Origin of the sequence: Lewinella sp. IMCC34191 (genome assembly GCF_003390935.1) — a bacterium.
Classification (GTDB): domain Bacteria; phylum Bacteroidota; class Bacteroidia; order Chitinophagales; family Saprospiraceae; genus Neolewinella.
This window is the reverse complement of sequence record NZ_QNQZ01000010.1, coordinates 57,672-115,342: the sequence shown is the minus strand read 5'-3', so window position 1 is coordinate 115,342 and position 57,671 is coordinate 57,672. Positions and strand designations below refer to the sequence as shown.

At 57.3% G+C, this 57,671-nt stretch carries 42 protein-coding genes and 1 tRNA gene (2 of these 43 cut by a window edge); 28 read left to right on the top strand and 15 right to left on the bottom strand.

Annotation, left to right across the window (positions count from 1 at the left end):
• Window positions 1–315, top strand: the 3' portion of a protein-coding gene (locus DRW39_RS17985) for a hypothetical protein (RefSeq protein ID WP_116108468.1). 282 nt of this gene lie to the left of the window's left edge; the window shows 315 of its 597 coding nt (coding positions 283–597); its start codon lies beyond the left edge, outside the window; its stop codon occupies window positions 313–315.
• A 136-nt stretch (window positions 316–451) separates the two neighbouring features.
• Here the strand turns inward: DRW39_RS17985 and DRW39_RS17980 are convergent, their stop codons facing one another.
• Window positions 452–1,375: a DUF2167 domain-containing protein gene (locus DRW39_RS17980; protein ID WP_116108467.1), complete on the bottom strand. Its 924-nt coding sequence runs from the start codon at window positions 1,373–1,375 to the stop codon at window positions 452–454.
• 498 nt (window positions 1,376–1,873) lie between these two features.
• Between DRW39_RS17980 and DRW39_RS17975 the strand changes: the two genes are divergently transcribed.
• The 3 genes from DRW39_RS17975 (at window position 1,874) to DRW39_RS17965 (ending at window position 7,898) form a co-directional block, all read left to right on the top strand.
• Complete coding sequence (locus DRW39_RS17975) at window positions 1,874–4,975, top strand: SusC/RagA family TonB-linked outer membrane protein (protein WP_157976203.1); 3,102 nt, start codon at window positions 1,874–1,876, stop codon at window positions 4,973–4,975.
• Between the two features lie 38 nt (window positions 4,976–5,013).
• Window positions 5,014–6,417: a SusD/RagB family nutrient-binding outer membrane lipoprotein gene (locus tag DRW39_RS17970; RefSeq protein WP_116108465.1), complete on the top strand. Its 1,404-nt coding sequence runs from the start codon at window positions 5,014–5,016 to the stop codon at window positions 6,415–6,417.
• Window positions 6,418–6,761: 344 nt separating this feature from the next.
• Window positions 6,762–7,898, top strand: a complete 1,137-nt coding sequence (locus tag DRW39_RS17965; RefSeq protein WP_116108464.1) for an Sb-PDE family phosphodiesterase — start codon at window positions 6,762–6,764, stop codon at window positions 7,896–7,898.
• A gap of 132 nt (window positions 7,899–8,030) precedes the next feature.
• Here the strand turns inward: DRW39_RS17965 and DRW39_RS17960 are convergent, their stop codons facing one another.
• Complete coding sequence (locus tag DRW39_RS17960) at window positions 8,031–9,200, bottom strand: hypothetical protein (RefSeq protein ID WP_157976202.1); 1,170 nt, start codon at window positions 9,198–9,200, stop codon at window positions 8,031–8,033.
• A gap of 70 nt (window positions 9,201–9,270) precedes the next feature.
• Window positions 9,271–10,473 carry a porin family protein gene (locus DRW39_RS17955; protein ID WP_116108462.1) on the bottom strand — a complete coding sequence of 401 codons (1,203 nt, stop codon included), beginning with the start codon at window positions 10,471–10,473 and terminating at the stop codon, window positions 9,271–9,273.
• A 402-nt stretch (window positions 10,474–10,875) separates the two neighbouring features.
• Here DRW39_RS17955 and DRW39_RS17950 point away from each other — a divergent pair, with 402 nt between their 5' ends.
• Together DRW39_RS17950 and DRW39_RS17945 are read left to right on the top strand one after the other, a co-directional pair.
• Window positions 10,876–11,319 (top strand): energy transducer TonB, encoded by a 444-nt coding sequence (locus DRW39_RS17950; protein ID WP_116108461.1) that lies wholly within the window; start codon window positions 10,876–10,878, stop codon window positions 11,317–11,319.
• A 150-nt stretch (window positions 11,320–11,469) separates the two neighbouring features.
• Window positions 11,470–12,225 (top strand): LytR/AlgR family response regulator transcription factor, encoded by a 756-nt coding sequence (locus DRW39_RS17945; protein WP_116108460.1) that lies wholly within the window; start codon window positions 11,470–11,472, stop codon window positions 12,223–12,225.
• Between the two features lie 40 nt (window positions 12,226–12,265).
• Here DRW39_RS17945 and DRW39_RS17940 read toward each other — a convergent pair whose 3' ends face one another.
• From DRW39_RS17940 to DRW39_RS17925, 4 genes are all read right to left on the bottom strand, one after another.
• The gene (locus DRW39_RS17940; protein ID WP_116108459.1) at window positions 12,266–13,675 is read right to left on the bottom strand and encodes a B12-binding domain-containing radical SAM protein; all 1,410 of its coding nucleotides are present in this window, start codon (window positions 13,673–13,675) and stop codon (window positions 12,266–12,268) included.
• Window positions 13,676–13,726: 51 nt separating this feature from the next.
• Window positions 13,727–14,929, bottom strand: a complete 1,203-nt coding sequence (locus DRW39_RS17935; protein WP_116108458.1) for a hypothetical protein — start codon at window positions 14,927–14,929, stop codon at window positions 13,727–13,729.
• Between the two features lie 101 nt (window positions 14,930–15,030).
• The gene (locus DRW39_RS17930; RefSeq protein WP_410503603.1) at window positions 15,031–15,732 is read right to left on the bottom strand and encodes an alpha/beta hydrolase; all 702 of its coding nucleotides are present in this window, start codon (window positions 15,730–15,732) and stop codon (window positions 15,031–15,033) included.
• A gap of 240 nt (window positions 15,733–15,972) precedes the next feature.
• Window positions 15,973–19,281: a VPS10 domain-containing protein gene (locus tag DRW39_RS17925; RefSeq protein ID WP_116108456.1), complete on the bottom strand. Its 3,309-nt coding sequence runs from the start codon at window positions 19,279–19,281 to the stop codon at window positions 15,973–15,975.
• A 649-nt stretch (window positions 19,282–19,930) separates the two neighbouring features.
• On the opposite strand from DRW39_RS17925, the gene DRW39_RS17920 reads away from it, so the two are divergent.
• A complete protein-coding gene (locus tag DRW39_RS17920; RefSeq protein WP_116108455.1) occupies window positions 19,931–22,045 on the top strand; it encodes a T9SS type A sorting domain-containing protein in 2,115 nt (704 codons plus the stop codon).
• Between the two features lie 590 nt (window positions 22,046–22,635).
• Window positions 22,636–24,885 (top strand): CHAT domain-containing protein, encoded by a 2,250-nt coding sequence (locus tag DRW39_RS17915; RefSeq protein WP_157976200.1) that lies wholly within the window; start codon window positions 22,636–22,638, stop codon window positions 24,883–24,885.
• On the opposite strand, the gene DRW39_RS17910 is transcribed toward DRW39_RS17915, so the two are convergent.
• Together DRW39_RS17910 and DRW39_RS17905 are read right to left on the bottom strand one after the other, a co-directional pair.
• Window positions 24,871–25,809 (bottom strand): hypothetical protein, encoded by a 939-nt coding sequence (locus DRW39_RS17910; RefSeq protein ID WP_116108453.1) that lies wholly within the window; start codon window positions 25,807–25,809, stop codon window positions 24,871–24,873. The genes DRW39_RS17915 and DRW39_RS17910 overlap by 15 nt on opposite strands.
• Before the next feature lie 141 nt (window positions 25,810–25,950).
• Window positions 25,951–27,246 (bottom strand): S8 family peptidase, encoded by a 1,296-nt coding sequence (locus DRW39_RS17905; RefSeq protein WP_116108452.1) that lies wholly within the window; start codon window positions 27,244–27,246, stop codon window positions 25,951–25,953.
• Window positions 27,247–27,586: 340 nt separating this feature from the next.
• Here DRW39_RS17905 and DRW39_RS17900 point away from each other — a divergent pair, with 340 nt between their 5' ends.
• Both DRW39_RS17900 and DRW39_RS22555 read left to right on the top strand, forming a co-directional pair.
• Window positions 27,587–27,766 carry a type I restriction-modification enzyme R subunit C-terminal domain-containing protein gene (locus DRW39_RS17900; protein WP_116108451.1) on the top strand — a complete coding sequence of 60 codons (180 nt, stop codon included), beginning with the start codon at window positions 27,587–27,589 and terminating at the stop codon, window positions 27,764–27,766.
• Between the two features lie 78 nt (window positions 27,767–27,844).
• The gene (locus tag DRW39_RS22555) at window positions 27,845–28,717 is read left to right on the top strand and encodes an SEC-C metal-binding domain-containing protein (protein ID WP_198664934.1); all 873 of its coding nucleotides are present in this window, start codon (window positions 27,845–27,847) and stop codon (window positions 28,715–28,717) included.
• Window positions 28,718–28,798: 81 nt separating this feature from the next.
• Here the strand turns inward: DRW39_RS22555 and DRW39_RS17890 are convergent, their stop codons facing one another.
• The 5 genes from DRW39_RS17890 to DRW39_RS17870 all read right to left on the bottom strand — a co-directional run bounded on the left by DRW39_RS17890 (window position 28,799) and on the right by DRW39_RS17870 (window position 33,185).
• On the bottom strand, window positions 28,799–29,770 hold the full coding sequence (locus tag DRW39_RS17890) for a carboxypeptidase-like regulatory domain-containing protein (protein WP_116108450.1): 972 nt from the start codon (window positions 29,768–29,770) through the stop codon (window positions 28,799–28,801).
• A 262-nt stretch (window positions 29,771–30,032) separates the two neighbouring features.
• Window positions 30,033–30,560, bottom strand: a complete 528-nt coding sequence (locus tag DRW39_RS17885; RefSeq protein ID WP_116108449.1) for a cupin domain-containing protein — start codon at window positions 30,558–30,560, stop codon at window positions 30,033–30,035.
• Between the two features lie 238 nt (window positions 30,561–30,798).
• Window positions 30,799–31,602: a helix-turn-helix domain-containing protein gene (locus DRW39_RS17880; RefSeq protein WP_116108448.1), complete on the bottom strand. Its 804-nt coding sequence runs from the start codon at window positions 31,600–31,602 to the stop codon at window positions 30,799–30,801.
• A gap of 98 nt (window positions 31,603–31,700) precedes the next feature.
• Window positions 31,701–32,081 (bottom strand): S41 family peptidase, encoded by a 381-nt coding sequence (locus DRW39_RS17875; protein WP_116108447.1) that lies wholly within the window; start codon window positions 32,079–32,081, stop codon window positions 31,701–31,703.
• A gap of 90 nt (window positions 32,082–32,171) precedes the next feature.
• Entirely contained in the window at window positions 32,172–33,185 is a 1,014-nt protein-coding gene (locus DRW39_RS17870; RefSeq protein WP_116108446.1) for a hypothetical protein, read from the bottom strand.
• A 208-nt stretch (window positions 33,186–33,393) separates the two neighbouring features.
• Here DRW39_RS17870 and DRW39_RS17865 point away from each other — a divergent pair, with 208 nt between their 5' ends.
• The 13 genes from DRW39_RS17865 (at window position 33,394) to DRW39_RS17805 (ending at window position 49,666) form a co-directional block, all read left to right on the top strand.
• Window positions 33,394–35,028 (top strand): ABC-F family ATP-binding cassette domain-containing protein, encoded by a 1,635-nt coding sequence (locus DRW39_RS17865; protein WP_116108445.1) that lies wholly within the window; start codon window positions 33,394–33,396, stop codon window positions 35,026–35,028.
• Window positions 35,029–35,402: 374 nt separating this feature from the next.
• Complete coding sequence (locus tag DRW39_RS17860; protein ID WP_116108444.1) at window positions 35,403–36,299, top strand: hypothetical protein; 897 nt, start codon at window positions 35,403–35,405, stop codon at window positions 36,297–36,299.
• A gap of 172 nt (window positions 36,300–36,471) precedes the next feature.
• Entirely contained in the window at window positions 36,472–37,998 is a 1,527-nt protein-coding gene (gene purH, locus DRW39_RS17855; RefSeq protein ID WP_116108571.1) for a bifunctional phosphoribosylaminoimidazolecarboxamide formyltransferase/IMP cyclohydrolase, read from the top strand.
• 80 nt (window positions 37,999–38,078) lie between these two features.
• On the top strand, window positions 38,079–38,831 hold the full coding sequence (locus DRW39_RS17850; RefSeq protein ID WP_157976199.1) for a type III pantothenate kinase: 753 nt from the start codon (window positions 38,079–38,081) through the stop codon (window positions 38,829–38,831).
• Window positions 38,812–40,197: a hypothetical protein gene (locus DRW39_RS17845; protein ID WP_116108442.1), complete on the top strand. Its 1,386-nt coding sequence runs from the start codon at window positions 38,812–38,814 to the stop codon at window positions 40,195–40,197. Before DRW39_RS17850 ends, DRW39_RS17845 begins: the two co-directional genes overlap by 20 nt.
• Window positions 40,198–40,203: 6 nt before the next feature.
• On the top strand, window positions 40,204–41,598 hold the full coding sequence (locus tag DRW39_RS17840; protein ID WP_116108441.1) for a hypothetical protein: 1,395 nt from the start codon (window positions 40,204–40,206) through the stop codon (window positions 41,596–41,598).
• A gap of 354 nt (window positions 41,599–41,952) precedes the next feature.
• Window positions 41,953–42,978 (top strand): hypothetical protein, encoded by a 1,026-nt coding sequence (locus DRW39_RS17835; RefSeq protein ID WP_116108440.1) that lies wholly within the window; start codon window positions 41,953–41,955, stop codon window positions 42,976–42,978.
• 131 nt (window positions 42,979–43,109) lie between these two features.
• Window positions 43,110–44,102: a sensor histidine kinase gene (locus DRW39_RS17830; RefSeq protein ID WP_116108439.1), complete on the top strand. Its 993-nt coding sequence runs from the start codon at window positions 43,110–43,112 to the stop codon at window positions 44,100–44,102.
• Between the two features lie 5 nt (window positions 44,103–44,107).
• The gene (gene gcvT, locus DRW39_RS17825; protein WP_116108438.1) at window positions 44,108–45,208 is read left to right on the top strand and encodes a glycine cleavage system aminomethyltransferase GcvT; all 1,101 of its coding nucleotides are present in this window, start codon (window positions 44,108–44,110) and stop codon (window positions 45,206–45,208) included.
• Between the two features lie 9 nt (window positions 45,209–45,217).
• A complete protein-coding gene (locus tag DRW39_RS17820; protein WP_116108437.1) occupies window positions 45,218–46,144 on the top strand; it encodes a bestrophin family protein in 927 nt (308 codons plus the stop codon).
• Window positions 46,145–46,508: 364 nt separating this feature from the next.
• The gene (locus DRW39_RS17815) at window positions 46,509–47,480 is read left to right on the top strand and encodes a hypothetical protein (RefSeq protein ID WP_157976198.1); all 972 of its coding nucleotides are present in this window, start codon (window positions 46,509–46,511) and stop codon (window positions 47,478–47,480) included.
• A 17-nt stretch (window positions 47,481–47,497) separates the two neighbouring features.
• Window positions 47,498–48,271, top strand: a complete 774-nt coding sequence (locus tag DRW39_RS17810) for a hypothetical protein (RefSeq protein WP_116108435.1) — start codon at window positions 47,498–47,500, stop codon at window positions 48,269–48,271.
• A gap of 39 nt (window positions 48,272–48,310) precedes the next feature.
• On the top strand, window positions 48,311–49,666 hold the full coding sequence (locus DRW39_RS17805) for a Gfo/Idh/MocA family protein (protein WP_116108434.1): 1,356 nt from the start codon (window positions 48,311–48,313) through the stop codon (window positions 49,664–49,666).
• Here DRW39_RS17805 and DRW39_RS17800 read toward each other — a convergent pair.
• Window positions 49,650–50,885: a LamG-like jellyroll fold domain-containing protein gene (locus DRW39_RS17800; RefSeq protein WP_116108433.1), complete on the bottom strand. Its 1,236-nt coding sequence runs from the start codon at window positions 50,883–50,885 to the stop codon at window positions 49,650–49,652. The two genes, DRW39_RS17805 and DRW39_RS17800, sit on opposite strands and share 17 nt — an antisense overlap.
• A 152-nt stretch (window positions 50,886–51,037) precedes the next feature.
• Here DRW39_RS17800 and DRW39_RS17795 point away from each other — a divergent pair, with 152 nt between their 5' ends.
• From DRW39_RS17795 to DRW39_RS17775, 5 genes are all read left to right on the top strand, one after another.
• Window positions 51,038–51,283: a GlsB/YeaQ/YmgE family stress response membrane protein gene (locus tag DRW39_RS17795; RefSeq protein WP_104421441.1), complete on the top strand. Its 246-nt coding sequence runs from the start codon at window positions 51,038–51,040 to the stop codon at window positions 51,281–51,283.
• Between the two features lie 83 nt (window positions 51,284–51,366).
• The gene (locus DRW39_RS17790) at window positions 51,367–52,104 is read left to right on the top strand and encodes a metallophosphoesterase (RefSeq protein WP_116108432.1); all 738 of its coding nucleotides are present in this window, start codon (window positions 51,367–51,369) and stop codon (window positions 52,102–52,104) included.
• Window positions 52,105–52,203: 99 nt separating this feature from the next.
• Window positions 52,204–52,275, top strand: a tRNA-Gln gene (locus DRW39_RS17785).
• 479 nt (window positions 52,276–52,754) lie between these two features.
• Window positions 52,755–55,292, top strand: coding sequence for a response regulator (locus tag DRW39_RS17780; protein WP_198664933.1), 2,538 nt, complete (start codon window positions 52,755–52,757; stop codon window positions 55,290–55,292).
• A 548-nt stretch (window positions 55,293–55,840) separates the two neighbouring features.
• A protein-coding gene (locus DRW39_RS17775) for a SusC/RagA family TonB-linked outer membrane protein (RefSeq protein ID WP_116108430.1) crosses the window boundary here: on the top strand, window positions 55,841–57,671 show its 5' portion. Its footprint extends 1,325 nt past the window's final position; 1,831 of the gene's 3,156 nt are visible here — the first part of the coding sequence; its start codon is at window positions 55,841–55,843; its stop codon lies beyond the right edge, outside the window.

The following is a 57,671-nucleotide window of genomic DNA, read 5'->3' as shown; positions in this document are numbered from 1 at the left end:
AAAGCGGAGTATGAGATTATCGACGGCCACGACCAGGGCCAGTTCAAGATCCAGGAGGAAAATGGATGGGTGAAGGTCCTGGACGGGTTGGTCGGGGAAATCCCGGTGCTGGGCTACTTCACCGGCTATTTTCTGAATCCCTCCTATCTCGTTACGGATCGTCGGGGCCGGGAGATGGCCCGGCTCACGAAGGAGGCATCCTTCCTGGGCCGCAAGTTTACCGTCGAGAAATTAGGTCCCTTCGAAGGGGCTGACGACGACCGGATCATGCTGGGCCTGATGATGATGATCCTGCTGGAGCGGCGGCGGGGGTAAGCCACGAGTTGAGGACCTCCCGGTCCGAAAGCACCCGAGCGCAGCGAGGGGCGGGACCCAACGCAAATAGCCCCCTGGGCAGACCAGCTGAGGCTGGGCGGACCAGGGGGCTATCTACCCACGTCGGCGGACGACGCTAGCTTTGACCCATCATTTTCTTGATGCCGGCTCCTGCGGCGACGATGGCCACCATGATCAGCTTCCACCCCTTCAGGAGGAAAATGCCAATCCCGGCCAGAAACCCGGTTTTGGCCAGCACCTTGCCCGCAATCAGGGCGGCGATACCGTAGCCGGCCACTTCGTCAATGCCGGGGGAAAAATCCGCATACCGGTGCCCTTCGTTGTAGCTGACGCTGGTGAGGATACCGTCCAGGTTTTCATTTACGCGGGGCAGGTCCTCGATGCTGCCGATGACGTTCATGGTCAGGTAGCCGCGGCGGCCGAGGAAGCGGACATTGTAATTGAGGGTATTTCCTTCTTCGCCCTCGAAGTAGAGTTCCTTGGCCCAGTGCAGTCGCTTATTAACGGCATCGTAGCTGGGCGCCTGTGCCCAGCCGATCAGCTCGATGGCTTCGTAGCCGGCCTGGGCTCGAAGCTTATTGCCTTCTTCCGTGTCATTGCGCATCTGCTGCAGCAGTTCACCGTAATCGATGTCCTCGGCGTCCTCGTCGTCGATGTAGCCATCCTGGGTGAAATAAATGTGTATGCCATAGCAGGCCTCGTCGTTGACGGACATACTATCCGGAAATAGCATGCCGTAAGATTCATCGGCAATACCGGGCATATTTCCCCACATATCTACCAGGACCGTTTGGGCGTCGGCACCATTTATGTAACGGTATCCGCGGGGGATGTCCAGGCTGGCCAGCCCGTCACCCAATTGTACGGTCGTATCGGCATAAAAAGTAAGGCTCGATTCGATGCTGTCCATGTGCTGCTGATAAGCAAGCATCATGGAATCGATATTGATGTCGACTTCGGTAAAGTCGTCGTCCTGGGCCGCGGCAAGGGATGGGAGCAGCAGCAAAGCGGCAGTGACCAGGGAGAGGAGATTCTTCATGGTGAGTGTAGTGAAGTTCGTAAAAACTGCGGGTGAAGCGTAGCCTATTTCTGTGTGCCTTATCTCTGGGCATAGCGTCTGTGCACGCCCTTGCGGCGCGGTGAGCAAAAAGTGAGTAATAATCTGTGTTGGGTGAAAGGGCACGAATACGCGCTTGCCGTTCGAAATAGGTGTGTACCCTTTAAAAACCGGTACGCAGAAGGGCGCGTACACCCCCCCGGCCCCATTAACATTTACTTTTTATTAATTTTTTCGACTACTTCCTCCCACCCGATTCGAGCCAATAGCTATATGCTATCCGGGATATATTGGTCCGGGTTTGTCGTTCTTTTTCGGGATTCCGGCTCTTTGAAGGCCATCTTACCTGCGCGCCGCCGCCCCCGGACTTCACTAAAACTTAATGGGGCGCCCCCGGGGCAAACAAGCATAGGCCCTTACTTTTGCGGCACCAACGGAAAGCGGTCTTGCGCCCTTCCGGCCTTTTCGCTACTACCATATATGAAACACCCATCCATTCCCGGGCATTGGCTGCACCAATTGTTCGTCTTAATCCTGCTGCTGAGCGCCGGTGGTCTGCACGCCCAGTTTACCGTCTCGGGACAGGTGACCGAAGCGGCCGACGGCACCCCCCTGATCGGCGTCTCCGTGGTGGAGCGGGGGACCACCAACGGCACGGTGACCGATCTCGACGGAAACTTCAGTCTTGAGGTGAGCACCGGTGAGGCTACGTTAATCATGACCTACGTCGGCTACGCACTGCAGGAAGTGGCCCTCGCCGGCCGCAGTCAGGTAGACATCGCTTTGAGTGAAGGGGTCAACCTGGACGAAGTGGTGGTCACCGCTCTGGGATTGAAGCGTGAAAAGAAGGCTCTCGGTTATGCCGTGGAAGAAGTCAGCGGCGATGAGATCGACGCGGTCCGGCCCGTCAATATGCTTTCCGGCCTGTCCGGTAAAGTGGCAGGGCTGACGGTTACCAACGCCAGTAACGGACTGACGAGTAGCTCCCGCGTCGTAATCCGCGGCGAGAACAGCCTCAACATCAACGCGAACGGCCCGCTGGTCGTGGTGGATGGCATCCCCATCAACAACGAGGTGTACGGCGTAGGCGGGGGCAGTACGAGCCAGAGCGACCTGCCCAGCGACTACGGCAACGGCGCCGCCGAGATCAATCCGGCCGACATCGCATCCGTTTCCGTGCTGAAGGGTGCGGCGGCCTCGGCCCTGTACGGTTCGCGGGCGGCCAATGGCGTCTTGCTAATTACCACGAAGAGCGGCGAAACACAGAAAGGGCTGGGCATCAACTTCAGCAGCAATACCACCTGGAGCAGTCCGCTCGTCTTGCCCGATCAGCAGACGCAGTACGGCGGTGGCTGGGGTCTTGCCTACGCCTCCGACTTCGGGACCAATTTCGGACCGTCGCTCGAAGAGGGACTACAGATCGAGCAGGACGGCTCCCCGCAGCCCGGTGAGCAACCCTTCGTCCGCCGCTACGACATCGCGGACTTCTTCCAGACCGGCTTCACCACGACCAATCAGCTGGCCATCAATGGCGGGTCCGACCGGGGGAACTTCCGCCTCAGCTACGGCAACAGCCAGAGCGAGGGTATCGTGCCGAATACCGACCTGGACCGCCACACCATCAGCCTGAATACCGAATACCGGCCGGCCGACTGGCTGACCATCGACCTGAGCGGCAACTACATCAATAGTGGAAGCAACAATGTCCCGGTCTCCGGCTACGGCAGCCAGGGGCTGATGTACGTCCTGCTGTGGAACTATAATAACGCCGACATGGACTGGTTCCGCGACTACTGGGCCGAGGGCGGCGAAGACCGGGAGCAGACCTACATCTTCACCTGGGCGGATAACCCCTACCTGATCGCCTATGAAAACCTGAACGGATTTGAGAAAGACCGGCTCTTCGGCCGCATCTCGGCAACGGCGCAACTCACCCCCGAGCTGAGCCTGCTGCTGCGCGGCGGTACCGACTACTTCGACGACCTGCGCACGAGTCGCCGTCCGGTAGGCGCCCAGCGCTACGCCAACGGGATGTACCGGGAGCAGAACGTGAACTTCCGCGAAACGAACCTCGACTTCCTGCTTACCTACACCAAGCGCTTCGGAGACTTCAGCGCCGTAGTCAGCGGGGGAGGCAACCGGCGCGAGGAGGAATACCGGGAGAACTTCATCGAGGGGCGCGGCCTGGCCGTGCCGGGCATCTACAACCTGCAGAACATCAACGTGAACCCCACCACGCGGCGCATCCTGCTGCCGAAGCGGGTGAACAGCCTCTACGCCTTTGCTAACCTGGGGTACCGCGATTTCCTCTACCTGGACGTCACCGCCCGCAACGACTGGAGTAGCGCCCTGCCGGAAGCCAATAACAGCTACTTCTATCCGTCCGCCTCGCTGAGCTTCCTGCCCTCGGAGATCTTCGACCTGGGGGAGGCGGTGGATTACGTGAAGCTGCGGGCCAATGTCGCCCAGGTAGGAAACGATACCCGTGCCTTCAGCCTCGTGAAGACCTACGAATTCGCGACATTGCCGAATTCCGTCAGCAGCCCCTCCGAGCTGCCCAATGCCGAACTCAAGCCGGAGCGGACCAACAGCTACGAAGTCGGATTGACCACCGAACTCTTAGAACGGCGACTGCGCTTCGACTTTACCTACTACAATAGCGTCACGAGCGACCAGATCATCCGCGCGGGCATCAGTCCGGCGTCGGGCTTCAATTCGACGGTCGTAAACGCCGGTGAGGTCGAAACCAATGGCCTGGAAGCGGCCCTGGGCATTAGTCCGTTCCGTAACCCCGACGGATTCAGCTGGGACCTCAACGTGAACTTCACCCGCAGTCGCAGCGTGGTGAACGCGCTGGCCCCCGGCATCGAAACCTTCATCGTCGCCAACGGCCCCGATGGTACGACGGTAGAAGCCCGTGTAGGCGGACGCATGGGGGACATCTACGGTCAGGTGTTCAACCGCACGGAGGACGGTCAAGTCATCTACGGCACGAACGGGCTGCCGGAAGTATCCACGGAACGGCAGTCGATCGGAAACTATAACCCTGACTTCACGGTGGGCATGGCTACCGACGTGAGCTACCGCGGCGTCTTCGCCCACGCCCTGCTCGACATCCGCAGCGGCGGACGCATATACTCCTACACCAACGCGATCGGTGCGGAGAGCGGCCTGCTGCAGCACTCCCTTCCCGGACGGACCGAGGGGCTGGTGGGCGACGGCGTCATGCGTGACGACGACGGCAACTTCGTGGAGAACACCACCGTAGTGGCTCCGGAAACCTGGTATTACGGTGGTTACTACCGTCGCGACAACGTGGAGGCCAACAGCTTCGACGCGAGCTTCGCCAAGCTACGGGAAGTGACCGTCGGTTACCGCTTACCCCAGCGCTGGCTGCAAAACATCGGCGTGGCCAACGCCAGTATTGCCTTTGTGGGGCAGAACGTCGCCCTCTGGACGGACGTGCCCAACATCGACCCGGAGGCCTTCGCCCTTAATGGGGGTACGCTGGTGCCGGGCTTCGAGGTCACGCAACTCCCCTCTACCAAATCCTTCGGGTTCCGGCTGAACCTCGGCTTTTAAGCTTTTTACCCGCGCTCCGCCGCCCAAAGAATTACGCTATGCGAACTTACTTACCGCTGCTACTGGTCCTGGCTTTCCTGTCGGGCTGCACCGATGACTTCGACGAGATCAACACCAACCCCAACGAGCCGGAAAGCGTGACGGGTGACCTGCTCCTGCGCACGGTCACCTTCGACCTGGCAAGCAATCACGTCAACAACGTACAGAACTTCGGTGACGTCGTGGCCCAGTACGCCGCCAACTACGAATTCAACGATATCGACATCTACCAGTGGGCGGCCGACGGGCGCTTTTGGAGTCTCTACGCGGTGATCCAGGATGCCAAGGACATCGAGGCCTACGGGATCGCAACGGGGCAGACCGACTACGAAGCCGTGGCGTTGACGCTGCAGGCGTATATGTTCTCGATCCTGACGGACGCCTACGGCGACGTGCCGTACACCGAGGCCGGGCGGGCGGAAAGCGACGGCATTTTCGCCCCCGCCTACGACCGGCAGGAGGATATTTACGCCGGGCTGCTGGAGGACCTGGACCGGGCCAATTCGCTGTTTACCGGAGCCACCATTGCCGGCGATAATCTGTACGGGGGCGATACGGGGAAGTGGCGCCGCTTCGCTAACTCCCTGCGGGTGCGGCTCCTGCTGCGGGCTTCGGAAGCTATGGACGTCAGTGCAACGCTGCAGGCGATCGTCGATGCCCCGGATAACTATCCGCTCTTCGCGGATAATGGGGACAACGCCATCTACGATTTCACCGGTGTGCTGCCCAATGCGGCGCCCATTGCCGCTCCCGTAGGACGCACCTACGATTATTTCCTACGGATCCCGACGACCCATCTCGTGGGCCTGCTGCAGGACTATGATGACCCTCGGCTGGCGGAGTGGCTGGATCCGAACGGCTACCCCGAATACCGCGGCGTGGACCCCGGCCAAACGCTGGGCGATATCGGCCGGCCGGACGTCTTTAGTACGAAAGACACCAGCTACTTTGCCGTGCCCGGCAAACTGGACGCCGTATTCATGACGGTCAGCGAGCTGAATTTTCTTTTAGCGGAGGCGGCGGAGCGCAGGTTAATTGAAGGTGACGAACAGGAATATTACCGCACCGCCGTCCGGGCCTCTTTCGAGCAATGGGGCGTACCTATTCCCACCGACTACTTCGACGGGGAAGCCGCCTGGGACGATGCCAATGCCCGCGAGCTGATCGCCCGGCAGAAATGGCTGAGTCTTTGGCAGAATACGACCGAGGCTTGGTTTGACTGGAAGCGGACGGGCTTACCCTCGTTCATCTCCGCCGGCCCGGGAACGGTGAATGCCGGTGCGGTGCCGGTGCGGCTGTTGTATCCGAGCATTGAGCAATCCGTCAACCCCGAGAATTATAGCGCGGCGGCGGAGCGGATCGGGGGGGATGATATTAATTCTAGAGTTTGGTATGATCGGTAGTTTGGTTCGCGGCTGCCTTCGGCAACCTTGGTGGGAAGGGGTTCACACAGATTTATACGGATTTAGAGCACGGATTCTCACGGATTTTTTTGTTGCCTGCGGCAATTTTTCAGGCACGGATACCGCGGAGATGGAGCGGTACAGATCAGGGGAGCGTAGCTCCCGAGCGAAGCGAGAGAATCTGTGCGCATCTGTGCCCTAAATCCGTCCTAATCTGTGTTGAAAATCATTTACTTAAGCGGCGCGAAGCGGCAGGCACTAGCAAAGGGTGAGTCGCTGGCAGCACAGGTGAAAGTTATTCATAAGACACCGATTGGGTAATCTCAAATAAATCAGTACACGGTATGCAATCAATTTTTACATTATTAGTCATGTTGGCGGTAAGCCTGGGATTGAGCGCGCAACACGCGCACGGGAACGGGCGAATGCATACCCACCAATACACGCGGGTGATCGATTTTCCCGATACGGAGGAATACCTGACGCTGGCCTGTGATTTTCATATCCATACCGTATTCAGTGACGGGAGCGTATGGCCGGATATTCGCATACAGGAAGCGCTGCGGGACAGCGTAGACGCGGTAGCGATGACCGAGCACCTGGAGTACCAGCCCCACGCCGACGATATTCCGCACCCCGACCGCAACCGGAGCCACGAGATCGCGACCGAAACGGCGGCGAATACGGATATGCTGGTCATCCAGGGGGCGGAAATCACCCGGCATATGCCGCCCGGCCACAGCAACGCCATCTTCATCCAGGACGCTAACGCCCTGCTGATCGAGGATAGCCTGGCCGTCTTCGAGGAGGCCAAGCGGCAGGGGGCCTTCACTTTCTGGAACCACCCGAACTGGACGGCTCAGCGCCCCGACGGCGTAGCCACCCTCACCCCCTTTCACGAGTACCTGATCGCCAACGATCTGCTGGACGGTATCGAGGTGGTGAACGACCTGACCATTAGCGAGGAAGCCCTGCAAATTGCGCTGGACAACGACCTCACGATCATGGGGACCTCGGATATCCACGGTCTGGTGGATTACCAGTACGATATCGCCGGGAGCGGGCACCGGCCCGTGACCCTGGTACTGGCGGCGGAGCGTACCCCCGAAGCCATTAAGGAGGCGTTGGTTGCCGGCCGTACGGTCGCCTGGTTCGAGAATACCCTCGTCGGGCGGCAAGCGCATGTCGGGGCCGTGGTGCGCGCCAGCCTGGATATCCCCGAGGCGCGGTACATAGATGATACCTCGGTAGCTGAAGTGACCATCACGAATAACAGCAGCGCCGAATACTTACTGGATAATATCGGCCAGTATTCCCTGCAGAGCGATCTCGGACTGGTGCGCGTCCCTGCTTACGGAAGTACCACCATCAACGTGATGACGGGCGAGGTACTGGACAGCTTCGAGTTGCGCTTTGAGGTGCTGAACGCGATCACGGCGCCGGGGGAGCGGCTGGAGATTTCGCACCGGGTTACGCCGTAGTTCTTAATTGCTAAAGTTCACCACGGAGGACGCAGATTTGCACGGAGGTATTCACAGAGGTGCGCTCGCCCTCCGTGATTCCTCTGTGAACCCCTCAGCGTCCTCTGTGGTGAAAAATGGCGCGCCAGCGCCTCAGGTCTCATCCCCCGCAAACAACACATTCCGCACCACCGAACGCGAGTCGGCCGACCCACCCAACGAACCCGATAGAATACCCACGGCGGCCAGAAAAATGACCAGCCTGACATGAGCGTCCACGGTGGCCCCGTCGCGCGCCGACGTCCAGGTACTCATGAGCGGGTCGGGAAAAACGAAGAGGACGACGCCGTACATCAGCAAGCCGAAAAACACGAATAGGCAGAGCAGCGTAAGCACCAGAGCCAGGGCGGTGGCTCCGGCCGTAACGACGGCGCTTTCCGAGATGTCTCCCCGCCGGGTCGCGACCAACCGGAAGGAAAATGCCCGGTAGAGGACGAAGGTGCCCGCCAGAAAGCTGGACACGACGAATACCGTCAGCTGGGTCGGAGCAACGGAGGCGGCAAAATCCCACGTCTCGGCCCCGAAGATCAATAGCACGATAGCGGAAAGGGCGGTGGCGATCATCCGTGGCAGACGGGTAGCCAGCCGCAGGGGGTTAGCACGCAGCGCTCCCCGAACAATGCGAGGTACGTTGCCGATCGTTTGCCGCAGAAAGAACAGCAGATGGCTGCCGCTCGAGTACCGGTCGTTAGCTTCTTCCGGTAAGCGGGAGGCCATGAGATTGTATTGCTCGTCCGTAAACTGCCGCATCTTGTCCAGGTCGGCGGGGACCTCGATTCGCGCGAGAAAGCTCGATGGCTCCGCGGCGTAGGGCAAATTCAGCAGCCGGCCGAAGCAATGGAGCATGAGCGACCCGAGGCGTTCGGCCATTAATTCCCGGTCGGTGGTCTGGGCCGATCCGAGGTCGGCAAGCCGGCGGGTGGAGAGGATGGCCACGTTGGTCAGCTGGGAAGGGAGCCCCAGCAGGTAGGATAGTGATGGCGCGGCGATCTCCACCTCGGTGACGATGAGCAGGAAGGCCAGCCGGCGCTCCGTTTTTTCCTGAATGCCGAGCTGCACGAAGTCGAGGGCCTGGTACCCGTTCTCCCGCGGCGTGAGGGGCGGCCCGTCGAAAGTGAGGGAAGTGACCTGCAGCCGGGGTTCCCGCTCCACGTACCGGGTGAAGCGCTCGGTAGCGCGTTTGGTGAGGTGACTGAGGTCACGGTCGTCGCGGCCGGCGACGTCCATCTTCATAATACCGACAACAATGGGACTGGGCGTCATGGGGTGAATATCGGGCCTATTGCCGGAACGGTTTTTTTACCTGCGCTCCGCCGCCCGAACCCAAAGCGCCCTAGAAAGTATAGCCCACCTGCAAGTAGGGCACCCGGAAGTCGGTGGTGATGGTATTATGGCGGATGCTGCTGGAGTGCGTACGGTATCCCCCGGCCAGGGTCCAGTGAGAACGGTAGCGAATCCCGACTTCTCCGGTGAAGGAGAACATACCGTGCATAGGCAGGTCGTAGTGAGACTCCCGGTCGATGTTTCCCAGGGTCAAGGTGTGGCCCAGTCCAACCGTGCCAAACAGCTGCAGGCCACCGGAAAGGAAGCTGTAATACCGGAAGGCGACGGGCAGTTCGATCGCGTCAAATGCAACCTCCAGGGCGTGTTCGCGGCCGCGTCTTTGGTAAGTACTGGAAGTAGCGTACCGGTAGTAGCCCGGCCGGAAGAGTAAAGCGAATTTGTGGCCGCCGAAGGGTAGAGTATACTCCATATCCACACCCACGCGTGGGATCAACTGATGGTCCATTTCCGGTAGTGCGTCGTCGTCGCTTAGGTCCTTCATCTGAAAGGACGTACGGTAGGCGGCCAGGTTGGCGGTGAAGCGAAGCGGCTTGCGGTCGGAGGGTGCATCATTATAGCTGACATACGGTTGGCCAACGCACTGATTGTATTCGCTGACGATCCCCGCCAATTCCTTCAGCGTATATTTTACCCGGGTGGGGATGCGAAAATCCGGATCGCAGCGCAGCGCATCCGCGAGTTGTTTGGCATAGCCGCGGTTTTCAAACAGCTGGCCGTCCTGCAACACGCGGGTATAGGTCAGTTGACTCGGCACTTCCTCACCGACGGCCAGGAAGTATTTGGTCACTTGGGGAGCAAGGTAGCTATAGAGCGTGGCCGGCCCGGCAATCTCAACGCGCAACAGGGTTCGTTCCCTTTGGGCTTGGGGTACCTTATCCGAAAGTACCTTGATGTCCGTAGATGACTTTTCAATGTCAACCTCCCGGTTTTCGTACCGGGCCTTACCGTCAATGCCGAACGCTTCCAATTCGTCCGTGGCGCGGACAGTGATGGGACCGTCGTCGGAGGTCTTCACGGATATCTCTTTGGGGTGGTAGCGCCAACCTTTGTTGAGAATAAGCACTTCGGTGCGCGCCCCGCTGGTTTCCACCAGATAGCCTGGTTCGTAACGTTGCTGGGCCGGTAAGAGCGAAAAAAGGAGGAGGTAGATTAAGACAAGGGAGTAACGCAGAGAGAAAGGTGCATTAGTCATCAGGGTAGATGGCGACGGTTGGCCCAAACGATCTTGTTTGGGATCTACGGGTCTGCCTCTACGAAGTTAATCCGCGGGAATTGTGTCCGTAGCGCTGCATCACATATTTTTATTTTGTGATTTGAAGTCGGTCAGTAGCTAGTGTTTTGGGGGGGTATCGCCCTCGCATGCTCCCATAGCTCGACCTACACCGGCTTCTCCACCGCTCCGCTCTGGCGGGGATTACTGGCAGGTGTATACTGAGCACACTTTGGCGATGGGAAGGGAAAAGGGCGAGGAACGACCGCTAACGGCCACTTCTCATCCATTCGGAAAGGGAATACGACGGTTCGGAAAGTATCGCTGGCTTCACGACTAGGGAGATACGTAGTTCGGGGTAGTTCACTACTCAATCCCTGCGCAATGAAAATACTCTTCACCTTCCTGGCCCTCGCCCTGTGGCTTTTGGTTACCGCCGACCTCACCGCCCAGGTGGTAACAGCCTACTTTCCCGCCTCTGAAACCACTGCCGACAACCAGCCGGCGCGCACGGCGATCGACGCAGCAGTTCATGCGGCCCCCAGGCTAAAGGGGACGGAACTGTCCCTGGAAGCCTACATCGCTGGGCGACTGCGCTACCCCGATTTGGCGCTGGATTATGCAGTGGAGGGCGAAGTAGTCATCAGCTATACCGTCCAGACTGACGGCCGAATGACCGATCTTGCCGTCCACAAGCGCCTGGGGTTTGGTTGTGACGAGGCCGCCCTGGCCGTTTTTGAAGATATGCCGCGCTGGCAACCGGCCATACAAGACGGAAAGGCCGCGGCCGTGAGGTGCTATACCCCAATAAAATTTCATTTGCAGTGAACGCGTTGGTGCACCCAAGAAGGGCGGCAACTCAATTGCGCGATGACCGGTAGGTATCCCTACTTCGGACCATCCCCGTTCCAATAATTTTGCGGCGGAGCGCAGGTAAAAAGACCGTCGGTTGTACTTTAAAGGAACAAACCCTCGATCGTGTCTCCACCCGTATCCGTCCTGATAGTGGAAGATCAGATGATCATCGCCGCCAATATCAGCATGTACCTGGAAAAACTTGGGTACGGCATAGCGGGTATCCTACCCCGTGGCGAGCAGGCCCTTTATCACTGCCGAAGGAACCCGCCCGATATTCTGCTCCTGGACGTTCAGCTGAAGGGGGAGCTTGACGGCATAGAGACGGCCGCCATCCTGGAAGCCGAAGGCATTCGTATCCCGACCATATACCTCACGGCCAATACGGATGCCACCACCTTTGAGCGAGCACGCCGGACTTCGCCACACGCCTTCCTGGAAAAGCCCTTCCACGAAACCAAACTGCACCGGGCCATCGCCCTGGCGGTACAGCTGCACGCGGGATCCGCAACTGCTGCGTCGGGTACGCGTGTACCTACTGTGGCGGAAGAACCGCAGGTGCTACGCGACCGCATTTTCGTGCGACATAAAGACCAGATGGTTAAAGTGTTTTTGAAGGATATTTGCTACGTAAAGGCCGAGCGCGCCTACTGCCTGATTAAAACGGCCGTAACGGAATACACCCTCAGTATATCGCTGGCGCGGCTGGCCGAACAACTAATTTCCGAAGACTTCCTGCGCGTGCACCGATCCTATCTCGTTAACCTGCGGCAAATCGATGCGGTAGCCGACGGTCACCTGGTCATCGGTCAGGATTCCATACCCGTGAGCCGCGGGGAGCGGGAGGAGCTGATGCGACGGGTGAACCTGGTGCGGTAGGCAGGTCATTTGATTCGGCCAGGGTAGGTGCATGCGGTACTCAAACGGTGAGAGTGCCCACTGGTTGCCCCTCCGGCGCGGTAGAAGACGGCTGTCTGACCTTACTCAGGATACCTTCTAGCAGCGGCAGCATATTATTGAGATTGCCGGTTTTGATGAGGAAATTCCAAAGGGGCTCGAATTTTTTCCAACCCCCGGAGTAGAGCAGGTGCTTCATTTTGTGCTTCACGGTGGGGTGGACATTGCTGGCGGCAAATACATTAGGCCAGCTGTAAAAATTCCGGTAGGCCCAGTCATTACCCTCTTTTAGCGCTTCGGGCGAGAGTTTGGCGGTTCGGTAAACGACGTGGCGGGTATCGTATAGGTCCCAATTGCGGGTGGTGATCCGACCGGCCGATTCCATATCTCCGAACAGTTTGGTGCCGGGATAGGGCGTCAGAATGTGATAGGTAGCGGTGGTCAGGCCGTTCGTGACGCCCCAGTCAACGGTTCGGCGAAACACGTCGGTTTCATCATCGTCCAGGCCGAATACGAAACTTCCGTTAATCAGCACACCTAGGTCATGGAGCCGCCGGGTGGCTGCCTCGTAATCTTTCTTGAGGTTTTGCTTTTTGTTGCTTTGTCGGAGGTTTTCCGGAGAAAAGGTTTCGTAGCCCACGAATAGGCTCCGCAGACCCGCCGCCGCGGCTTTTTCGATGAGATTCCCCCGGAGGATACTATCGATGGTGGCGGCCGCCTGGAAAACCCGGTTCATACCCCGCATACCATCGAAGAGGGCGGTAGCGAATTTAGCGTTGCCGAGCAGGTGATCGTCCAAAAAGTATAGGTGACGTCCCGGCAGCCGCTCGATTTCGGCCAGCGCATCGTCTACGGCCTGTACGTAAAAGGATTTGCCTCCCGTAAAGAAGGCATCCTTATAGCAAAAATCACAGTGGTGCGGGCAGCCCCGCGTTACGACAATGGAATTGGGAACCAGATAGCGACGGCGCTTGATCAGGTCACGACGGATGGGCGGCACCTGCGCCAGCGTGCGCTTCGGGGAAAAGTAAACCGGCTTAGCTTCCCCCCGCTGCCAATCGGTCAGAAACTGGGGGAAGGTCTCTTCTCCCGGCCCCAAGAAGATAGAATCGGCGTGGGGAGCGGCTTCTTCCGGCAGTGAGGTAACGTGCAGTCCGCCCAGGCAGACATAGCAGCCGAGAGCGCGGTAGTGGTCCGCTATCCGGTAAGCCCGGTAAGCGTTGGTGATATAAACCTGAATGATGACAAGATCCGGTCGATCATCGAGGCTAAGCGTTTCTACGTGCTGGTCCTGCAAGTCTACCTCCCAGTCATCCGGCAGGTAGGCCGCCAGCGTAGCCAATCCGAGCGGCGGGAAAAGCGAATATTTGATGGGCCGCCAGAAGGGGCTTTCCGCTTCGGCGAGTGCCGGCAGGATCATTTTTACGTGCATCCCTTCAAGATATGAATATGCCCTCGCATGCTCGATGGCATCGTCTACGCACTAGGGCAGCGTATAGCCGGTGGTAATCCGCAGCCCCGACGTTCGGGCACTTAGGCTTTCGCCGGGCAGCGTATTCCCGTGGGCTTCGTAGCCGATGGCCAGATTGTACAGACCCCGGTAGCGCACGCCTACTTCGGCGCAGGCCGATAACGTGCCCTTCATTTTCGATAGTTCCTGGCCGTTCTCGTGCAGCTTGCCGAAGGGCGCGAGCAGGCCGATACCGCCGGTGGCGAAGACGTTGATGTCCTCCTGCAGCGGATGGTGGTAGCGTAGGGCTACCGGAAGATCCAGGGCGGCATATTCCATTATGTATTCGGATTCCGGAGATTCGGTAGGGGTAGCGTGACCGGAGAAGCGGTAATAGCTCGGTCGAAAGATCGCGGAAAGGGTATGGCCGCCGTACGAGAACATGTATTCGGTTTCCACGCCGAGCCGGAGGACCGAGCGGTTTTTAGAATCCACGATGCGCTCGTGGTTCTCGCGGTCGGTAAGCTTGAAGTCGGTGTGGTATATGCCCGGTTGCAGGGTAACGAGAAAGGAATTTTCTCTGGCGGGCTCATTTTCGTAGATCGTATGGGGGCCGGCGTAGGCGCAGGTATTGTAGGCGGAGACGATGTCCCGTAGGTCGTCGAGCTGATATTTCAAATCGCTAGGAACGGAAAATGCGTTCCCGCAGGCCAGCATCCGATCGAGTTGCCGGACGAAGGTGCGGGTTTCCGTGAGGTTGCCGTCTGACGCCCGGTGGACGGTATACACCAACTGGGTGAACTGGCTATCGTCGAGTGAGATGAAGTATTTGTTCACCCGCGGTGCGAGGTAGCTATAGAGCGATGCGTTGCCTTCCACTTCCACTCTGAGCAGCACACGCTCGACTTCCTGAACGGGGCGGGTAGTACTGCGGGTACTACGGCTCACGGAAGATTTCTCGATGGCTACGTGCCGGTTGATATACCGGGCTTTTCCGTCGATGCCAAACTCGCGAAGCGCCTGCGTCGGGACGGTAATGGGCTCCTGGTCCGCAGTCCGTCGAACCAGGATTTCCGCAGGATTATGCCGCCAATCTTTATTTAGGATCTCCACCGCCTCCCGTTTGCCGCTTCCGTCAATCAGGTAACCCGGCTCGTACGTTTTTTGGGCAAAGCCGGCCACCGGTAAGCCGAAAATCAGGAGTAAGGGGAAGAACCGGGAAAAACGAATTTGCATAAATTGTATGTGAAAGTTGCTCGACTGGAACGAGATAGTGACCACCCCGACACCCCATGCCCGAAATTTTAAGAGAAATGATCGGGGCGGGAAGGGGACACTTACTGCAAATGCCGTTTAACGAAATCGAGCACTTCCGCTTGGTAGGCCGCTCCTTCGGGAGCGGGATAGTTGCCGTGGGTGCCGCTTGGAATGATGCGTAAGGTTTTGTCCGTCGAGCCCAGATGCTCGAAGTTGCGGTAGGCGTGTGAGACGGGGATGTTGGTGTCTTTCTCTCCGCGGGACATTAGTATCGGAACGGTAATACGTTCCGCGGCCATTTCGGGGCTAACGTCCGTTGGGTTGAAGTCCGCGATTTCAGCGGCCCGGTTAAGGGTGTAGTCGGTGATCCGCTGCGGGAGCCAGCCGCGAAAGTACCGGTGGGCGTAGTCTTTGGTGACGTCGGGAAAGTCCGCGAAGGTTTCGTCGATGACCCCGAAGTCGAGTTGGTCGGTGGCGGCTAGTGCCTGGAGGGCGATGGCACCGCCCATGGATTTACCCAGGATCCCGATGGGAAGGTCGCCGCCCGGTTCTCCCCGTAGTTGGTCGACGATCGCGGCTACGTCGTTCTTTTCGTAGTAGCCGTAGGTGGCGTAACCGCCCTCACTGCGGCCGTGGGCTCTCATATCGATGGCCAAGGTGCGAACGCCGATGGCGGCAAACTGCTGCTGTAGGTCGTAATAGCGCTCCTTACAACCGCTCTTACCGTGGATCAGGAGCACGGTACCCCGCAGGCTGTCGGGCGTGATCACGTTGGCGGGCAGTAAGATGCCGGGAGCGGGGGGTGAAGGTGCGGGTAGTGATCGCCTCGGCTTCCACTCGGGGGCAGGGCCGGCTGTACGGCTTGTAAATCAACTTGGGAAGCAGGCTGCGAACACCCAGAAATAGTACCAGACTGACGAGAAGAAGAAGGCGAATGAAACGGTGCAGCGCGGTTTTCATAGGTGGGTTAAACTACGGTCGACCCGCCGGCAGACGAGCTACGCTCGGCGGACGGCTGGAGCTTACTCGCGGGACCAGTCGGGCCAGCGGCCGGGGGTGTAAGGGGCGCCCTCGGCTTCGAGTTCCTGTTCCAGTTTGCGTACGTCGGTATCGATGGCCTTCAACTCATCCAGGAGAGGTGCAAAGGCCTCGGCGGCCACCCGGTAGCTTTCCTTGAAGGTTTCGGTGGGATCGCTGGTGACATTCCACATCCCGTACTCGACGCTGCCGATGCGGCCGGCTACCGAGGGGGCGGTTTCCATTTTCAGGGAGCTACGTGTACGGTCGCCGTAGAGTTCCGTGGTGAAGTTGGCCAGTCGTTCGCGGAGGTCGTAGAGGGAGGTAAGGGCGGCTTCGGGGCTGGCGGTCGTCTCCAGGGCGGCGGTTTCCAGGGCATCCAGTCGATCGTCGAGGTTACTGCGAATACCGGAGACGGCGCTGAGTGCCTTGCTAAGGTCCATCACGTCGCGGACGAAGGCGTCGTACTCATCCCAGTCCTCGGTGGGGAGGGTGGCCTGGTCGAGGTACTTGACGCGGAATTCGACCGGCTCGGCCAGCTCGGTGAGTTCGCCGTCGAAGAATTGGCTCATGGCTACAGTGTAGTTGCCCGGGGGGACCAGCGGGCCCATGGACGCACTACCGAAGAGTTGATCCGGTGCAGGGGTGTAGCGACCATTGACCGGGTCCGCAGGGGGATAGCGCAGGTCCCAATGGATCTGGCTTAAACCTGCGCTCGCCGCCCTTTTTATTTGCCGAACGACTTCACCCTCCGCGTTGCGAACGGTGAAGAGGAGGAAGGGATCCTCCTGCCGCTGCTCGAGGCGGAAGGAGTCGATGCTGGGATAGTAGACGGATTCCTTGCGGGCCATGATCTCCTGCTCGCGTTCCTGGCGCTGTTCCTTGATGGTCTTCGGTACCTCCTTGACGTAGTAGGTGAAGGCGGCGCCATATTCCGGATTGTCGGAGCGGAAGTAGCTGCTGCCGAGGTGGCCCTTGTCGCGCAGCCCGAGGGGTGCCCGTTCGATATACAGCCAGGGGTCGCGGGTGGCCATGAGGGCCGCGTCCTGCTCGAAGGTCTGCTCGTCGAGGTTGCGGAGGGGGCTGTAGTCGTCCAGCACGTAGAAACCCCGACCGAAGGTAGCGATCACCACGTCGTTCTCCTGCCGCTGGATCTCGATGTCGCGCACGGCGATGGTGGGGAGGCCGCTACCGAGCTCTACCCAGTTTTCGCCGCCGTCGGGGCTGAAGTAGGCCCCGAATTCCGTACCGCAGAAGAGCAGGTCGGGATCCTCGTGGTCCTCGGCGATGGTGTAGACGCTGCCGCGCTCGGGGAGGGTGCCGGCGATGTTGGTCCAGGTGGCTCCGCCGTCGCTCGTCTTCAGGAGATAGGGCTTAAAGTCACCGTATTTGTGGTTGTTGTAAGCGACGTAGGCCACGTTGCGGTCGTGGAGCCCGGCGATGACCTGGTTGACGTAGCTCATGTCGGGGATGCCGGTGAGGTTGTCGAATTTCTCCCAGCTTTCGCCGCCGTTGGTGGTTTTATGGAGCAGGCCGTCGTCGGTGCCGACCCAGAGCAGGTTCTCGTCCAGGGCGCTTTCGGCAATGGTGGTGGTCTGCCCGAAGATGGAGGTGGAACTATTCTTGGCGATGGCGTCTACGCTCCAGACCTGATCCATGACCGGCAGGGTGTTGCGGTCGATGCCGCGCGTCAGGTCCGGGCTGATGAGGCGCCAGCTGTTGCCGCGGTCGTCGGTGCGGAATACTTTATTGGCGCCGAAGTACAGCCGCGTCGGCTGATGGTGACTGATGGTCAGGGGGGCGTCCCAGTTCCAGCGCAGGGCCTCGTCGTCAGCCCCCTCGGTAGGTTGAATGTAGAGGTGTTCGCCGCTGCGCCGGTCGAAGCGGTTGAGGCTGCCGTACTGCGCCTGGGCGTAGATGATGTTCGGGTCGGTGGGGTCGACCTGGGATTCGAAGCCGTCGCCGGTGCTGGTGATGTACCAGTCGCTGTTCACGATGCCGTTGACGCTGGTGTTCTTATTGGGGCCGCCGAGACTGAGGTTGTCCTGCGTACCGCCGTGGACGTGGTAGAAGGGCCCGGACTGATCCGTCGCCACCTTATAGAACTGGGTTACGGGTAGATTCTCTTTGAAGTGCCAGGTGCCGGCGAAGTCCCAGGTTTCGTAGACGCCGCCGTCGCAGCCCACGAGGAGGTGGTCGGTATCAGCGGGATCGATCCAGATCGCGTGGTTGTCGATGTGCTTGTTCAGTTCCCCGAGGTTGCGGACGGTCTTGCCGCCGTCGTCGCTGACTTTATAGTAGGTATCGGTGATGAAGATGCGGTCAACATTAACCGGGTCACAGGTAAGCTCCTGGTAGTAGTTGCCGCTGGTGAAGGTGCCACTCTGCTTGCTCCAGCTTTCGCCGCCGTTGTCGCTGCGGTAGATGCCGCCCTTGCCGTCAGGGGCTTCGACTACGGCGTATACCACGTCGGGATTAACGGGAGAGACATCGATGCCGATGCGGCCGAGGTCGCCGCCGGGGAGGCCGCCCTTGAGCTGGGTCCAGGTGACGCCGCCGTCGGTGGTCTTGTAGAGGCCGGATTCCGGTCCGCCGCCCAGGTAGGTAAACACCTTGCGCTGCCGCTGGTGGAAGGCGGCGTAGAGCACGTTGGGGTCGCGGGGGTCCATGCGAAGGTCGTTGCAGCCGGTGTAGTCGCTGATTTGCTTGCTGGTTTCCCAGGTTTCCCCGCCGTCGGTGGATTTATAGACGCCGCGGTCGCCACCGTTGCTCCAGACGGGTCCGTAGGCGGCTACCCAGACGATGTCGGAATCGGTGGGATCCACGAGAACATTAGCGATGTGCTCTGACTCCTTCAGGCCCATATTCTTCCACGACTTCCCGCCGTCGGTGGATTTGTAGACCCCGTCGCCGTAGCCTACGGAGCGCTGGTTGTTGTTCTCTCCGCTGCCTACCCAGACGGTCTGGTGATTATTCGGGTCTAGCGATACGCAGCCGATGGAGTACGAGCCCTGTCTGTCGAATAGGGGCTCGTAGGTGGTACCCCGGTTTACGGTCTTCCAGACGCCGCCGGAGGCGGTGGCTACGTAGTACTCGCTGGGGTTGTCGGGGTTTATGGCAAAGTCGGCTACGCGTCCGGAGGTTACGGAGGGGCCTATGCTGCGCCACTTGAGCGCACTGTACGTGCTGGATTGGAGGTGGGTGGGGGTTTCCTCTTTAGCCGGTTCTTCCTCGGGGGTGGCTTTTTTGCCGCGTTGGGCGGTGGTGGGGAGGGTTAGGAGGCAAACAAAGAGCAGTAGGAGGTAGTAGCGCATGGTTAGGGGGAGCTGGTGACTAAGGGGCAGAACGTCAGTGGTTTGGCCTCAAACTTAAGAATTGCCGGGCAGTTTTCGCCGTCTGCGGTAGCAGGCAGCCAAGGATAGCGGGTACTGCCCGGCTATACCCTCAGCCTTCATTTTTTGGCGACGGAGCGCAGGATAAGGGGTATTACCGAGATCGATATGTACATATGCCCATCAATCATATGCGCTTTTCCGTAAAGATTTTCGCATATACGGTACGCAAAAGTGGGCTGCAGATTAAATAATATTTGCTAAGACAAGTATATTTGCAATAGATGAATTGGCAAAAATATTCTTTGTATTGAGAAAAATATTGTCAGAATATCTTTCTATACTATGAAGCGGTGTATATATTTGTTGCACACTACGACGAACACCGCTAAAAAGATGACCGCACGCCTCATCGAAACATTCTGAGGCGATTTCCGGACTCCGTACCCACATACCGACTCTGAATGACTCGCCCTCCCCACCTCCTACGGATAGGAAGGGTGAACTACGCCCCGCATGTAACTGCTGCACTGCCAGCCTGACCATCCCGGCTTATCGGGTGGTATCCAGCATATCCATTCTTTCTACTCCCATTCGGTTGCCGCCAACTGAACTAAACCCCCTTTGTAATATGAAACGAATTCTACTTTTTTTTCCGGCCCTCTTACTTTGCTCATTGATTTTCGGGCAGGATGGGAATGAGCCTAATAATGGGTTTAGCGAGGCTACGGTCGTTTCGCTTGAGGCACTCGCCGCCGGTATAGAAGGGTCAATCGATCCTATTGGGGATAATGATTATTTCGCGTTTGAAGTGCCGCGTGCGGGGTCGGTCATTGCGGACGTTACGGGCGTCCGGGGTGGTATTGAAATGGAGATTACGCTACTCGGAGCGGACGAACGGGAAATCCTGCAGCGCTACGGGTCGAATGACGGGCCGGTAAACCTGACTGAGTTGGTTTGTGAACCGGGAATGTATTACTTACGCCTAAAGGACCGCGGCGACAACGAGACGAGCCCTGAACGCTACCGCTTGACCGTCGTACTGGACACCACAGATGTTTACGAATGCAACAACAGCTTTGACGATGCATCTCAAATCGAATTTGGAGCACTCATTGATGGTCAAATTTTAGGCACCGCGGACGCCGATTTCTTTGCGTTCGAAATGCCGCGAGCGGGGTCGGTCGTCACGGACGTTACGGGCGTCCGGGGAGGCATCGAAATGGAGATTACGCTATTTGGGGCGGACGAACGGGAAATCCTGCAGCGGTACGGGTCAAATGACGGTCCGGTGAATCTGACTGAGTTAGTCTGTGACCCGGGGACCTATTACTTGCGTCTGCGGGACAGGGGAGACAATGAGACAAGCCGGGAACCCTATCGCCTTACCGTAGCTCTGGATACCACGGATACATACGAGTGCAACAACAACTTTGACGAGGCCGCTGCAATCGAATTCGGAGCCTTCATTGACGGTCAGATATTGGGCACCGCGGATGCCGATTTCTTTGCGTTCGAAATGCCGCGTGCGGGGTCGGTCGTAGCGGACGTTACGGGCGTCCGGGGAGGCATCGAAATGGAGATTACGCTATTCGGGGCGGACGAACGGGAAATCCTGCAGCGGTACGGGTCGAATGACGGTCCGGTGAACCTGACCGAGTTACTATGTGACCCGGGAACCTATTACGTACGCCTGCGGGACCGGGGAGACAATGAGACGAGCCGGGAACCCTATCGCCTTACCGTAGCATTGGATACCACGGATACGTACGAGTGTAACAACAACTTCGACGAGGCCGCTGCGATCGAATTCGGAGCCTTCGTTGACGGTCAGATATTGGGCACCGCGGACGCCGATTTCTTTGCGTTCGAAGTGCCGCGTGCGGGATCGGTCATCGCGGACGTTACCGGTGTACGGGGTGGTATTGAAATGGAAATCACCCTGTTCGGGGCGGACGAACGGGAAATTCTTCAGCGCTACGGGTCGAATGACGGCCCGGTGAACTTGACTGAGTTACTCTGTGACCCGGGAACCTATTACGTACGCCTGCGGGACCGGGGAGACAATGAAACGAGTAGGGAACCCTACCGCCTAACCGTAGTACTGGATACTATGGATTTGTATGAATGCAATAACGACTTTGCCTTGGCTACCACCGTGTCACTTTGCGACACAATTTATGCTAGTATATTTCCTCAGGGGGATCAAGATATATACAGCGTTTTAGTGGATAATAGCGATACAGTAGTTATCGATTTCGGCAATGCAAATCCGGATATATTTATATCTCTTTATGCTTATAATGCAACATATGACCAAGTGCAATTACAACAAGACCAACCGGGCGATCCGATTTATTTAATCGCTCAAGACAGTGGACTATACTATGTACAGGTAATCGCGCAAAGCAATAGTCAATTTAGTCAACAACTTTACTCCCTAGTTTTCCAAACCACCGAAGGCTGCACCACCACCAGCACCAACCAAATCCTCACACAAGGCGCTATCCGTCTCTCCCCCAACCCCACCCAAAATAACATCACCGTCACCTACGGCACCCAACTAGCCGATAAGCAACCCACCCTCCGCATCTTCGGTGCCGACGGCCGGCAACTAGCCGACTACCCCCGGGTAGAGAGCGGTCGATCGCTGGACCTGACGGGGCTGCCCAACGGCTTACTCTTGTTCCAGTTCCGGGTGGATGGGGAAATGACTACGCTACGGGTGGTGAAGGAGGGGCGGTAGGGCTATGCAACGACTCTCGATGTAGTTCCACTTTCGGGGGTAGCTACTATACTAGCTACCGGGTGGGAATATCTTGCTACAAGGGCCATGCAATGATGTTCCCACCCGGTCCGCTGGCTAGATTACCGCTAGAAGCGGGCCGTGGACGACGATACTGCTAGCACCATGGCAACTAGCGGGAGCTGAGACCACAGCCGAATTTGGGCAAGAATTTGTTCGCATGCCGATGCCTCCAACTCGAAATAGTCAAGGCTTGTAGCTTTATTGGTACTGTCATTTACCCAAGGAGTATGCCAAAGCTGGAATATCGGCTCGAACAATTCGTACATTTTTCGAAAGCAGCATTCTTAGTCTGCTTCCCATTGCTAGTATACCTAAGCGGTTGCCGCCAGGATCAGGAGGTAACCTTGACCCTGTTTCGGTATGAGACTACCGCTGCAGACTCCCTGACCCGACTTCGCTCGGATTATGCCGCACTGGATCTGCAAGAAGGACTCCGTCGCGCGCGTTGGCTCGCTACATACGTTTCCGCCCATTCGGATTCTATATCCGCCACGACTCGGACCGAAGTTTTTCAGTATGCCGCGCTATTGCATTTCGAATTTACTCGCTACACCGATTCCATCCGTCATTATACCGATCTAGCCCTGGCAAATTTCCCTGCATTCGGGTCAGATCAGCTCCGCGCCCGCCAGTACCTGTGTCACGCCTACGTCGCCTACTTCGACTGGTCTTGGATCGAGGTAGACGTAATGGCCGCCGCGGGCATCCGTCTGCTTACGCCGGCAAGAGAGGAAGAGCGGTTGCTTACGGCGCTTTTACTGAACATCCAGGGCAGCGCCCGTCAGCAGCGGGGTTCAATATTGCGTATCGATGAAGATAGGTTGGCGGAATGGGAGCGGGGCTTGGAGGCGTTGGTGGAAGCTTATACCCTGCTCGGCGATCGGCCGTCGCCCTGGCGATCGATTATTCAGGAAAACCTCCAGATCGCACTGAGCAGGTACGCTCCTGGTGAGGACCCAACGCCTGAAATACTGACCAGGCTGCCCCCCGCCCCGACTGAACGTCCCGGCTACGTCAACGTTCATCGGGCCCCGGCGAAACACCAACTCCTTCACGGCCACCCGGACACGGCCCTATACCTCTTCGAACAGATGATAGCAAAGGGACCCTATTTCCGGCAGATAATCACTGAAGAGGGGTTCTACGGTATCCGTAGAGAGAGCCTTCTTCTTGGAGATTACGATAAGGCCCTCGCAAGTAGTCGTAATATGTTGGATTACTTTGATTGTTGTACAAAGGAGTATGCAATTTCGGAGGTCAGTGACTGTACACAACATGTCCGGTGCTCTTTCGTAGTGTCCGAGCACGCAGAAATTTACCTCCAAAGGTACCTGCAAGAGGGTACTTATACCGACCTCCAGCGAGCCTACATCTATAGCCAACGGTCCGTAAAGCGGTACACGGATGCATTGGCAACGGTGAGTGAAGAGTCGCTTTTTAACCGGCTCACCACGCTGGGTGAGCGGTTGATCCGTCGTGCGCTCACCGCGGCTTTCCACTACCATGATTATCACCGGAACGCGGAAACGCTGCAGTCGTTATTGACCATTTTAGAATTGGGGAGAACGCACATGTTGTCCATGGATCTTCAACAAGAGCAACAGCTGTCTGAAGAGCGCATCGCGAACGAGGTTAGCCTCGCCGGTTTGAAGCTCAAGTACGCCAAACATCTAAAACTTTCCGTACCCGAGATCAATCAGTTTGTCCGGATCGTACAGGCTCACTCACTTCACCAAAGAGCCAATGTCACCGACCGCTCGGATCGACTCAGTTTTTCCGTAGAAGATATCCAACGCGCACTGCGTAGAGATCAGTGCTTTATCGAGTTCGCTGATTCGGGCGACGATGTTTTTGCCGTTTACGTGGATGCGGATTCCGCGCTGGCGTATAAACTCGACGTGCCGCTCCGGACGCTGCAGAACTGGGTAGCCGAATTCACTGCAGCCTGTACCGACGTAAACCGAATTTCTCCGGTTGCTGATACGCTGTTTAATGCAATCTTCGGGCCGGTGTACGATGAGCGCTTACGGCAGCGTACCTCTATCCTCCTGTCTCCTTCAGTGACCCTCGGCCTGATGCCTTTCGCGGCATTGCCGTTACCGGGTAAGCAGCTGATGGTGGAACGCTATGCGCTCCGGCAGGTGGATAGTTGGCGAACTTTCACGCTGACGGGTGCTGCGCGTACTCCTCCTATACCATCTGCCAAAACCGTCTCGGTCGGATCTTGGGTACACCCCGGTTTGACGAATTACTTCTCAGTGCTTACGGATAAGCTGCAACAGGATCCGCAACTTCGGTGCCGATTCTACCTGGGTGAGGAGAGCACTTCGCGGTCGCTACTCCATGATGCCATAGATTTTGACTGGCTACAACTAGCCGTTCACGCCACCGGCAATCCATTAAAATTGTACGAAAACCACCTCTATCTAAGCACCACGGACAGTTTGAACGGGCGGCGCATCGATCATCTTCCGCTTACGGCCAGACTGGTCGTGCTGGCGGCCTGTTCCGGCGGGCAGGGATTTACCAGCGGACGGGAAGGTACATTTAGCCTCCGGCGCAATTTTAAGCAGGCGGGCGTTCCCCACGTTGTTTCCTCTCTTTTTGATATTCCGGCGGCGGCCACGGCGGCTATTCTTCCTGAGTTTTACCAGCATCTGCTCGAGGGCGCCACGGCCGAGGATGCCCTGGCGCGGGCCCAACGCAAATGCCGGTCCGGAGACCTAGGCGGCAGGTGGGTTGCCCCCGTCTTCTGGGCCGGGCTAATTGTTAGTTAGGTTCTGCAATTGATCGTAGACATCTTTACCAAAGGATTTACTTACCGCGACATCGGGACCGTCGAAGAAATAGGGGGAGGGCACGGGGAAGTCCACATTCTCGATGACCGTCTCCTGGAGGATGGCATCTAGTTTCTCTAAGTGCTTTTTGCTCTTGGTAGGCAAAGTGAGCCAGACAATACTCCCATCCGGGCCGTCTGTGGCAAGGAGGGGGACAGGCGAGTTTTTGAGCTCTTTTTTTAGCTCGGCGAAGACCGTTTCCAGGTGGGTACGGTTGTTTTTAGCCTTGCGCTTTGGATCGTGACGACCGTAAGTCTTTTCCCAATCCCACATCACCGCTAAATATGTCCGGCTGCCGTCCGGTCCGTACGCCAGCGTGAGCTTACAGCACGGGTTTCCACCACCCCCGGAGGTACCATATCCGCCAGCCATACTTAGTAATTGGGCCATTACAGGAGTGGCGCCTGCCGGCAAGTCGGCGATGTCGGGTACCGTTCCGTACGCACAAGGATGTATTTTCGCAAAGGAGGAATGATACACCGGATCGTCGGGAATGTCCCCATCTTCGTACACGTCGACCAGCAGGACTTCACCTGACTCGATCGTATGGCCGTCTTCATCCGCTTCCGCCACTGTCAATAATGGCGTTTCTGCCATATCTTTTTGCCCCTCCGGCGTTACGTTTTTAATGCGGTACATATTTCTGGGCAAAACCAGAGTACGTAGTCGGCACCTGTGGCGTTCGCCTTCACTGTATGTAAAAGGAGTAGTTCGGTCGGAAGTGAGCCGGAAGCAGAATGTGCCGTTAACCAAAGTGGGAGATAATGTATCCAGGTCGACACTGCCTTCCGGTGTGGTGCCGTCCATGCCGGCTAAAGGCTTTTTAGGATCGTAGTTATCTAGACTTGCTTGAAATACATTCATCGGTATAAGTTGATGTGGTTCAAAAAGGTATTTACATTTTCTCGAATGCGTGGGTAAGCTTATTTTTTTGGTTGTGGCTTTTCAAGTCGCGACAATAGAGCGAAAACGCGCGTAGGATCAGCTAAGCTCTGGTGAAGTAAATCAGACCGCGTTGTGAGGTGATTCACCACCGCTGTCCAGCATCTTTTCCCAGGCAGTATCCACTCGAACTAAGCCGTGTCCGGTTTTGGCGTTCCATCCCGCTACGTCCCCGATTTGCCTGGCTGTTTCATTGAACAATCGCCTCGCCTGTAACCCATCCAGCTTATTATTCGCTTGTTTCAACAGGGCGGCGGCACCTGCCACTACCGGACAGGCGGCTGAGGTGCCGGTGTAAATTTTATCAGAGCCGTTAAAGTGACTCAGTCCACAAATATCTGGTTTCAAGGGATGGAGGGCGGCTGGCCCTTGGCTGCTGTAGCCTATAACCCCGTCGTTGCAGTTTATTGCTCCGACGGTAATCACCTCCTCCAATCCGTTAGCCCCCCAAATGCTTTTGCCCGGCCCACTTTCGCCACATCTAGAGTCAGGGCAGTTTTCTCCACAGTTACCCGCCGCGAATACTACGATCATTCCCAATCCAATTGCCTTTCGCACCTTTTTGGTAAAGAGGTGATCGAAGGAGCTGGCATACTCGATGAAATCTTCACTCTCTTCCCGATGGTAAATCCCCCAACTGTTGGAAAGAATATGCGGCTTGCCCGTTTTTTGGTATCTATCCATTGCCCATTGAAAGCCACGTATGGCGTCCGAAATCAACGCGTCGTCGCTTAATCGTATATCGTACAATTCCGCATCGGGAGCGATGGCCAGAACAGTGGTGGCTACCATTGCACCGTGTCCTTTCCAGTACGCGCGATTTCCCCAGTTGTCCGGACAACCATCCGTTACGTTCCGTACCCCGTACTCCCCATGCCGCTCGGCGGAAAGGAGACCGGCATCGACAATCCCGACAGCAATTCCCTCTCCCGTAATACCATTTTCCCGCAACCGATCTGCGCCGATTTTCTTCAACACGGTGTCGAAGTCCCCTTTCCCGTTTTTCAAATCGCAATCGTAATCCGGAAAGGAAGAGCTAGTGGAAGACGAAGAACTTGGCTCCTTACGACCGTCGCGCACTTCAAAGGGGGCTATCCGGGCATCCTGATACACGGCCACTACCCGCGGGTCTCTTTTAAGTATTGGCAGGTCACCAGTTTCTATCGTAGCCCGTCGGATCCACGTAGTCTCGGGCGGCAAAAAACCTTGGTCTTCGCCTTCCATAGGGATGGGAGGGTATTCCGGATCGAGGCGAAGGGAAGGGATATTATTTTTCGGGGAAGGCAATTCATCCGGGGCAAACGCGGATTCTTCGGCGTCAGCTCGGAATTCGATGAGAATGTTGACGGATTCGGCCATCGGTATTGTTTACATCGGAAAGCGCGCCGCACACTCAGCGGAAGGCAGGGAATATAAGCCTGCCGCCCCCCGCGGACACGGTTGCAGCACGAGCAATTAAATGGCGTGCTTTCACGCTAGCAAATTATTCAATTCCTTTCCGGTCGGTCCTCCCTAGATGTAATGAATCGGACTTTTGTCTGTACCCCTTTTACACCTTCCCCGTCTTACTGCGGGTTGGTGGGCTGATTGAAAATTGTATGGCGGCGGAGCGCAGGAGAAACGCAACCTATAAACCACCAGAATCCCCCCGTTCCCTACCTTTCCCCCTTGATTATCGCCCCCCCTCCGTGCCGACCAAATGACCGTCATCGACAACATCATCCGCTACCTCACCCAGAACGGGACCATCGAGCCGAAGATGCTCTTCGAGCCCCCGTTTACGGATCAGCACGATGAGGGGGTGTTGGGGTTGTTTGACCAAGCCTCCAGTCGGCGAATTTTGGGGATTTTGCGGGAGGTTAATGGGAATGTAGGGTAGGGGGTTAGTCTAAGAAGGTTGTTCCCGTTGTTTAAGTCTGAAACGCCATCAATCGGGTCATTTCATAATTAGCCGAATATGCAACTCACCCATCCGGAATTAAATATTCTTCGTTCCGTCCATAAGGACGAACTCAGTCGCCAGCACATCGATACCATCCTCGCCTTGCCGCGGGAAACCCTCGTCCGGGACTTACGTACCATACTTCGTAATGACCCGGAGCGGAGCGATGAGCTGCTGGACGAAGCGGAATTCGAAGGCCATTGGGAACGACTCAACGGGCCTTTTTTCGCGATGCGCTTCCTCGCCATTTTGGGCGAGCGAGAGGCACTGGACGACGCGCTGGACATTTACCGGCTACCCCGGGACCTTTTCGATGCCTTCATCGGTGACTGGAGTGAAGAAGATTTTACCGTATTCTATCCCCTGCTAAAGGACCGGATGGATCTATTTTTCGGTTACCTGAAAGAACCCGGACACGACTGGTACCAGCGCGCTATCCTCAACCAACTCGGTACCCGGATGTACGTTTCCGAGCCAGATCGGCGGGAAGAAATTATACAGCATTATGAACAGTTGACGGATCATTTGCTGGGTCCGGCCGCGCCCGACACGGTAGCCGATCCGAATTTCGTGAGCGGAATGGTGACGGACTGGATCGATACGAAGGAGGAAAAATTCATCCCCCTAGTCGAGCGGCTTTATGCTGCCGGTCTGGTGATTGATAGCTTCGCGGGTAACCTGAATGAGATCAAATCCGGTTTTACCGAAATGGATTACGAACCCAAAGGGTTAAAACTACCGCAGTCGCCCTACGACTACTTCCCCCGCCGCAGACGACCGCAACCGATCCTAGCAAAACCGCGCCCGAAACAACGAAAGATTGGGCGTAATGAGCCTTGCCCCTGTGGCAGCGGGAGAAAGTATAAACGGTGCTGCCTCACTCGCTAGGGAAGGTATATCGTAGATTTTGTCCCCGGCCACGCGGAAGTGGCAGCATTCCTCCCCGAGTTCCCTTCGCCGCCCAACCCACTATTCCCCCAAAGCAACCACGCAAATTGACAAGCCGGCCCTAGCCCGCTCCCACACTCCGAAGTGTCGCTCCCGATAGTAGAGCCCGTCCGTTAACAGCCCCGCCGAGAGGTAGAGTTGGTTGGCGGATCGGTCAGACCAGGCTTCCACGACTTCAACCGATACGAACACCTCTTCCCGTAAGGAGATGGCGTCGCCCAGTACGTCGACCGAAATCCAACCCGATGATTGCCCGGTATCGACCAGCCAGCTGTACTGTGGGCGTACCTTGGGCGTGGGGTCTGCTTCCGCATAGATATGGAAGCGGAGTCGCAGGCTGTCGTAGGTGGATTCCGCAATATGCAGCCGTATGGTTTTGAGGATGTATTCACTCTTCCCCGGCAGGCGGATACGGGAGCCACGCTCCGCCCCGTTCCGTGGTGCTACGGACCACCCGGAAACGATATTGCGGGATTCCGAGCGGTTTCCGAACGTACTTTCCCGGTTGAATCGGGCGGCGGTAGCCGTGGCGGTCGGAAGGTCGATGGTCGACGCTTTCAGGCAAACAGCGGCCGTCAATTCTCCATTTCGTCGAAAGGGGGCTATCGCCGACAGGTAGCCAACCGACGAGACGGTCAGGCTGTCGACCCGTGGAGAACCGGTGGGCAATATCAGTTCGAATTTACCCGTGGAATCCGCTAGCGTGCCGACACCTGAAAGACGATGGTACACCGTTGCGTAAGGAATTGGTGCCGTGCTTCCGCAAGTGGTTATCCGACCGCTGATGGTATCCTGCCCGGTTATGGACGCAGGTAGCAGAGCGAGCAGCAATGTGCTCAAGCCGAGAAGCCACCGTTTTCCCACGTCAAAGGAACAGGTTAGGCGGACGGCTTTGACGATGCACACACAATAGCACTTAGCCATATCCACCGCCACGGGGGAGAAGTGGCGGGGAATGTCATCATCGATTAAGCCGGTATCCCGGTCGCCCATGGACTACATTTTGGTATAAGGTACCGAATCGGGTACTAGCGGCTAGTTTTAGACTGGGACTTTGTACTAGGCATTCCTGTTCTCCAGTCAGGTATTTCACCTGCGCCCCGCCGCGCGTTTGAGTAATTTTACCTTGGTGTTTCCCAGCGCAGCCGGAAGCTGCATTGAACTTCGCTGTCGGAGACAGCTTCTTACCGCAGCCGGAGGCTGCATTGTACCGGCACTGTCGGAGACTGCATCCTACCGTGCTGTGCGTAAACGACTAAACAAACGTGATCCCCTGCTCGCCGCAGATTGCTGCTACCTTGCCAAAGTCCGGCGGGCCCGCCGGTAGCTCGGCCAGCTTGTGGAACATCTCTTCGATACCAGCCGGAAAGGCACTCGTGATCATCTTTGCCTTTTCGGTGCCGACCACCTTCCAGGTGTGGGGCACATGTTTGGGGGCGAAGGCCGTGTCGCCGGCGCGTAGGATGGTGGTTTCGTCGCCGACGGTAATCTCCACCTCCCCCACGATGACGCGGAATATCTCATCCTCCCGGGTGTGTACGTGTGGCGGAATGCCGACGCCCGGTTCCACGTTATCGACCCACTCGACGAGCTGACCTCCCGTATCGCTGCCCACCAGTTTATGGGTCTGGATGTCGCCGATGACGTCCAGAACCTCGCCTTCCGCATCGCGGACGACCTTCGGTTGGGCGGGTGTTTTACCGGTACGGGCTGATGCCAGGGTAGGGAGGATGGCCAGCCCCAGACCGAGGCTACTGTTGCGGAGAAAGGATTTGCGGTTCATAGTGTATGGATACAGCGATTAATGTAGTAGACCGGTGCGTCAAGAAATGCTCTCAACCGGTCCCTGAGTTCGCTAGCTAAAGTAGGAGCGTACCCACCCGGCTTACCCATGAAAATCGGGGCAAATGGCGAGGTTTTCCCCGCCTGTGAGTAATTCCACCGCTATAAGAAGCAGGGAAACCCACCCGTGGGCGGACCAGCGGAGCTGGGCAGACCACTAGCGCTCTCTTCCCCCCCGCTTAAGCCTGCTTTACCTCCGAAGGCGTCAGCCCGATGTGCTGCTTGCAAAACGACCGAAAGTAATCCGGGGAAGAGAAGCCCAGGGAATAGGCGATCTCCTTTGCCGACTGGTCCGTAAACATCAGCGCGTGCCGCGCCCGCATCGCCAGTTGCTCGGTGATCAGGCTTTTAGCCGTACGACCGAGAATTTCCTTGGTACACTCGTTGAGGTAGGCGGCCGAGACCCGCAGTTGATCGGCGTAGTCGGAAACCTTCTGCAGCTCCGTCACCCGCTTATTGACCAGGCGCTTGTACTTGTACACAAGGGTGGATTTACCGCATCGCCGGTCGATGGTCGACTGAATATTGCACTGCCCGTCGCAGTACACGAAAAAGGTATTGATAAGAGCGAAAATCGCTTCTTCCCGGTGGTTGAGGTGGGTGCTCAGCAGCTCGTCCAGCATTTCCAGTACCGTATGTACCCTCACCTCGATCCCCGGTGCCAGCCGTGCCGTGTGGACCGAATTGCTATCCAGGATACGCACCTGTTGAATGTGTAATTGACTCAGGGCAGGCCGGCTGAGGATCGCGTCGGAGAGGTACATCACGTAACCCGCCGATGCCTTCCCGGGACCGCGCAGGATCTTCCAGTCGAAGCGGGGATGGAGAAAAAATACCGTGTTCGCCGTATCGCCGTACAGCTCTCCGTTCACCTCGATACCCGCTACGCCATCGGTTACCCAGATTACCGCGTAGGCGCCGTCAGCCGGCTTGGCAAGCTCCCGCCGGTCGATCTTTTCTATCCTGACGTGGCGATCGATCATACCTCCAAACTATTGAATTTCCGGGAGGTATTGCATGTTATGACTAATAAATCAACCAACGGATTCGCTGACCAACGGTCGACTGACGGCACTATGCTCTACATACCCTTGCTCGCCGCAGCAGACCCATCTTTATAGCCCCAGGTTTCCCGCACGTAATCCACCCACTCCCATTGGGGTACTTCGTCCCCAATGAAGTAATCCGGCTGAATACCCACCCCGTCGATGGCCAGGTGCGGAATGCGGAAGCTTCGGGTGAGGGAGTAGCCCAACTCGAATTCCTGGCAGGGAGACGGGATATAGTACATATTCGAGATGTCAAGGACGCCAAAGGTGGACTGCCCGAAGAGCTTGACCTTCTGGCTCTGCCTGGCCGCCAGCAGAAATTGCTCGTCGGTACTGCCGTTGCCACCATCGATCAGGATGGCGACGCGGGCGGGGTAGGGATAAACGGTATCGAACGACTCCATGGTATACATAGCGTCGTTCAGGTTGACGAATTCACCCAGGTGCTGCTGAAGGGTATCGTAGGATTCGCGGGCCCAGGCCTTGAATTCTTCATCGAAGCCCTACTCGTCGTCGGCCGCGAAATCGAGCATGCGTTGGTTATTCAGTTCGGTAGCGTAGTATTCCACTCCCTGCGTCCGGATAGGGTTCGTGTAGAGCAGCGGGAGCAGCTGGGAATAGGCATCGTCACTGCCCCCGGTTCCGCTGTGGATATCCAGGATCAGGTTCGGGGTCGCATGCAGTTCGGCGTAGTGGGCCAGGATCACGCTGTCGATGAACGGCTTCTGCTGCTGCTCAAAAGAAGGGATCCGAAAATACAGCGTGTGGTCATCCAAGCGTTCCACGAAGGGCAATTCGCTGGCGGCGGCGCGCAGGTAAAGTGATTCTTCCGAACCGGAAGCCTTTTTGGAATCCACCCGGTCCAATCGTACCCAATCGGCCAGTAGATGATCGCGATCGAGGAGGGCGGGGCGGCCGACTTCCTGCGGACTGTGATCCTGCATGTACCACGACAGGCTCCCCTGTGGCGTAAATTCGAGTTTGATCTGGCCGGGCGTCCAGTATACGCTGTCGGCGGATACGATCGCCCCCACGTAGCGGTCGCCCACCCGCCTGGTAGCGATGCGGTAGCTGCCGCTGGTCCAGACCCCTTCCAGGTCGTCGTCGGGGTCGATGGCACTCAGGAAGTCGTCGATGCTGCCTTCAATACGCGGTGCATTGGCGAAGGAGGCCCGGACGCTATCCGGATCGGGTATTGCCTGCGATGCGGAACTACCACTGGTGAGTCGCCGGATCGCGATATGCCCGGGCCGGAACCACTGTAACCAACTGTAGATAGTCTGCGTGCAGGTTACCGGATCGCTAATGGTGTCAATGGCCGCCTGGATGGCCGCGGTATGGGCCCGGTACACGTCTTCTCCCTTCTGCTCCAGGGCGTAGGTAAAGCCGGCGTCGTTGTTTTCGAAGGTTTGCTTTACCCAGGCGAAATTGCTCGGGCAGTCGCAGTCGGTCTGGGAGTAGATCGGGGCGGCCGCCAGAGCGAGGCAGAGGATGGCGGAGAGGGTGCAGGGGTTCATGGTCGAAAGATCGGTGGATTACGGGGGACTTTCTGCGGTTTTGGGGGTGGGGCGCCGCCGGAGGCTGCTTTTTGCTTGCGCGGTCGGAGACCGCATTGAAGGGCGCGGTTAAAAATCGCTTCTTACCGGGCGGTAATGGCAATTCAGTCATTCAACTATTCGGTCATTCACCAATTGATTACCTTTGCGCCCTTAAAATCAACAATTTATGCTCTCCGTTCAAGACCTCCTCGTCCAATTCGGCAAACGCGTCCTCTTCAATGAGGTGAATCTGAATTTCGTACGTGGTAATTGCTACGGGATCATCGGTGCCAACGGCGCCGGTAAGTCCACCTTTTTGAAGGTGCTGTCCGGTGAGCTGGCGCCCAACCGCGGATCGGCCAGTCTGGAACCCGGTAACCGCATGGCAGTCCTGAGCCAGAATCACTTCGGCTTTGAGGATAAGGTCGTACTGGACGTGGTCAAAATGGGCTACGAAGAGCTTTACGCCATCGAGCAGGAGAAGAACGCTATCTATATGAACCCCGAGGCCAGCAACGAAGACGGGATGCGCGCCGCCGAGCTGGAGAATAAATACGGCGAAATGGGGGGCTGGACGGCCGATTCCGACGCCGCGGAACTACTTTCCAACATGGGCATCACCGAAGACCTCCATTATAAGATGATGGAAGAACTCAGCGGCTCCGAGAAGGTAAAGGTGCTACTGGCTCAGGCACTTTTCGGTAATCCCGATATCCTGCTGCTGGATGAGCCGACGAACGACCTGGACGCACACACCGTGCACTGGCTGGCGGACTTCCTCGCCGACTTTCCCAACACGGTGATCGTCGTGAGTCACGACCGGTACTTTCTCGATATGGTCTGTACCCACATCGTCGACATCGACCGGCAGCAGGCCAGCATCTACACGGGCAACTACAGCTTCTGGTACCAGTCAAGCCAGCTGGCAACCCAGCAGATGCAGAACAAGAACAAGAAGATGGAGCAGAAGAAGGCCGAGATGATGGAGTTCATCCAGCGCTTCTCCGCCAACGCCTCCAAATCGAAGCAGGCGACCAGCCGCAAGAAAGCGCTCGAGAAACTCGACTTCACGGAGATCAAGCCTTCCAGCCGTCGCTACCCCTTCATCGCTTTCCAACCTGAGCGGGAGCCCGGCGACCAGATCCTGAAGGTCAGCAACCTGAGTAAGAAATCGCCCGACGGGACCGTGCTCTTCCAGAACATCAGCTTCACGATGAACAGCCCCGACAAGATCGCGCTGGTCGGCCGGGAAGCCTCCGCGCTCACCGCCTTCTACGAAGTGCTGGCCGGCATCGAAAAGCCCGATAGCGGCACCATCGAGTGGGGGCAGACCATCACCCCGCAGTACCTGCCCAACGAAAACAACGACTTCTTCACCGAGGAGGTCGGCCGTCTCGACCTGGTAGAATGGCTCCGGCAGTACAGCCAGAATAAGGACGAGCAGTTTATCCGCGGCTTCCTCGGCCGGATGCTCTTCGGCGGGGAAGAGGTCCACAAGCAGGTGAAGGTGCTGAGCGGGGGCGAGAAGGTGCGCTGCATGATGTCCAAGGCCATGCTCAACCACCCGAACTTCCTGCTTCTCGACGAGCCCACTAACCACCTCGACCTGGAATCCATCACCGCTCTCAACAACGCGCTGCGGGACTTCAAGGGCAACCTCATCATGAGTACGCACGACCACGAGCTGACCCAGACCGTCTGTAACCGCATCATCGAGATCGGCCCCAAGGGTATGATTGATTCGCTGATGACGTACGAGGAATTTTTGGAATCGGACATCATTGAGCAGAAGCGGGAGGGGGTTTATGAGTTAGTTGGTTAGTAGCTCCCTTTGGTCGCTGTTAATAGGGTAGGGGGCAGGAGGGCCGGACACTCCGAGGTCTATCGACACTCGCAGGTCCTGTGCTCACTTAGCTCTGGAAAAGGATACGACCTTGGAGTGTCGCCGACGCCAGGAAGCACCTGCGCGTGTCGGGCCGGAGAACAACGGCGGTTACCAGGATTAGTTAGTATCGGGCCGATCAGGGAGGGCCAGACACTCCGAGGTCTATCGACACTCGCAGGTCCTGTGCTAATTCACATCTGGAAAAGGATACGACCTCGGAGTGTCGCCGACGCCAGGAGGCACCTGCGCGTGTCGGGCGGAAGAAACCCGCAACCCGCACCTCCTTTTCCCCTTTGTCCCTACCTTCCCACATGTTTTCTTTTGATCACTTCATTGCCGTCGACTGGAGTGCACGGAATAAGCCCAGTCCGGCGAAGCCCAGTAAGGATGCGATTTGGATCGCCGAGGCTACCGCTACCGGACGTATCCGGACGACGTATTTCCGGACGCGGCAGGCTTGTCATGAATACCTGGCGGGGCGACTGATCCGGCTGCGGGGCAAGCGGGTTCTGGTGGGCTGGGACTTCGCGTTCGGTTACCCGAAGGGGACGGCGAAGGCCCTGCGACTCAATGGAAAGCCCGCCTGGCGCGCCATCTGGGATTACCTCTCGGAGATCGTGGAGGACGACGCGAAGAATAAGAGTAACCGCTTTCAGGTAGGCGCCCGGCTTAATGAGCGCATCACCTCGCCGAGCGGGCCCTTTTGGGGGATCCCTGTCGGGCAGAGCGGTATTTTTTTGGGTAGTAAGCGGGATTTTGAATATCCCATTCCGACTAAGAAGGGATTTCTCAACGAGCGCCGGTACGTCGAAACCCTTAATTTACGGCTGCAACCCGTGTGGAAGCTGGCTTATGCCGGTAGCGTCGGAAGCCAGGCCCTACTGGGCATTCCGCGGGTGCGGGCACTGCGCGAGCACGAGCGGTTGCGGGACATCTCGCGGGTCTGGCCCTTTGAAATAGAGGATGCGTCGGGTGATGGGAGCCGGGAAGGAGCAATCTGGCACGCCGAGATATATCCGAGCTTGCTCTCTGTTCCGCAGCGGAAAGGGCAGATTTTGGATCGCGAACAGGTAAAGGCTTGCGTTCGGTGGTGGCAGGAGGAACAGCGTACCGGCGGCTTGACTGACCTGCTCGAGCGACCCTGGGGGCATAACCCCAAGATCCACAAACGAGTGGTCAACCACGAGGGGTGGGTGGTCGGTCTGTAGTCGTCCGCCGAGCGAAACGAAGTGCAGCTCGTCTGCCGACTTGGGTGACGGACGGTCCGAGAATGGAACTGGTGAACGGGAGGGAGCTCGCGGACCAGTTAAATCCTTCGTATCTTTGCGGCCCCAAATCAACCGGCATTCCGCCCAGCGCGGAATTCACGAAAACGTGCCTATGACAACACGTAAGATAAAATCCGCCCTCATCTCCGTATACCATAAGGAGGGCCTCGGACCCATCATTGATGGGCTGGCCAAACTCGGTGTAACGATCTACAGTACGGGCGGCACGGAAACCTTTATCCGCGATCGCGGCGTGGAGGTCATTCCGGTCGAGGAACTTACGGGCTATCCGTCCATTCTCGACGGACGCGTGAAGACACTCCACCCCAAGGTCCACGGCGGCATTCTGGCCCGCCGCGAGGAGGACCACCTTAAGCAACTGGCGCAGTTTGAAATTCCCGAGATCGATCTCGTCGTCGTGGATCTGTATCCCTTCGAGGAGACCGTAGCCAATACCGAGGAAGAAGATCTGATCATCGAGAAGATCGACATCGGCGGTATCGCCCTTATTCGCGCAGCTGCGAAGAATTACCGCGACATCCTAATCGTGCCCAGCCGGGAAGACTACGGCACCCTGCAAAGCATCATCGACGAGAAGGAGGGCGTCTCCGAACTGGAGGACCGCCGCAAACTCGCCCGCCGCGCCTTCGCGGTCAGCAGCCATTACGACACGGCCATCTTCACTTACTTCAATGCCGACGGCGAACTGCCCGTCTTCAAGCGGAGTGAGATGAAAGCCAAGGAACTCCGCTACGGCGAGAACCCCCACCAGCAGGCAATTTACTATGGTCGCCTGAATGAGATGTTCACCAAGCTCAACGGCAAGGAACTGAGCTTCAATAACCTCGTGGATATCGATGCCGCGGTGGGCATCATGAAGGAATTCGAGGACGCCGATCCGGCCTTCGTGATCCTCAAGCACACGAATGCCTGCGGCGTGGCCGTCCGGCCTACCCAGCTAGAAGCATGGAAGGCCGCCCTCGCCGGAGATCCGGTTTCCGCCTTCGGGGGAATTTTGATCACCAACCAGCCGCTGGAACTGTCCTCCGCCCAGGAAATCGATAAGCTTTTCTACGAAGTGCTGATAGCTCCGGACTTCACCGATTCCGCTCTGCAGCTGCTTAGTAAAAAGAAGAACCGCGTACTCCTGCAGTACCATCACCTGCAACAGCAACCGCTCAGCTTCAAGAGCCTGCTGAACGGCGTGATCGTCCAGGACACCGACCTGCAAACGGAAAGTGCCGACCAGTTCACGGTCGTCACCGAGCGGCAGCCCACCGGCCGGGAAACCGCCGACCTGGTCTTCGCCAACAAGTGTGCCAAGCACCTCAAGTCGAATACCATCGCCCTCGTTCGCGATAACCAACTCATCGGGATGGGGTGCGGGCAGACCAGCCGCGTCGATGCCCTGAAGCAGGCCGTCACCAAAGCGAAGAACTTCGGTTTCGAATTACAGGACGCGGTCATGGCCAGCGATGCCTTTTTCCCCTTCAGCGACTGCGTGGAGATTGCCGCCGAGGCTGGCATTACCGCCGTCGTCCAGCCGGGTGGCAGCATCCGCGACCAGGATTCCATCGACGCAGCAAATAAGGCGGAGGTGGCGATGGTCACGACGGGTGTTCGGCATTTCAAGCACTAGGCCAAACTATTCACTCCGGAATTTAACTTCCGCTTAAGAACCGATTGCCCCCAAATCAGCGTCTTATACCCGACTTTAAGTTGAATCCCCCCGTCCGTCAACTCGTCATCGACATTGGAAATTCCGGCGCCAAAGCCGCTATTTTCGCCGGCGACGAGTTGGTCTCTCCCGTCCACCGGTTCGCGCCGGATGACTGGGAAGGCATTAATGGACTGGCGACCAACCCTGGAGTGAAAAACATCATCTATTCTACCGTGGCAAACGTGCCATCCGACCGGTGGATCGATAAATGGAAAACGATCGGTCGTGGCGTATACACCCTCGATCGCCGACGGCCCCTGCCCTTCGTATCCGATTACCTGACCCCCGAAACGCTCGGACAGGACCGGATCGCGGTGGTGGCCGGTACGCTGGGGCGGTATACCACCCCCCTGCTCGTGGTGGATGCAGGTAGCTGCGTTACCCTCGATCTGGTGGAGGCCGACGGCCGCTACCGGGGGGGCAACATCAGCCCCGGTGTAACCATGCGCTTTCGGGCCATGCACCAAATGACCGCGCGCCTACCGCTGGTGGGTACCGGTCCGGTAACCGACTCGGTAGGGCGCTCCACGGAAACGGCGCTCCGGCACGGAGGTCTGCTGGGCGTGGTGTACGAGATCGAAGGTCTACATCGTCGGTTGCTCGATACCTACCGCGAACTACAGGTCGTGCTGACCGGGGGAGACGCCCCGCTGCTGTTGCCGCACTTTTCCATTTCGGTTCATCACTCACCCCAGTTGGTCCTGTACGGACTCAACCAAATATTGTCCTTTTATGTCAACGAAGCTTTGTAAAACAAGTCTGCCCTACTTTGCGCTGCTGGTCGGCCTGCTGTTCGTCAGTGGCCAGACGCTGGCGCAGGTGGCCAACACGGACTTCATTGACATCCGCCCCAAACAGAACAGCCCGCTCAGCCGCTTCGGCCTGGGCGACCCCCTCGATCAGGTGCATGCGGCGCAGGCCGGCATGGGAGCCCTGCAATCCACTTACCAGGACGCCTTTCACCTCAATCTGCTCAACCCCGCCAGTCTGGCCAACCTACAGGCAACCAGTTTCGAGATAGGCCTCTACGGCCGGTCCTCCAACATCACCGACCGGAACGCTTCGGCTACCACGTACCAGGGGAACCTACGGTACCTGGCCCTGGGCTTCCCCCTGCGTAACCCGATCAACCTGAGTCTGGAGCAGCAGCAGAACAGCTGGAATGCCGGCATGGCCTTTTCCCTGGCACCGACCACCCTGGTCGGCTACGACCTACAGCTCAAGGGCAACGACGAAGCCGCCGGATCGACGTCCAACAACCTGAAAGGGAACGGCGGCGCCTACCGCGTCAGCTGGTCGACGGCCGCGCGCTTCCGCGGTCTTTCGGGGGGCGTGAACGTAAATTATAACTTCGGAAAACTCACCGACAGCCGGGTACTCATCTTCGACAGCATACCGGAGGCACTGGCTACGGAGTTTCTCGACGAGATCAGCCTCAGCGGATTCACCCTGGGTTACGGCGTACAGTACGCTATCAACTTCAAGGACCTGAACGAAGAAGGGGAGTCGGTACCTAACGGTAAGCGGATCATCCTGGGAGCCAATGGCCAGCTGGGCGGGTCGGTGGATTCGGAAAGCAGCCTGCTGTTCCGTAAATTCAGTCCGCTGGGTAACGTAGCGGTCCGGGACACCATTAGCTTCGAGGAGAACGTCCAGGGAACGGTTGACCTGCCGGCGAGCTATACGTTCGGCGTGGCTTACGAAGATTTCAATAAGTTTTTCGTGGGTGCTGAATACGGCCGTACGGCGTACGGAAGCTACCGCAATACCCGGCAACCGGAGCAGCTGGCCGACATCAATCGGATGGCCGTTGGTGTGCAGTGGATTCCCAACGCCAGTTCTTACAACAACTACTGGGCCCGCGTCAGGTACCGCCTTGGCGCACGTATGGAAGACGACCCAAGAGTGATTGACGGCGTGCAAGCCCGTCGAAATGCCGTTACTTTAGGCTTGGGATTACCCATCTCTCTACCAAGACAGCAGATATCCTTCCTTGATCTTGCCGTCGAATATGGTAAATTTGGGGTCCCGGATATTCTTGACGAAAGCTATGTACAACTTACACTGGGATTCAGTCTGAACGACAATTCCTGGTTCTTTAAACGCAAACTCAATTAAACCAATATGCAAACTCTAATCCGCACCTTCGCGCTGTTGCTGGTTTTCTGCAGCTCCGTGTCTGTGGTCAACGCCCAGTGTGAAACCTGGAACGACTCGTCCCAGAAGGAGCAGGCGGAAAATGCACACGTCGCATACCGCAACTTCGTTCGTGACAAAACCGCCGAAGACCTGGCCGCCATGAGCGACGGGGAATTTCAAACCGCCTTCAACAATTGGAAGAAAGCGTACGATATCGCGCCGGCTGCTGACGGGCAGCGTGCTTTCCACTACCAGGACGGCCGCATGTTCTACAAGGCGCTTCGCCAGAATGCCCAGGATCAGGCCAAGAAGCAGGAGTACACGGATATGATCTTCACGCTCTACGACGAGCAGGCGCAATGCTACCCGAACGACGAAGCTTTCCTGCTCGGCCGCAAGGGTTCGGATATGTTCTATCTGGCCGGCTACAGCGAGGAAGCCATCGAAGTGCTGGAAGACGCCATCGACCAGGCCGGTAACGATACCGAATATGTCGTACTGGCTCCCCTCGGTAAACTGCTGAACTACTACTTCAAGGAAGACGTGATCGACAACGCACGTGTCCGCGAGCTTTACGACAAAGCCGTGAAGGTAGCCGATTACAATATCGAAAAGGAGAACTACGCGGAGTACTACCAGGCCGGTAAGGATAACCTCGAAGCCGACGTTCTGGAATTTGCCGATGAGATCTTCGACTGCGCCTACTTCAAGGAACAGCTGATCCCGAAGGCTCAGGAAAACAAGGACAGCCTCGACATCCTGCGCTACATCGTGACCAAACTGAAGGCCCAGGGCTGTGACAGCACCGACGCCGATGTCGTGATGGTCCAGAATATGTACGACGACCTCTACGCCGAGAAAGCCGAAGAGTACGAAGCCGAGCGCATTCGCCTGAACCCCGCCTACGCCGCTTCGGTAGCCTACGAGGAGGAGCGTTACGGTGACGCCATCGACCTGTATGAAGCCGCCGTCGAGAAGACGGACGACAATGAGAAAAAGGCACAGTACGTCTACCAGATCGCCCAGATCCAGATGGCCAAACTCGGACAGTACAGCAGCGCCCGATCCAATGCGAACCGCGCTGCCGGCCTGAATTCGGGGTGGGGTAAGCCCTACATCCTGATCGGTGACATCTACGCCCGCATGAGCAGCGGCTGCGGTGACGCCTGGGACCAGCGCCTCGCCGTTCTGGCTGCTATCGACAAGTACAGCTACGCCAAAAGCATCGATTCCGAAGTGACGGGCGACGCCAACCGCCGCATTGCCACCTACCGGAGTTCCATGCCGATCAAGGCCGACGCCTTCTCCCGGAGCCTCAGCGAAGGCGACCGCGTAAAGGTTGGCTGTGGTATCGGTGAAACCGTTAGCCTGCGGTTCTAAGGCGCTCTAGCCTCCGAACTACAAGCAAATCCCCTCCGGCGACTCGCCGGAGGGGATTTTGCGTTTATGCCCATCTGACCGCAGCGCGGTCCAACCTACCTTCCCCGGTGCGAAGCGCCGTTTCACCCCGCCCGGAATAAGTAATCCAGTTATCGGAGCCAAAGAATCGGATGTTCTACCCACCTTCCCGATCCGATGAGCATCTTACCTGCGCCCCGCCGCCAAAGCAAAAATGGTAAATAGTCGATAAATTCCCGAGACTGGTCGAGGCCCCGAAACCAAGCGGCCTTCCCGGACCTTTGGTAACAAAAGCGGGTTCGTTATCTTTGACGAGGCCCCTAAATGATAGTTAAGATGGAAGCACCACAAATGAAACCGAAGTCATTCTGGAAACGCCCCGAGGGGGTGACCGGCCTCCTGTTCCTGGTGGCTATCCTGGCAGTGCTGGGCTTTGTCGTGGTCAACTTCGGAGCGGCTATCCTCAGCTTTATCGGCACCACGATCGGACTGGTCGTTGCGGGGCTGATCGTAGCCGGATTGCTGTATATGGTTTTCGACCCCCGGATGCGGAACCTGGTCTTCTACATGTACAAAAGCGTGATGCGGGCCATTACCGGCATGTTCGTCCAGATCGATCCGATCGGTATCCTCAAAACCTACGTCGAGGAGCTACAGGGGAACCTGCGCAAAATGAATAAGCAGATCAGCCAGCTCCGTGCGCAGATGCACAAATTGAAGGAGCAGATCGTCAATAACGAGCGCGACATCCGCAGCAACCTGCAGATCGCGGGCAAAGCCAAGGAGTCCAACAAGCGCAACGTGATGATCCTGAAGAGCCGCCGCGCCGGCCGCCTGAAGGACAGCAACATCAAGCTGGAGGAGCTCTATAAGAAGATGGAGGTACTCTACCGGGTCCTGACCAAGATGTACGAAAACAGCCAGATCCTGGCCGATGACATTACCGACCAGGTAGCCGTCAAGGAGCAGGAGCGGAAAGCGATTCACGCTAGCCACGGTGCCATGAACTCCGCGATGAGCGTCATCCAGGGCGACCCCGACCAGCGCGCCATGTTCGACATGGCCATGGAGAACATCACCGAGGACGTAGCCAATAAAGTGGGCGAGATGGAGCGCTTCATGGAAGTATCCGCCAACTTTATGGACTCCGTCGACCTCCAGAACGGCGTCTTCGAAGAGGAAGGACTCAATATGCTCGAGCAGTGGGAGAAAGAATCCAACTCGCTCCTGCTGGGCGAAGAGAAGTCCACCCTCCTCCTTCAGGCGAACAACGACAGCGAAGTGCTTGACCTGGATGCCCCCGTGCCCGAGCGGGCGAAGAAGACGGGCGGGGCCAATCAGTATGACTCTTTCTTTAATTAACGGGGTACTGGGTACTGGGTACTGGTTTCTGGTTACTAGTTTCTCAGCAACCAGCAACCAGCAACCATAAACTAGCAACCAGCAACTAGCAACTAGCAACTACCCCAACCAACCCAACCAGCCCAACCCCCTTGCGCAAGCTCCCCCTGATCAGTTACGCCATCATTGCCTATATGCTGCTGGCGTTCGGTTGGTGGTCGATTTTGTTGCTGCGGAAGAATGAGGAGGCGCATAACGCACGTGTCGATAAGCTGGCCATCGAGCTGGCGGTGCAGAAGCGGATTGAGCGGGCCAGTGATTTCCGCCTGACGGAGAATTACCAGCGACTTACCGAGCGCTTCGAGAAGCAGCAGCGCATGATTCTTGGAGAGGCTCTGCTGCTGGTCATCAGTCTGGCGGGCGGGTTATACCTGCTGTTTCGCAACCTCAAAAAGGAGATCAGCGCCGCCGAGCAGCAGCGGAACTTTCTGTTGAGCATTACCCATGAGTTGAAGTCGCCCCTCGCGGGGATCCGGCTGATCCTGGAAACCTTCCAGCGCCGGCGGGAACTCAAGCCGGAACTGCAGCAAAAGCTCAGTACGAACGCCCTGGCCGAGACCGACCGGCTTACCGCGCTGGTCAACGACCTGCTGTTGAGCGCCAAGCTCGAGAACGTCTACCAGCTGAACCGGGAGGAGATCGACTTTGGCCAGATCGTACAGGACGCCGCGGACCGGGTGGTGCTGAAGTATAAGGGTGCGAACGTGCACGTGGACATCGAACCCGATATCCCCACTATCTCCGGTGACAAGCCCGGCCTGACCAGCGTGGTCGTCAACCTGCTCGAGAACGCGGCCAAGTACAGTCAGCCGCATCCGGTCATCCATACGACCCTGGCGCGGGGCGGGGATACGGAGATCGTCTGGACGGTAGAAGATAACGGCATGGGCATACCGGACCGGGAAAAGCGGCGGGTGTGGACCAAGTTTTACCGCGTGGGGAACGAGGATACGCGCAGCACGAAAGGGACGGGGCTGGGGCTTTTTATCGTCCGCCAGATCGTGGAAAAACACGGTGGCCAGATCGAGCTACGGGACAACCAGCCGCGGGGAACCGTGTTCCGGGTGTACCTTCCCGTCAAATAATTGTTATGCAAACCACCCCCCTCAATGATACGCATCGCCACCTGGAGGCAAAACTCGTGAACTTCGCCGGCTTTGAAATGCCGCTCGTGTATAGTTCGCTCAAGGAAGAGCACCACGCCGTTCGCGAGGCGGCCGGCATCTTCGACGTATCGCACATGGGGGAATTTATCGTCCGGGGCGCCGGAGCGCAGGATCTGGTGCAGTACGTAACGAGCAACGACGTTACCAAACTCGTCGAAGGACAAGCCCAGTACAGCTGCCTGCCGCGACCCGAAGGGGGCATCGTGGACGACCTGTTGGTGTACCGCCTGCCGGCCAATTCACGCATGAGTAAAAACAGCGAGCATCCTTCCTACATGCTGGTGGTAAACGCGAGTAACATCCAGAAGGACTGGGACTGGATCAGCAGCCACAATACTTTCGGCGCGGAGATGCTCGACATCAGCGACCACACCGCCCTGCTGGCCGTGCAGGGGCCGAAGGCGACCGAAATCCTCGAGCCCCTTACCGACGTCGATCTGGCGGCGATACCGTACTACCATTTCGTGCGGGGTAGTCTCGCTGGGGTCGACAACGTACTGATCTCCGCCACCGGCTATACGGGGGCGGGCGGCTTCGAATTGTACTTCGACGGGGACCACGCAGCAAAGGTCTGGAAGGCCATCATGGACGCCGGGAAGCCCCACGGCCTGAAACCCGCCGGCCTGGGTGCCCGCGATACCCTGCGGCTGGAGAAGGGCTACTGCCTGTACGGCAACGACATCAACGACACCACCTCGCCCCTCGAGGCCGGCCTGGGATGGATTACGAAGCTGAACGGCGACGACTTCGTCGGTAAGGATTTCCTGCTGCGGCAGAAGGAAGCCGGGCTCCAGCGGCGGCTCATTGCCTTCCGGGTACACGACCGTCGCGCCCCCCGCCAGGGGTACGCCATCCTGAACGAAGCCGGTGAGAACATCGGTGAAGTGACGAGCGGGACGCACGCTCCCAGTCTGGACTATCCCCTGGGAATGGGGTACGTAGCTACCGGCTACCACAAAACAGGAACGAAAATTCAGATCGACCTCGGAAGAAAGACGATGGAGGCGGAGGTCGTCAAACTCTAAGCATGAACGATGATCATCTATAAGTCGAACGGTAGCTGGTTCAGCCACGTGTCTCACCTGACCACCAGCTACACGATGCAGCGCATCCTCATCGCCACCCTGGTGATGGGCGCCTACGCCACGGTGATCATCGGCCTGATCAAATACTTCGACCTGCACCGCTACTTACAGGTCGACAGCACCATCTTCTCGCTGCTGGCGGTCATTCTCTCCATCTTCCTTGGCTTTCGGACCACTACCGCCTACGACCGCTGGTGGGAGGGGCGCAAACAGTGGGGTGCCCTCGTCAATAATTGTCGCAACCTGGCCCTGTACGTAGACAGCATCTGGCCGCCCTCCGACCTGGAGATCCGCCGCTTCATGGCCAAGCACATCGCCAATTTCTGCCTGGCACTCTCCGAGCACCTGCGTGACGGCACCGACCTGGAGAAGCTCGTCTATCTGGCGGAAGAGGAAATCGCCTATTACGAAACCAAGGACCACATCCCCAACTTCATCGCCCTGCGCATCTACCAGCGGATTGCCGAGGCGCACAGGAAGGGCGAGATCAACGAGGGCGACTACATCAATATCAAGCCGCAGCACCAGAGCCTGCTCGACATTCTGGGCGCCTGCGAGCGCATCAAGAAGACCCCGATTGCCTTCAGCTATGCGGTGTATTTAAAGGTACTGGTCACGGCCTACGCCGCGCTGTTGCCCTTCGGCCTCTCGGAGCAGTTCGGCTACGGTGCTATTCCGTTGAGCATGCTGATCGTTTTCGCCCTGATCGGGGTGGAACTGATGGGGGAGGAGATCGAAGACCCGTTCGGGCTCGATTGCAACGACCTGCCGACCGGGGATATCGCCCACACCATCAAGCGAAACGTCTTCGAGATACTGGAAGACCGCGCTCCGGTGGAAGAACATGAGAAGCAGTTGTACGAAAAGGTGTTTTAGATAGAGCGAGAGCTTTCCCATCACCTGAAGATTAAGGGGACAGAAAGGAAGGCGGTTCTTCGCCTGACGGATTGTGCAATGTTTTCGGCGACCGACTGTAACCATCTATCCCTATTGCGGTAGATGCACATACAGGGTGGCCTCAGGCGGGTAGCGGCGCGTTCGTCGAACAAATCCGGCATTCATCGCAGATTCCTCGCATTCGTCGATGCATTACTAGGGCTGCTCGAACAGATTTGCGATTGGCCGGGTGAGGGACGACATTTGGTATATAAGCGTTGAGGAACAGATAAAATACTGATAATCAACGTGCAACCCGGCTAATTTTTCGCCGTCATTTAAACACCATTTGATCTTACCCACCATGTCACGCTCCACGATTTTCTTCATCCTCTTGCTTGCTGCCTCGGCCTCGCTGTCCGCAAAAAAAGGCGAGAGCATCTTCGACCGGTGGAGCCGCACGGACGATAAAACCATCGAAATCCACCTGAACCTGGACACTCTCCTAGCCAACCGCAAAACCGAAACCGAAATGCACGGTATCGTGGTTGATAACGGCCAGATGTTTGGCGTCGATATCTCCGTCCGCGGCCGTTACCGCCGTCGGACCTGCGTGATGCCCCCCATCATGCTTCAGTTTGATAAAGACTTTCTCCGCACTGCCGGTCTTAATACCCACAATGACTATAAACTGGTTACCCACTGTACCCTCGGTGAGGGCGGTCAGGAGGCACTGGTTCGCGAGGAATTGATCTACGAACTCTACCGTACGGTTGAGCCCGAAGCCAGTTTCCGCACCCAGCTGCTGACCATCAAGTACGTCAACACGGCCGACGGATCCACCTTCACGAGCTACGCTATCCTTATCGAGGATACCGATGAGTTGAAGGACCGCCTGGATCGGGACAACTGCAAAGACTGCTACAACGCTCCTCAGGCCAGCTTCACTAATATTGAGAAGGTTACCCTCTTCCAGTACATGATCGGTAACCCGGACTACAGCACCATGCTCGGACGTAATCTGAAGCTGATGCAGGATGAAGAGGGTATGCTGACCGCCGTACCTTACGACTTCGACTTCAGCGGACTGGTTAACCCCGACTACGGCCGCCTTACGCACCCCGAGCAGAAATCCATGACCGACCGCGTACTGGTCTGGGAATTCACGACTGATCCTGACTTCGATCGTGCCGCCGACGAACTGCTGTTCCTGGAGGCCGAACTGCTGGAGAAAGTGGAAGCCTATCCCGAACTCGATAACCAGAGCAAGCGGGAGATCACCCGCTACATCAAGTCATTCTACAAGGAACTGAATCGCGGTAAGATTGGGGTTTAATCGGCTACCTTCGCCGTATGAGCGCCGCCCGCCTGCTATTCTATTATCTTCCTATTGGCCTCATGGCCGCCAGCACGCTGGCGGCCATTGCTATTGGCGGGCTATTCTTTCTGAAGCGGAGCGGCGACCACCGGGCAAACGGTCTGTACGGCGCACTGCTGATCGCCGGCGGCCTTACGCAGCTTCACTTTCTCATGCTGTTTTCGGGCATCTTCGATCGGCACCCACCGCTGGAATTCCTGCCCATCTACTTTACGCTGTGGTTGCCCGTCCTGCTGTTTTTACACGTCAAACTCAGCCTCTATCCGTCGTACCGCATGCGGATCGGGGACCTGAAGCACTTCATCTTCCCAGTGGCCCAGTTGCTGTTCTTCGTTTCCATTTGGCTCATGCCTTCCTTCCGCTTACCGGAGGGCCGGTACTTCTACAGCCCGTTTTACGGCGGGCTGGAGCAGGCGCTTTACCTGGTGGTATGGCCGGCCTATATTTTCTTCAGCTACCAGTATTTACGGCGCAGGCGCAACCAGCTCGGAAAGCGAACCCTGCCCCGATTGCTGTGGTACATCCGCAAGCTGCTGAAGGGGAGTATGCTTTTCGTGATCGCCTACGCCATCCTGGCCCTCAGCGACTTCATCAGTAGCAACTACTTCTTCGTGGAAATGCGTCGCCAGGAGTGGTACGCCGGTGCACAGTCGCTTAGCTATACGGTGCTGCTGATCTGGCTCACCATCTACGGCTTTCAGGTACTGCTCTGGGGGCGACGACTCCTCCGTGCCGAAAACAACCGTTGATCTTCCTATATTTCTCGGACGAATCAATCCATCCGAGGTATGCCCATCGATCGTCGCCAATTCTTTCAGACTTCTCTAGGTACGCTGGCCGCCAGCGCGATTCCCGGGGCGGCGAGCGCAGGTAAAAACACTTTTCAGGACGGGGAACTGCGCGTCGGAATCCTCGGCAGTGGCTACCGCGGGCAGAGCCACATTGGCGAACTGCTCGCCCAACCCCGGGTGCGGGTCACCGCGATTGCCGACATCGATCCGCGCATGATCGAACGGACGAATTCCATGTTCGACGAGCGCAACCTCGAGCGTCCCGCCCTGTACGACCGCGGGCCGGAGGACTACCAACGCCTGCTGGCGGAGGCACCCGTCGATGCCGTCATCATCGCCACGCCATGGCGCTGGCATACGGTCATGGCCGTAGCCGCCATGCAGGCCGGTAAGTACACCGGCCTGGAGGTGGGCGGCGCCTTCAGTCTGGATGAATGCTGGGAACTCGTCCGGACACACGAGGCGACCGGCACACACCTGTTTTTCCTGGAAAATGTTTGTTACCGACGTGACGTCATGGCGGTGCTCAATATGGTGCGGCAGGGCCTGTTCGGCGAACTGCTCCACCTGGAGGGCGGATACCAGCACGATCTACGGGCGGTGAAGTTCAACGACGGGGAAGCGGCCTACGGCAACGGGGTCGAGTTCGGGGAGAAGGCCTTCCACGAGGCGCGCTGGCGGACTCGGCACAGTCAGTTCCGCAACGGTGATCTGTACCCGACCCATGGTCTCGGACCCGTGGCAAATATGATCGGTATCAACCGGGGAAATCGCTTCGTCGGTCTCACGTCGATGGCCACCAAGTCACGCGGACTGCATAAGTACATCGTGGACCACGGGGGGGCGGATCATCCGAACGCCGAAGTCGAATTTAAACTCGGCGACGTCGTAACGAGCATGCTCTCCACGGTCAATGGCCAGGTCGTTGTCCTCCACCACGACACGAATCTGCCCCGGCCCTACAGTCTGGGTTTCCGGGTGCAGGGTACGGAAGGGCTGTGGATGGATGTGAATAAGAGCCTTCACCTGGAAGGTAAATCACCCGAGCACCAGTGGGAAGATGCCGCTTCCTACCTCGAGCGGTACGATCATCCGTACTGGAAGAAAGATGGCGACCTGGCGGCGGGGGGCGGCCACGGGGGAATGGACTACTTCCTCATCCGCGATTTCGTGCGCGTAGCGCGGGCCGGGACGCGCCCTCCGTTGGATGTGTACGACGGGGCCACCTGGCTGGCGGTCACTCCCCTGTCGGAGCAGAGCATCGCGGCGGGGGGAAGCCTGCAGCAGTTTCCGGATTTCACCCGTGGAAGATGGATGGACCGCGTCGATGACTTCGCTACCGAAGAATCGTAACGTTGCCCGTGCGAACGATCTCCTGGCCTTCGCAGAGATAAATTATCCGCCATAACATGACGCCCGGGTTGACCGGCTCGTTGCGGAAATTGCCGTCCCAGCGCTCGAAGACATCGGCCGTGGAAAACACCTGGGCGCCGTACCGGTCGAAGATTTCCAGGCTTACCAATTGCCGGACCGCGAAGGGATTGGATATACCGAAGGTTTCGTTTTCTTCGGGGCCAACGCCATTCGGGGTAAAGGCCCGGGGGAAGTAGACCTTGTCACAATTAAGCGAACTCGGATCCACGACCGTGATCTCGATACTGTCCCGGGCAATGCAGTTGGATTGATCGTCGGCAATGGCAACCGCGTAAACCTGTCTTCCGGCCTGGGTGGGAGTGATCACCGGCTCGGCGATATTGGGCGTGGCGACGTCAGCCGGCGGGGTCCAGGTGAAGTCGGTGCCGCAGTTGCTGTTCAGGTCGATCTCTACGCTCTCGCCGAGGAATAAGCGGGTGTCCGGGTTGAGGATCTGATCCGGGCGGGTGAAAATACCCGCTACCTCATCCTGGTCGAGCGCCCGGCCGTAGAACCGGAGATCGTCTAGGAGACCGATAAAGTTTTCTTCGGCCCCCGTCAGGCAGTTCGTGCCACCAACTAACAGGTCTCCATCGTTTTCGGCGTCGATCCGGCCGGAGGTGGTTTCGGCGGCTACGGACTCCCCGTTGACGAACAGGCGCAATTCGCGATCCCTCCGGCGGACGGTCACGTGTTGCCAGCAGGCGGCGTTCCGGATGGGGTAGGACATTTCGATGGCTACGCTGCCCTCGCGTATCTCGGTCTGTATCGTATTGGAGCCACCGACGTAGCGGATGTTGAAGTACCGTTCCACGGCGCAGTCGGTGGACCGCTTGGACAGCAGGTACTGTGTCCCATTGTCTCCGATCGGTTTGAAGTAGAAACTGACCGTAAAGTCGAGGTCGCTGAATAATCGGTTCACGTTGGTGGAGCTGCCGCCGGGTATACGTACCAGATCGGGCGCCGTTGCCAGGTACAGAGCTTCCCCGCTGACCCCGCAATCGTAATCCACGGCGCCTTCCTGGACGCCGAGGTTTTCGGAGCTTCCCTGAGCGTCGCCCAGATTCCCGTCAAAGAGGTAGTGGGCGACCAACCCGTCCGCGGTCTGGCCGAAGAGGGAGAAGGGCAGGCCCAGCAGAAAAAAAAGGGTGTTACGCATGGCGGGTAATTGCTACGGAGCAACGAAGGTAATGGAACGGTGGGGAGCGGCAGGGTTGCGATCCGGATAACAGTATTTTGACGTGTACCGAACATCTCAGCGTTTTTTTGGCTCTATAAGCGAATCATCATCAAACACTAACACACACCACAATGGGTATTCTTATTTGGATTCTTCTTGGCCTCGTGGCCGGCGCTCTTGCCAAATGGATCATGCCCGGCCCCGATCCCGGAGGCTGGATCGTGACCATTCTGATCGGCATCGTAGGTGCCGTTATCGGCGGGTTTATCAGCAGTGCACTCGGCTTCGGAGCCGTTGACGGCTTTAACATCGGTTCCATACTGATCGCCGTTCTGGGTGCTATCATCCTGCTTTTCCTTTACCGGAAACTGGCCTAGATATAAACGTCTAACATGACATCGGCCTTCCTACAATCGTAGGGAGGCCGATGCTGTTATAAGGGTAATCATCCAGACTTTTCGTGGCGCTACGCATCATACAGATTACTGACCTCCACCTACTGGAAGCCGGACGGCTTCTTATGGGGCTGGACGTGGAGAAACGATTTCGGTCCGTACTGGCCGACGCGCGGGCCCTCGAGCCGGACGCTTACTTCCTTACCGGCGATTTCTGTGCCCACGAGCCGCAAGCCGGCGTGTACGACCGGCTTAAGAATTTGCTCGGTGATTTGGGGGTTCCCGTCTGTATTACCGCCGGAAACCACGATAGCCGGGAGATGCTGCGCCACGCATTTGATTTGGGCGGCGCAGCGCAGGATCCGATATATTACCACCGGCAAATAGGCGGCCGATCGTTTCTCTTCCTCGATACCAGCATGGGAATTGTAGATGACGCGCAGTTGGATTGGCTATCTGACCGGCTTGCCGCCTATCCGGAATCGGAAATTGTCATGCATCATCCTCCGGTACAACTGGGTATCCCCTTCATGGATGGAAAATACCCGCTCCGGGGTACCGAACGCTTACACGAAATACTGACCGCCGACGGCGTGACGCGCCGGATATTCTGCGGTCACTACCATTCCGTGCGTGTCGTGACGCACCGAAATCTTCAGGTATATCTCTGTCCCCCTACCAGTTTCTTTATCGATGCGCGGGCGGAAGAATTCTTGCTGCGGGAGCGCAACCCGGCCTATCATTACCTGGAATGGACCGACGATGGCGACTTCAGATGTGCCAATATCGTAGTCGCAGCCTAGCGGCAGGCAACTTCCATTTTCTTTTGGTGGTTACAAAAACAGCGCGCCGTTTGCGTGATTATCGGTTCTCATGTATATTTGCAGCCGCTAATGACAGTCAGACCCATGGTGTAATTGGCAACACAACAGATTTTGGTTCTGTCGTTCAAGGTTCGAGTCCTTGTGGGTCTACTAAATTACACGAGCAGCCAGCTTACGCTGGCTGCTTTTTTTATGCCCTGACCTCTGAGGTTGATCCATCGTAAAGGGCCCCTCACTTTGGCAAACGGTAGCAAATTTCATCATAAGCGGAGTAAAGGCAGGGAAAAGGGGGCGCAGGCATATATTTTGTGATTTATATTCGCTGGCCTTTCTCGGTACCCGCAATTATATTACATTGTAGTACCGGGTTCGAGCCCGTGCCCCCGCAGGCCTGAAGTTATTTTGAGTTTACGGGGCGCGTACGGAATGGGTCCGGGCCCATGGACAACGCTTAAGGATCAGCGCGACTTTAGTAGATTATGCACCCCCAAATCCTAACATTCGGTCGGAAGATTGAGGCAATTTGGTTGCTCGTATGCTGCTTTGGATTATGTACTACCGGTCTGTATGCTCAGAACCGGCACTTTAAAAAAATCGAGGACCTACGGGTCGGGCTGAATAGTCAGATTGTGGGTATAGCCCCGGATTCCATCGGCTTTATGTGGTTTGGTACCCAAAACGGATTGTACCGCTACGACGGAGAGAAGTTTGATGCTTACCCTCCACCGCTGCGGAAGGGATGGCCGATCGCCAGTAACCGGATTCGCAACGTTGTATCCGACGCGGATCGGCAGATATGGGCGCTGACCGCCGACCAACGCTACATCACTTATTCCTACGAACGGGATTCGTTTCGGCTCGCGAATCAAGCCAGCGTACCTCCGAGCGTTAAAGTGATGCTGGGGCTGTCCGCCAATGAGATAAACCGTACGAGACAGGTTGACGGTCTCCATTTCTTTATGGAGGGCAACCAGCTAAAAGCTACCGATGCTCGGAGGGAGCAGATTCAAGTAGAGTATCCTGATCCCAGTAAGTCCAGGCACCGCAGAGAGAATTTTGTCTCCTCCTTCTACGTCGATGATCATGCCGTATGGGTAGGTACGTGGGGCGGGAGAATCCTGAAGGCTACCCACAGCGTGCAACCCGGTGCGACGAAGGTGATCCTGTCTCAGCTCTATATATCCGGGAACGTGATCTCCCCCGGCCAGGAAGTATTCAAGCGGGTTGTCCTGGATAAAATGCTGTTCGTATCGGATAAGATCACGCTCGATCATCACCACCGGGACTTCGGTATCGATCTGCTGGCTTTATCGCAGGAATCCGGCGAACATACTTTTCAGTATCGCCTGCTTGGATACGAGAATAAGTGGCAGCCCGCCAGGGACCACGTCGACTTTTCGAAAGTTCCCTCCGGTTTGTACAAATTCGAAGCCAGAGCAGTGTCCCCCACCGGGAACACGTCCGAATCCGTGAGCCTGCGAATCACCATCAAGCCACCCTGGTACGCATCCCCAAGTGCCGTTGGCCTGTACCACTTATCGATGCTCTTCGGCCTGGTTTCCTGTGTGGCCTACCGGAATAAGCGTAGCCGGAAACGCGGACCCGGGAACACCAGGGATAGGAAGCGGGATGCGGACATAAGACAGAAACTCAGCGAGCAGCGACTCCGCTTGCCCCATATGGCCGGTAGGGCGCCTGGTCATCTACCGGCGAAGGTCGTTCCGCCCGACGTCGCGTCGGGGAGTCCGTTCGTGCGGAGCACAATCGACGAGACGGGCGGTCCGGCAAAAATGACCATGGATCCACCGCCGAAGGCCACGGAGCGAATCGCTGGCGGCGGACCGGCTTCGGAGATAGATATGACCCTGAATCCCACCCTGGACGATGTGATCGCCATCATTCGGGACGGGGTTGATCGCTACAGCCTCATGGCCAGATGCAGGAACGTGACCTTGAGCTTCGCCTCGTCCCGCCCCCTCCTTATGGGGCAGGTTGATGCGCCGAAATTGCGGCACATCGTTGAAAATCTGATCAGCCACGCGTTCAAGTACACACCTAACGGCGATGCGATCTTTGTAGAGGTGGAATTATCCGGCAGCTATCTGATTATCTCCGCGAAGAATCGGCGGTACGGCGTCAGGGATACCGACCGGAGCTGGGCGGACCTTCTGATAAGTGAACGGACGTCGGCTGATATGGGAGCCTACAGTGAGACAAACGATCTGCTAGCTCAGACGTACGTCAATCTACTAAATGGTACCGTCCACTATAAAAGCGAGCCGAATCAGGGTATTCGGGCAGAGATCAGGCTTCCGTACGAAGCGGGAGGTGCCATTGCTGATCACGCGGGCGAAGCGGAAATTTCGGAGCCATCGGCTGCTGGTGGACCCGGAGAAGGTGTGAGCAAGAGCGACAAGCGACCATCCGTCTTGATTGTTGAAGATGATCTGGAAATCAGGTACTACCTGCAGACGGAACTGGAGGAAGAATATCGTGTCCTCACGGCAGACAACGGAGTCGATGGCTTGAAAACCGCGCAAGAGGAACTACCGCAGTTGGTCCTTTCCGACGTCCTGATGCCTGGATTGGATGGTAACGCGATGTGTAAGCAACTTAAGCAAGCCAGTAAGACCAGCCACATTCCGGTAATCTTATTGACTGCCAAGAGGCAGGACCAAGACCACGTTGCCGGACTTAGCTCGGGTGCGGATGTTTACTTTTCCAAACCCTTCAACGTCACCGTGTTGAAGGCTCAGATTCGCAGTATGATAGCGAATCGTACCGTACTGCAGCCCGGACAAGCGGCCAGCAATACAGGGCCGGAAGAAAAGGGGCACAGTGAATTGGATAAGCGATTTATAAACAGCGCCGTCGAGGTCATCGAACGGCATATGGGAGATACCGCTTTCAATCCGGAACTACTGGCCGACCATCTACAGATTAGCCCCCGCCAGCTTTACCGTAAGCTGAATGCCATCTCGGGGAATACCGTTTCCGGCTTCATTATGCAGGTCCGGATGGAAAAGGCGGCGGATTTACTCAAGGATTGGCAGCTTAACGTATCGGAGGTTGCCTCGCGGGTAGGAATTTCCGAGGCTTCCAATTTCTCCCGGGCTTTCCGCAAGCATTACGGGTGCAGTCCGTCACGGTACCGGAAAGACCTGTAGTCCATCCCGTCCATGTAAGCGTTTCCCTATATGAGCAGGCAGATACCGGCCCTTCGCGATGAGGTTCGGAAAGCATCCGCGTGGCAATCCCCGCGTAGCCTGGAAATGTAGCGGACTGATGTTGTGAACGGCCCGGCTATGTGAACTGGCTTTTACCTGCGTTCACCGCAATTCATCTGTTGGAAAAATCGGGAAGTTACCCGGCCTGCAAGGTGGGGTGGCGATTCTGCAGGCGTGTTCCCGGCAAAAGTGCAACCGCTTTATAGCGGGTAGCGTCTACCGACGGGGGTAGGGCTGCCGGGAGATGGAGATTCTTGTACGAACAACATTTAAAATATTAAATGTTGACGATCGGCATTTTAAATTGTTATTGTGCGGTTTGGTGCGGTATTTGCAGTATTAGATAGGGATTGGCAGGCTGTGATAAGTATGGCGGAAAGTACTACGGGTACATTGTGACCCCAAGAAACTCAACGTTTACGCAGCCTGGCCGGGTAAGCGATTGAACCGGAAGGTTTATATATCCAAATGTTTGAAAAAGTTCGATCATGAAACAACCCCTACGTAGTTGTTTGTTATTTCTACCCCTTTTCCTCTTCGCTATAACGATAAGTGCACAAGAGAAAACCGTGACCGGAACGGTCAGTGATACGGATGGACTGACGTTACCGGGAGCCACGGTGCTCGTTCAGGGTACGAGCCGCGGCACCCAGACAGACTTTGACGGCAACTTTTCGCTGGATGTCAGTACGGGGGCCGTCCTGGTTTTCAGCTATGCCGGCTACGCCCCGACGGAAGTGACCGTTGACAATCGATCTACTTATGATGTCGTCCTGCAATCCGATGCCACGATATTGGATGAGGTAGTCGTCGTCGGCTATCAGACGCAAAAGAAATCCGATGTGACCGGTTCCGTAGTGAGCGTGCAGGCCGACGAGCTGACCACGCAGCCGGTGAATAACGCCTTCGAGGCGCTGCAGGGCAAAGCCGCCGGTGTGGATATCACCAGCAGCCAGCGTCCGGGAACGATCGGTTCCATACGCATTCGCGGGAATCGCTCCCTGACCGCGAGCAACTCTCCACTATTCGTGGTAGACGGTATCCCCCTCCTGTCGGCATCCGCTATTGAGACCATTAACCCCCGTGACATTGAGTCCATCAATATTCTGAAGGACGCGTCCGCTACGGCCATTTACGGTTCTCGCGGAGCGAACGGTGTCGTGATCGTCACCACCAAACAGGGCCAAAGCGGGCGGTTCCAGCTCAATTATTTTGGTACGGTTACGACGTCCAATATTGTAGACCGGGCCCCCTCCATGAGTGCCCAGGAGTTCATTCGTTTTCGCCGCTGGGCGGCCTATAACCTGGACCCGGACACCTACGCCCACCCCGATAATCCGACCCTGGAAAACGACCGGACGATATTTGACAGCCCCCTCGATGGGCAAACGAGCCGGGACAACGTGCTACAGGGCTGGGAGAACGGGACGTTCAATCCCGACCTCGTGGAAAATACGAACTGGACCGACTTCGTGACGCGTACGGGAGTCGTGCAGGAGCATACCCTGAGCGGGAGTGGCGGCACGGAGAAACTGCGGGCCTACGGTTCGTTCGGCTATCTGAATAACAAGGGCACGCAGCGCGGTCAGTCTTACGAGCGGTTTACCACCAAGGTGACCACGGATATCACGCCCATACCCTGGTTCCAGATAAACGCTACGATGAACGTGTCCTACAGCGAACAGGATTACGGCTTTTCCACTCTGGGCGGGCGGAGCAATTCCGTACCCGATGCCATTTACGGGGCGGCCAGCTCGATTTATAATATGGCCGTTCCCTTCGATGAAGCCGGCAATCCCGTAATCAACCCGGGCGGGGAGAGCACCATCTACACCATCGTAGACGAGTGGAACCGGAGCACGCAAATGTCCGAAACCCTGCGGGCGCTGGGTAGCCTCTCCGCTACCTTCAATGCCGGAGAAGTCTTCGCACCTCTGGAGGGACTGAGCTACCAATTCCGTTTCGGTCCGGATTTCCGCTACGGAAGGGAGGGCGTCTACATAGACGGTACCTCAGCGCACAAGATCAACTCCGACGGATCGGAAGGGGCCAGTTACGCCCGGCTTAACAACCGCCGGGATTTCTCGTGGACCCTGGATAACATGCTGTTCTACAATAAGACCCTGGGGGGAAAGCACGACGTAGGGTTCACCCTGCTGCAAACGGCTTCCAGCTGGAACATCGAGAACATGGGCATGTCAGCTAATAACATTCCCCTCTCTTCCATGCGGTGGAACAACTTCGGAGTACTCGACCTCACCAGTTCCGAGAACTCGGTAGGTATTTCCTCCGGTCTGAACGAGCGGCAGCTAAGTTCCT

Coding starts and splice junctions, on each gene's coding strand:
- DRW39_RS17980 (WP_116108467.1), bottom strand. CDS start 1,375: ATGAAGAATCTCCTCTCCCTGGTCACTGCCGCTTTGCTGCTGCTCCCA.
- DRW39_RS17975 (WP_157976203.1), top strand. CDS start 1,874: ATGAAACACCCATCCATTCCCGGGCATTGGCTGCACCAATTGTTCGTC.
- DRW39_RS17970 (WP_116108465.1), top strand. CDS start 5,014: ATGCGAACTTACTTACCGCTGCTACTGGTCCTGGCTTTCCTGTCGGGC.
- DRW39_RS17965 (WP_116108464.1), top strand. CDS start 6,762: ATGCAATCAATTTTTACATTATTAGTCATGTTGGCGGTAAGCCTGGGA.
- DRW39_RS17960 (WP_157976202.1), bottom strand. CDS start 9,200: ATGACGCCCAGTCCCATTGTTGTCGGTATTATGAAGATGGACGTCGCC.
- DRW39_RS17955 (WP_116108462.1), bottom strand. CDS start 10,473: ATGACTAATGCACCTTTCTCTCTGCGTTACTCCCTTGTCTTAATCTAC.
- DRW39_RS17950 (WP_116108461.1), top strand. CDS start 10,876: ATGAAAATACTCTTCACCTTCCTGGCCCTCGCCCTGTGGCTTTTGGTT.
- DRW39_RS17940 (WP_116108459.1), bottom strand. CDS start 13,675: ATGCACGTAAAAATGATCCTGCCGGCACTCGCCGAAGCGGAAAGCCCC.
- DRW39_RS17935 (WP_116108458.1), bottom strand. CDS start 14,929: ATGCAAATTCGTTTTTCCCGGTTCTTCCCCTTACTCCTGATTTTCGGC.
- DRW39_RS17925 (WP_116108456.1), bottom strand. CDS start 19,281: ATGCGCTACTACCTCCTACTGCTCTTTGTTTGCCTCCTAACCCTCCCC.
- DRW39_RS17920 (WP_116108455.1), top strand. CDS start 19,931: ATGAAACGAATTCTACTTTTTTTTCCGGCCCTCTTACTTTGCTCATTG.
- DRW39_RS17910 (WP_116108453.1), bottom strand. CDS start 25,809: ATGAATGTATTTCAAGCAAGTCTAGATAACTACGATCCTAAAAAGCCT.
- DRW39_RS17905 (WP_116108452.1), bottom strand. CDS start 27,246: ATGGCCGAATCCGTCAACATTCTCATCGAATTCCGAGCTGACGCCGAA.
- DRW39_RS17900 (WP_116108451.1), top strand. CDS start 27,587: ATGACCGTCATCGACAACATCATCCGCTACCTCACCCAGAACGGGACC.
- DRW39_RS22555 (WP_198664934.1), top strand. CDS start 27,845: ATGCAACTCACCCATCCGGAATTAAATATTCTTCGTTCCGTCCATAAG.
- DRW39_RS17890 (WP_116108450.1), bottom strand. CDS start 29,770: ATGGGCGACCGGGATACCGGCTTAATCGATGATGACATTCCCCGCCAC.
- DRW39_RS17885 (WP_116108449.1), bottom strand. CDS start 30,560: ATGAACCGCAAATCCTTTCTCCGCAACAGTAGCCTCGGTCTGGGGCTG.
- DRW39_RS17880 (WP_116108448.1), bottom strand. CDS start 31,602: ATGATCGATCGCCACGTCAGGATAGAAAAGATCGACCGGCGGGAGCTT.
- DRW39_RS17875 (WP_116108447.1), bottom strand. CDS start 32,081: ATGTATACCATGGAGTCGTTCGATACCGTTTATCCCTACCCCGCCCGC.
- DRW39_RS17870 (WP_116108446.1), bottom strand. CDS start 33,185: ATGAACCCCTGCACCCTCTCCGCCATCCTCTGCCTCGCTCTGGCGGCC.
- DRW39_RS17865 (WP_116108445.1), top strand. CDS start 33,394: ATGCTCTCCGTTCAAGACCTCCTCGTCCAATTCGGCAAACGCGTCCTC.
- DRW39_RS17860 (WP_116108444.1), top strand. CDS start 35,403: ATGTTTTCTTTTGATCACTTCATTGCCGTCGACTGGAGTGCACGGAAT.
- purH (WP_116108571.1), top strand. CDS start 36,472: ATGACAACACGTAAGATAAAATCCGCCCTCATCTCCGTATACCATAAG.
- DRW39_RS17845 (WP_116108442.1), top strand. CDS start 38,812: ATGTCAACGAAGCTTTGTAAAACAAGTCTGCCCTACTTTGCGCTGCTG.
- DRW39_RS17840 (WP_116108441.1), top strand. CDS start 40,204: ATGCAAACTCTAATCCGCACCTTCGCGCTGTTGCTGGTTTTCTGCAGC.
- DRW39_RS17835 (WP_116108440.1), top strand. CDS start 41,953: ATGGAAGCACCACAAATGAAACCGAAGTCATTCTGGAAACGCCCCGAG.
- gcvT (WP_116108438.1), top strand. CDS start 44,108: ATGCAAACCACCCCCCTCAATGATACGCATCGCCACCTGGAGGCAAAA.
- DRW39_RS17820 (WP_116108437.1), top strand. CDS start 45,218: ATGATCATCTATAAGTCGAACGGTAGCTGGTTCAGCCACGTGTCTCAC.
- DRW39_RS17815 (WP_157976198.1), top strand. CDS start 46,509: ATGTCACGCTCCACGATTTTCTTCATCCTCTTGCTTGCTGCCTCGGCC.
- DRW39_RS17810 (WP_116108435.1), top strand. CDS start 47,498: ATGAGCGCCGCCCGCCTGCTATTCTATTATCTTCCTATTGGCCTCATG.
- DRW39_RS17805 (WP_116108434.1), top strand. CDS start 48,311: ATGCCCATCGATCGTCGCCAATTCTTTCAGACTTCTCTAGGTACGCTG.
- DRW39_RS17800 (WP_116108433.1), bottom strand. CDS start 50,885: ATGCGTAACACCCTTTTTTTTCTGCTGGGCCTGCCCTTCTCCCTCTTC.
- DRW39_RS17795 (WP_104421441.1), top strand. CDS start 51,038: ATGGGTATTCTTATTTGGATTCTTCTTGGCCTCGTGGCCGGCGCTCTT.